Source organism: Colwellia sp. D2M02, assembly GCF_018860755.1.
Classification (GTDB): Bacteria; Pseudomonadota; Gammaproteobacteria; order Enterobacterales; family Alteromonadaceae; genus Colwellia; species Colwellia asteriadis.
This window is the reverse complement of record NZ_JAHKPW010000042.1, coordinates 1-57,671: the sequence shown is the minus strand read 5'-3', so window position 1 is coordinate 57,671 and position 57,671 is coordinate 1. Positions and strand designations below refer to the sequence as shown.

General features: G+C 37.8%; 49 protein-coding genes. 33 read left to right on the top strand and 16 right to left on the bottom strand.

What is annotated here, in order from left to right; genetic code table 11:
* The first annotated feature begins 257 nt into the window (after positions 1 to 257).
* The 3 genes from KO495_RS06640 to KO495_RS06630 all read left to right on the top strand — a co-directional run bounded on the left by KO495_RS06640 (position 258) and on the right by KO495_RS06630 (position 3,149).
* The gene (locus tag KO495_RS06640; protein WP_215979614.1) at positions 258 to 974 is read left to right on the top strand and encodes a response regulator; all 717 of its coding nucleotides are present in this window, start codon (positions 258 to 260) and stop codon (positions 972 to 974) included.
* 184 nt (positions 975 to 1,158) lie between these two features.
* Complete coding sequence (locus KO495_RS06635) at positions 1,159 to 2,445, top strand: ATP-binding protein (protein WP_215979613.1); 1,287 nt, start codon at positions 1,159 to 1,161, stop codon at positions 2,443 to 2,445.
* 89 nt (positions 2,446 to 2,534) lie between these two features.
* Positions 2,535 to 3,149 carry a VC2046/SO_2500 family protein gene (locus KO495_RS06630; RefSeq protein ID WP_215979612.1) on the top strand — a complete coding sequence of 205 codons (615 nt, stop codon included), beginning with the start codon at positions 2,535 to 2,537 and terminating at the stop codon, positions 3,147 to 3,149.
* 25 nt (positions 3,150 to 3,174) lie between these two features.
* Here KO495_RS06630 and KO495_RS06625 read toward each other — a convergent pair whose 3' ends face one another.
* Complete coding sequence (locus tag KO495_RS06625; RefSeq protein ID WP_252738845.1) at positions 3,175 to 3,669, bottom strand: YchJ family metal-binding protein; 495 nt, start codon at positions 3,667 to 3,669, stop codon at positions 3,175 to 3,177.
* 214 nt (positions 3,670 to 3,883) lie between these two features.
* On the opposite strand from KO495_RS06625, the gene KO495_RS06620 reads away from it, so the two are divergent.
* Entirely contained in the window at positions 3,884 to 6,352 is a 2,469-nt protein-coding gene (locus KO495_RS06620) for a prolyl oligopeptidase family serine peptidase (RefSeq protein ID WP_215979611.1), read from the top strand.
* Positions 6,353 to 6,528: 176 nt separating this feature from the next.
* Here the strand turns inward: KO495_RS06620 and rrtA are convergent, their stop codons facing one another.
* Positions 6,529 to 7,101, bottom strand: a complete 573-nt coding sequence (rrtA, locus tag KO495_RS06615; RefSeq protein ID WP_252738844.1) for a rhombosortase — start codon at positions 7,099 to 7,101, stop codon at positions 6,529 to 6,531.
* Between the two features lie 153 nt (positions 7,102 to 7,254).
* On the opposite strand from rrtA, the gene KO495_RS06610 reads away from it, so the two are divergent.
* The 24 genes from KO495_RS06610 to KO495_RS06495 all read left to right on the top strand — a co-directional run bounded on the left by KO495_RS06610 (position 7,255) and on the right by KO495_RS06495 (position 37,008).
* Positions 7,255 to 7,896 carry a tRNA-uridine aminocarboxypropyltransferase gene (locus KO495_RS06610; RefSeq protein WP_215979609.1) on the top strand — a complete coding sequence of 214 codons (642 nt, stop codon included), beginning with the start codon at positions 7,255 to 7,257 and terminating at the stop codon, positions 7,894 to 7,896.
* Between the two features lie 60 nt (positions 7,897 to 7,956).
* A complete protein-coding gene (gene ggt / locus KO495_RS06605) occupies positions 7,957 to 9,705 on the top strand; it encodes a gamma-glutamyltransferase (protein ID WP_215979620.1) in 1,749 nt (582 codons plus the stop codon).
* Positions 9,706 to 9,865: 160 nt separating this feature from the next.
* The gene (locus KO495_RS06600) at positions 9,866 to 11,485 is read left to right on the top strand and encodes a methyl-accepting chemotaxis protein (protein ID WP_215979608.1); all 1,620 of its coding nucleotides are present in this window, start codon (positions 9,866 to 9,868) and stop codon (positions 11,483 to 11,485) included.
* 459 nt (positions 11,486 to 11,944) lie between these two features.
* Positions 11,945 to 12,994: a 3-oxoacyl-ACP synthase III gene (locus KO495_RS06595; protein ID WP_215979607.1), complete on the top strand. Its 1,050-nt coding sequence runs from the start codon at positions 11,945 to 11,947 to the stop codon at positions 12,992 to 12,994.
* A complete protein-coding gene (locus tag KO495_RS06590; protein ID WP_215979606.1) occupies positions 12,994 to 13,887 on the top strand; it encodes an alpha/beta fold hydrolase in 894 nt (297 codons plus the stop codon). The genes KO495_RS06595 and KO495_RS06590 overlap by 1 nt, the downstream gene beginning before the upstream one ends.
* A gap of 34 nt (positions 13,888 to 13,921) precedes the next feature.
* Positions 13,922 to 15,730, top strand: a complete 1,809-nt coding sequence (gene oleC / locus KO495_RS06585) for an olefin beta-lactone synthetase (protein ID WP_215979605.1) — start codon at positions 13,922 to 13,924, stop codon at positions 15,728 to 15,730.
* Positions 15,723 to 16,826 carry a 2-alkyl-3-oxoalkanoate reductase gene (gene oleD, locus KO495_RS06580; RefSeq protein ID WP_215979604.1) on the top strand — a complete coding sequence of 368 codons (1,104 nt, stop codon included), beginning with the start codon at positions 15,723 to 15,725 and terminating at the stop codon, positions 16,824 to 16,826. Before oleC ends, oleD begins: the two co-directional genes overlap by 8 nt.
* Before the next feature lie 62 nt (positions 16,827 to 16,888).
* Positions 16,889 to 17,284: a thioesterase family protein gene (locus KO495_RS06575; RefSeq protein WP_215979603.1), complete on the top strand. Its 396-nt coding sequence runs from the start codon at positions 16,889 to 16,891 to the stop codon at positions 17,282 to 17,284.
* 81 nt (positions 17,285 to 17,365) lie between these two features.
* Entirely contained in the window at positions 17,366 to 17,815 is a 450-nt protein-coding gene (locus KO495_RS06570) for a hypothetical protein (protein WP_215979602.1), read from the top strand.
* 80 nt (positions 17,816 to 17,895) lie between these two features.
* Complete coding sequence (locus KO495_RS06565) at positions 17,896 to 20,178, top strand: DUF2971 domain-containing protein (RefSeq protein WP_215979601.1); 2,283 nt, start codon at positions 17,896 to 17,898, stop codon at positions 20,176 to 20,178.
* 347 nt (positions 20,179 to 20,525) lie between these two features.
* Positions 20,526 to 22,241: a lysophospholipid acyltransferase family protein gene (locus KO495_RS06560; RefSeq protein ID WP_215979600.1), complete on the top strand. Its 1,716-nt coding sequence runs from the start codon at positions 20,526 to 20,528 to the stop codon at positions 22,239 to 22,241.
* A 352-nt stretch (positions 22,242 to 22,593) separates the two neighbouring features.
* Positions 22,594 to 25,728: an FAD-binding and (Fe-S)-binding domain-containing protein gene (locus KO495_RS06555; protein WP_215979599.1), complete on the top strand. Its 3,135-nt coding sequence runs from the start codon at positions 22,594 to 22,596 to the stop codon at positions 25,726 to 25,728.
* Between the two features lie 146 nt (positions 25,729 to 25,874).
* The gene (locus KO495_RS06550) at positions 25,875 to 26,093 is read left to right on the top strand and encodes a hypothetical protein (protein WP_215979598.1); all 219 of its coding nucleotides are present in this window, start codon (positions 25,875 to 25,877) and stop codon (positions 26,091 to 26,093) included.
* A 180-nt stretch (positions 26,094 to 26,273) separates the two neighbouring features.
* Positions 26,274 to 26,918 carry a hypothetical protein gene (locus KO495_RS06545; protein ID WP_252738843.1) on the top strand — a complete coding sequence of 215 codons (645 nt, stop codon included), beginning with the start codon at positions 26,274 to 26,276 and terminating at the stop codon, positions 26,916 to 26,918.
* 51 nt (positions 26,919 to 26,969) lie between these two features.
* The gene (locus KO495_RS06540; protein WP_215979597.1) at positions 26,970 to 27,242 is read left to right on the top strand and encodes a hypothetical protein; all 273 of its coding nucleotides are present in this window, start codon (positions 26,970 to 26,972) and stop codon (positions 27,240 to 27,242) included.
* A 293-nt stretch (positions 27,243 to 27,535) separates the two neighbouring features.
* Positions 27,536 to 28,531: a phenylalanine--tRNA ligase subunit alpha gene (pheS, locus tag KO495_RS06535; RefSeq protein ID WP_252738842.1), complete on the top strand. Its 996-nt coding sequence runs from the start codon at positions 27,536 to 27,538 to the stop codon at positions 28,529 to 28,531.
* A gap of 10 nt (positions 28,532 to 28,541) precedes the next feature.
* A complete protein-coding gene (gene pheT, locus KO495_RS06530; RefSeq protein WP_215979596.1) occupies positions 28,542 to 30,965 on the top strand; it encodes a phenylalanine--tRNA ligase subunit beta in 2,424 nt (807 codons plus the stop codon).
* Between the two features lie 3 nt (positions 30,966 to 30,968).
* Positions 30,969 to 31,268, top strand: coding sequence for an integration host factor subunit alpha (locus KO495_RS06525; RefSeq protein ID WP_215979595.1), 300 nt, complete (start codon positions 30,969 to 30,971; stop codon positions 31,266 to 31,268).
* Between the two features lie 313 nt (positions 31,269 to 31,581).
* Positions 31,582 to 33,405: an ABC transporter ATP-binding protein/permease gene (locus tag KO495_RS06520; RefSeq protein ID WP_215979594.1), complete on the top strand. Its 1,824-nt coding sequence runs from the start codon at positions 31,582 to 31,584 to the stop codon at positions 33,403 to 33,405.
* Between the two features lie 22 nt (positions 33,406 to 33,427).
* The gene (locus tag KO495_RS06515; protein ID WP_215979593.1) at positions 33,428 to 33,997 is read left to right on the top strand and encodes a DUF1415 domain-containing protein; all 570 of its coding nucleotides are present in this window, start codon (positions 33,428 to 33,430) and stop codon (positions 33,995 to 33,997) included.
* Positions 33,998 to 34,113: 116 nt separating this feature from the next.
* Positions 34,114 to 34,266, top strand: coding sequence for a hypothetical protein (locus KO495_RS06510; protein ID WP_215979592.1), 153 nt, complete (start codon positions 34,114 to 34,116; stop codon positions 34,264 to 34,266).
* Between the two features lie 137 nt (positions 34,267 to 34,403).
* Positions 34,404 to 35,066, top strand: a complete 663-nt coding sequence (locus KO495_RS06505) for a LysE family translocator (RefSeq protein ID WP_215979591.1) — start codon at positions 34,404 to 34,406, stop codon at positions 35,064 to 35,066.
* 160 nt (positions 35,067 to 35,226) lie between these two features.
* Positions 35,227 to 36,081, top strand: coding sequence for a hypothetical protein (locus KO495_RS06500; RefSeq protein WP_215979590.1), 855 nt, complete (start codon positions 35,227 to 35,229; stop codon positions 36,079 to 36,081).
* Positions 36,082 to 36,102: 21 nt separating this feature from the next.
* Positions 36,103 to 37,008: a glucosaminidase domain-containing protein gene (locus KO495_RS06495; protein WP_252738841.1), complete on the top strand. Its 906-nt coding sequence runs from the start codon at positions 36,103 to 36,105 to the stop codon at positions 37,006 to 37,008.
* A gap of 64 nt (positions 37,009 to 37,072) precedes the next feature.
* Here KO495_RS06495 and ttcA read toward each other — a convergent pair whose 3' ends face one another.
* Positions 37,073 to 37,999, bottom strand: a complete 927-nt coding sequence (ttcA, locus tag KO495_RS06490; RefSeq protein ID WP_215979589.1) for a tRNA 2-thiocytidine(32) synthetase TtcA — start codon at positions 37,997 to 37,999, stop codon at positions 37,073 to 37,075.
* Positions 38,000 to 38,608: 609 nt separating this feature from the next.
* Here ttcA and KO495_RS06485 point away from each other — a divergent pair.
* Complete coding sequence (locus tag KO495_RS06485; RefSeq protein WP_215979588.1) at positions 38,609 to 40,240, top strand: methyl-accepting chemotaxis protein; 1,632 nt, start codon at positions 38,609 to 38,611, stop codon at positions 40,238 to 40,240.
* A gap of 138 nt (positions 40,241 to 40,378) precedes the next feature.
* On the opposite strand, the gene uspE is transcribed toward KO495_RS06485, so the two are convergent.
* From uspE to gloB, 12 genes are all read right to left on the bottom strand, one after another.
* The gene (gene uspE / locus KO495_RS06480) at positions 40,379 to 41,323 is read right to left on the bottom strand and encodes a universal stress protein UspE (RefSeq protein ID WP_215979587.1); all 945 of its coding nucleotides are present in this window, start codon (positions 41,321 to 41,323) and stop codon (positions 40,379 to 40,381) included.
* A 153-nt stretch (positions 41,324 to 41,476) separates the two neighbouring features.
* A complete protein-coding gene (gene fnr / locus KO495_RS06475; RefSeq protein ID WP_215979586.1) occupies positions 41,477 to 42,196 on the bottom strand; it encodes a fumarate/nitrate reduction transcriptional regulator Fnr in 720 nt (239 codons plus the stop codon).
* 56 nt (positions 42,197 to 42,252) lie between these two features.
* Positions 42,253 to 42,972 (bottom strand): sulfite exporter TauE/SafE family protein, encoded by a 720-nt coding sequence (locus KO495_RS06470; protein ID WP_215979585.1) that lies wholly within the window; start codon positions 42,970 to 42,972, stop codon positions 42,253 to 42,255.
* Positions 42,972 to 43,229, bottom strand: a complete 258-nt coding sequence (gene ccoS / locus KO495_RS06465) for a cbb3-type cytochrome oxidase assembly protein CcoS (RefSeq protein ID WP_215979584.1) — start codon at positions 43,227 to 43,229, stop codon at positions 42,972 to 42,974. Before ccoS ends, KO495_RS06470 begins: the two co-directional genes overlap by 1 nt.
* 24 nt (positions 43,230 to 43,253) lie before the next feature.
* The gene (locus tag KO495_RS06460; RefSeq protein WP_215979583.1) at positions 43,254 to 45,683 is read right to left on the bottom strand and encodes a heavy metal translocating P-type ATPase; all 2,430 of its coding nucleotides are present in this window, start codon (positions 45,681 to 45,683) and stop codon (positions 43,254 to 43,256) included.
* Between the two features lie 58 nt (positions 45,684 to 45,741).
* Complete coding sequence (locus KO495_RS06455) at positions 45,742 to 46,236, bottom strand: FixH family protein (protein ID WP_215979582.1); 495 nt, start codon at positions 46,234 to 46,236, stop codon at positions 45,742 to 45,744.
* Positions 46,237 to 46,406: 170 nt separating this feature from the next.
* Positions 46,407 to 47,447 (bottom strand): c-type cytochrome, encoded by a 1,041-nt coding sequence (locus KO495_RS06450; protein ID WP_215979581.1) that lies wholly within the window; start codon positions 47,445 to 47,447, stop codon positions 46,407 to 46,409.
* Positions 47,440 to 47,646, bottom strand: coding sequence for a CcoQ/FixQ family Cbb3-type cytochrome c oxidase assembly chaperone (locus KO495_RS06445; protein ID WP_215979580.1), 207 nt, complete (start codon positions 47,644 to 47,646; stop codon positions 47,440 to 47,442). Before KO495_RS06445 ends, KO495_RS06450 begins: the two co-directional genes overlap by 8 nt.
* Before the next feature lie 33 nt (positions 47,647 to 47,679).
* Positions 47,680 to 48,324: a cytochrome-c oxidase, cbb3-type subunit II gene (gene ccoO, locus KO495_RS06440; protein WP_215979579.1), complete on the bottom strand. Its 645-nt coding sequence runs from the start codon at positions 48,322 to 48,324 to the stop codon at positions 47,680 to 47,682.
* 9 nt (positions 48,325 to 48,333) lie between these two features.
* Positions 48,334 to 49,758 (bottom strand): cytochrome-c oxidase, cbb3-type subunit I, encoded by a 1,425-nt coding sequence (ccoN, locus tag KO495_RS06435; protein ID WP_215979578.1) that lies wholly within the window; start codon positions 49,756 to 49,758, stop codon positions 48,334 to 48,336.
* A 509-nt stretch (positions 49,759 to 50,267) separates the two neighbouring features.
* Positions 50,268 to 51,896 (bottom strand): LysM peptidoglycan-binding domain-containing protein, encoded by a 1,629-nt coding sequence (locus KO495_RS06430; RefSeq protein WP_215979577.1) that lies wholly within the window; start codon positions 51,894 to 51,896, stop codon positions 50,268 to 50,270.
* Between the two features lie 101 nt (positions 51,897 to 51,997).
* Positions 51,998 to 52,795 carry a hydroxyacylglutathione hydrolase gene (gloB, locus tag KO495_RS06425; protein WP_215979617.1) on the bottom strand — a complete coding sequence of 266 codons (798 nt, stop codon included), beginning with the start codon at positions 52,793 to 52,795 and terminating at the stop codon, positions 51,998 to 52,000.
* Between the two features lie 148 nt (positions 52,796 to 52,943).
* Here gloB and KO495_RS06420 point away from each other — a divergent pair, with 148 nt between their 5' ends.
* Positions 52,944 to 53,714 (top strand): class I SAM-dependent methyltransferase, encoded by a 771-nt coding sequence (locus KO495_RS06420; protein WP_215979576.1) that lies wholly within the window; start codon positions 52,944 to 52,946, stop codon positions 53,712 to 53,714.
* Between the two features lie 152 nt (positions 53,715 to 53,866).
* The gene (locus KO495_RS06415; protein ID WP_215979575.1) at positions 53,867 to 54,628 is read left to right on the top strand and encodes a Nif3-like dinuclear metal center hexameric protein; all 762 of its coding nucleotides are present in this window, start codon (positions 53,867 to 53,869) and stop codon (positions 54,626 to 54,628) included.
* 137 nt (positions 54,629 to 54,765) lie between these two features.
* Here KO495_RS06415 and KO495_RS06410 read toward each other — a convergent pair whose 3' ends face one another.
* The gene (locus KO495_RS06410) at positions 54,766 to 55,485 is read right to left on the bottom strand and encodes an ElyC/SanA/YdcF family protein (protein ID WP_252738839.1); all 720 of its coding nucleotides are present in this window, start codon (positions 55,483 to 55,485) and stop codon (positions 54,766 to 54,768) included.
* Between the two features lie 510 nt (positions 55,486 to 55,995).
* Here KO495_RS06410 and KO495_RS06405 point away from each other — a divergent pair.
* Together KO495_RS06405 and prpB are read left to right on the top strand one after the other, a co-directional pair.
* Positions 55,996 to 56,694 carry a GntR family transcriptional regulator gene (locus KO495_RS06405; RefSeq protein WP_215979573.1) on the top strand — a complete coding sequence of 233 codons (699 nt, stop codon included), beginning with the start codon at positions 55,996 to 55,998 and terminating at the stop codon, positions 56,692 to 56,694.
* A gap of 45 nt (positions 56,695 to 56,739) precedes the next feature.
* A complete protein-coding gene (gene prpB / locus KO495_RS06400) occupies positions 56,740 to 57,636 on the top strand; it encodes a methylisocitrate lyase (RefSeq protein WP_215979572.1) in 897 nt (298 codons plus the stop codon).
* The last annotated feature ends 35 nt before the right edge of the window (positions 57,637 to 57,671 follow it).

Genomic DNA, 57,671 nt, shown 5'->3' with positions numbered 1-57,671 from the left:
TAATTAATGGCATGATCTTGCGGGTATATTACCATGCTCGCAAGTGTTTTTTTGTGGTGCTTGTTAAATAATGTAATTTATCAGTAACAAGTGGTAGAGGCTATTGTTTAACAAGCATAAGTTGTTTAAGCTAACTTTCAAATACACAGTTGCTTTGCACTGTATTGTAAACTTATCAATTTATCTTAGCTATATTATGTTATTAGTATTTTGATCAGTAATATCGAGAAATAACTCGCTTAAATAAGGAAATAACTATGCCAGACAGTAATTCTGCAGTAAAAAAAATCTTGTTGGTAGAAGATGATCATCAATTATCAGATCTGGTTACAGATTTTTTAACGAGTGAAGGCTTTCATGTTAAACAAGAGTTTCGCGGTGACACCGTTGCCAAACGCGTTAAATTATTTTCTCCTGATTTAATCGTGTTAGATATTATGCTGCCAGGTAAAGATGGTTTTGCAGTATGTCGAGATTTACGCCCAGACTTTAATGGCCCCATTTTAATGTTGACCGCTAAAAGTACTGACTTTGACCAAGTACTTGGTTTAGAAATTGGTGCTGATGATTATGTCATTAAGCCCGTTGAACCAAGAGTATTATTAGCCCGCATTAATGCACTATTACGCCGTGGTGAATTACCTAATCAATCACAAGAAAAAGGTGAAGTAACTTGCGGTGGCTTGTACATTAATAAAGCCTCAAGAAAAGTAACGTTACATGATGAAAATATTGACTTAACCAGTCAAGAGTTTGATTTACTATGGTTATTAAGTACTAAAGCAGGCGAAGTGCAAAACAGAGATTATATATACAAAGCGGTTATTGGTCGTGAGTACGATGGTTTAGATCGCAGTGTTGATGTACGAATTTCTCGTTTACGTAAAAAACTTCAAGACAGCACTGAAACGCCTTTTAGAATTAAAACTATTTGGGGACAAGGCTACCTATTTGTGCCAGACGCATGGAATTAACCTAGTACTTATCTACTTATATTAAGGCTTTATCGACAACGGTAAAGCCTTTTTTACAGTGATTTTTATATTTTTCACTTAGCTTGTAATAGGGCTAATAAGTGTTTTTATAGATTTAATATTAACCCGTATTTTTAGCTTTATTAGTAAGTTCAGGTTAACTCATTCATCACCAGAGGTTTTAATGAAATTAGGCCGCTCATTTTTTAATTTATATTTTCTTATTATCTCTACGTTTATCATTTTTTCGTGGGCGCTTGATGAAATATGGAACTCTTATTTAGAACAAGATATTGAATCATATACCGGCTATAAAGCGATGATGATAGCGCTCGGTGATTATGTACAAAAACACCCTGAAGAAGAGTGGGAACAGTTAATTGCGAATGCTAACGAACGTTTTAAATTACCATTGCAATTAATGACACTTGCTGAGGTTGAAGCAATAGATCATGCCGACCATAACGCATTAGAAGAAGATAGAACCCATATTTACTACTTCAATAGTAAAGTCGTTTTACATTATTTAATTGAAAATAGTGATTTAGTGATTGCCTTAGGGCCAGCAAAAATGCCAACAAGACCAAGAGTAAAAGCGACCTACCGCGTGATGATCTTAGCGACTTTTGGCATTATTATTTTTATTTGGTTGTGGCCAATGTCACGGGATTTAGAGCAGCTTAAAAAGGCAACCAAAGAGTTTGGTCAAGGTAAATTTGAAGTAAAAGCACCTGCGGCAAAGTCAACTATGATAGCGCCTATGATTTCTTCATTTAATATGATGGCGGCGCGTATTAAGCGCTTAATTGACGCGCATAAAGAACTAACTAATGCAGTTTCTCATGAATTAAGAACACCTTTAGCACGGTCAAAGTTTGCCCTACAAATGTTAGACACGGTAAAAACAGAAGATAAACGCCAAAAATATCAACAGCAAATCGCTCATGACATAAGAGAGTTGGAAGAGCTTATTAATGAAATGCTGGTTTATGCTGCTTTCGATAGTGATAAGCCTGAATTGAATTTTAGTCAAACCAATATGGTGGATTTAGTTAACTTACAAATAGCGAGTCATGATCAGTTTGTTAGTTCAATTGAGTTCATTAATTTCCTTAATAAGCCAACAGTATGTTGTGATGGCTATTTTATTGACCGTGCGCTAAATAACTTTATTAGCAACGCGATAAAATATGGTAAAGGGACTGTACGTATTACCTTATCGCAAGATAACACTCATTGTAGTATTTGTGTTGAAGATAATGGTGACGGTGTTGCCGATGAATTTAAGCAAGTTATTTTTGATGCTTTTTCTCGCGGTGATAACTCCAGAAATAGAGATACGGGCGGTTTTGGCTTAGGTTTGGCTATTGTTGCACGTATTATGGAGTGGCACCAAGGTTATGCTAGTATTGGCGATAGTGAGTTAGGTGGCGCTTCATTCACCTTAACTTGGCCATTAAAACAGCACTAGAAATAAATCCCATAAAAAGTAAATATCGGCTAAACATTTCAGCAGCTTAGCCGATAACTTATTTACTAACGTAAATAAGAGATAATCCTTTGGCTGTTAATACCTCACAAAATTATACAAGTTCAGTAAATGATGCAGCAACGTCACCGTTGTTACATGAATTACAGCTTGGTGAGCAATTAAACGATTGTATTCAACAAACAAGACGTGCCGATTTTTCACTAATGTTAGCGATGCTAGCAGAAGATGTTAGAGAGCATAGTCAGTTTTGTTTACCGCAAGCACAGGCGTTATCGGAAAAAGACACCAGTAATAAAGCTTTGCGTAAACAGTTTCAATTACCTGAAACTGCGCCACTCGCCTTACAAAGCATGAACGAAATTGCATCATTTAATCAAGTTGAAGCGGTATTAGCAAATGACTTAGCAAGCATTCGTTTAGCTAATGCTCTCACACCTAAACCGCTGTCTTTTCGTGATAATAAGCATCATATCGCTAGCGATGTAATCGCCAATACTAGCGTGTATTGTCAAACTAAATTAGCACAAGCGGCACAACAAAACAGACAAACAGTCGCTCAAAAACCAACTACACCTGATGAAAATAGCGAACCATCGCTACTCAATCATGAATTACCTCTTAATGTAGAAGGGTGGTTAAATGGTATTGAAAAGTCTCTCGTGCAAGCGCCACTCGTAAATTAGCTAGCGGGGTTAATTAGCGACGCAGCTAGTTTGCACAGCAGTGTTTATATTTTTTATTTTTCTTTACCGTTATTGAGCTTTCATAATTATTACAAGGGCAAACTTCATTACGTTTCACTTTGGTGATGATATCATTTTTACTGATGTCGCCATCAAGGTAGCGCCAAGCACCTTGCTCAATAACAAAGTTAGAGTGTTCTCGTAATTCACATAATGTATCGTCATGAATATAATAAGCACTAAACTCTACGGTGCTTTTTGTGGTTTGATGCACCTCAAGAGCTAACCATTTACAGGCTTTGGCCCATTGTTTAATGTCTTCTATGGAATTATCTACTTGGCTTTTTGCGGCGTAAGTATTGAAAATATAAGTAGCATTACAAAGTGCATAGGCACTAAAGCGAGAGCGCATTAATTGCTCAGCTGATTCAGGTTTTTTATCGCCATTTATATAAGGTTGACAGCAATCAATCAGTAAAGATTTTGAACCGCAAGGGCATAACATCATAGTGTTTATCATGGGTTATCGTACTTTGCTTTATTTTACCGTATTTATCTCGTTACTGGTCGTTTAGTTTTACACATTTTTGAGTATTTCTATTAGTATGTCACTATGAAGGTCTAGTACTGAGTTCATTAAAGCGTGTATTTGGTATTGCCCTTAACTTTTAATCAGTTTACTTACAAGATAACTTAAAATACAACTTAAAAGACAACCTAAAAGAATAATACTTATGAAACTAAAATTAATTGCAGCGGCGTTGAGCTTATCTTTGGCGGCGTGTACTAGCTCAAGTATTTCTCAAAATACTCAAGCCAATAATATTCCTGAGTTTGTTGAACCAGCGGCAGCAGTTGCTAGCAACTCTACAAATGTGATCACACTAGAGCAAATTATGGCTGACCCTGACTGGTTTGGTCGCGCGCCAGAGTCTTGGTATTGGGGTGATGACAGTGAAACTATTTTTTATAAGCAAAAACAGCTAGGTAACCCATTACGCGATTTATTTGCTACCAGTATCACGGCTAAAAATAACGGTGAAAAAGTTCAACTAGCGCAACATCATGTGGTGTCAGACACTAATGCAGTGCTTAACCGAGCAGGTACACATGAAGTGTACAGCTTTAACGGTAATGTTTTTGTTAAAACCCTTGCGACACAAGCGGTAAAACAACTCACTTTTACCTCAAGCAATGAACACAATGCGATGTTTTTAACTAACGGTGATGTTGCATATCGTGTGGGCAATATTTTTTATGCGCATAACCTAACTACAGGGCAATTGGTTGAGTTAGCTAATTTACAAATGAGTGATGCGCCACAAGGTGTACAAGAGCCAAGTAGTTATTTAGCTAAAGAGCAACATAAACTTATTGATTATATTGCCTTAGAGCATCGAAACGCGAAATTAAAGCAAGCGCAAAAAGAGCAATTGGCGTCAGGAAATAACAGCATTAGCGACACTAATTTTTACTTTGGTAAAGATAATCGCGTTGCTCACGCTAGTCTTTCTCCTGCAGGTGATAAATTAGTCGTTAGTATTGCTGCTGCTAAGTCGAGTCGTGACAGTAGCGATATTATGCCGAATTACGTCACTAATGATGGTGTTATTGCCTCAGAGAAAGTACGTGCTCGTGTTGCCAATAATCGTCAATATCAAGAGCAGTTATTTGTGCTTGATTTGAAATCTGGCGCTCAAAAAGCATTAAGTTATGAAACGCTACCAAGCTTTGATAGCGACGTATTAGCGTCAGTAAAGGCTGAAAACTACGCTCGTGAAGGCAAAAAATACAAGTCAGAAAAACAAGCACGTAATATTCATGTGTTGCAAATGTATAACCCAATTAAGTGGTCTAGTGATGGTAAAAATGTTGCTTTAATGCTTGAAGCTTGGGACAACAAAACACGTTGGTTAGCAACAGTAGATTTAACAGAGTCGACTTTAGTCACACAGCATAAATTACATGACGATGCTTGGATTAACTGGAGCTTTAACGAGTTTGGCTGGGTTAATGACAATCAAGACAATAATAGTAGCTTATATTATCTATCAGAAGAAAGCGGTTATTCACACCTTTACCATAAAGGTTTAACAGGTAAAGCAACTCAGTTAACCTCAGGTAAGTTTGAAGTAAGTGATGTTACGCTGACAAAAGATAATAAGCGCTTTATTTTTAAAGCGAATAAAAAACACCCTGGTATTTATGAGGTTTATCAGGTTGATTTTGCTAAAAATATGGCTGCATTAACCGATTTAGGTGGCAAAAATAATTACTCACTAAGCCCTGATGAGTCTAAATTATTGATTGAGCACTCAACGGTTACTATGCCGCCTGAGCTTTATGTTAAAGATTTAGCGAAAAGTACTCCTGCAATGCGTATTACCCATACCGTTTCTGAGCAATTTTTAGCAATGCCATGGAGTGCACCAAGTGTGGTCGCTATTCCATCAAGCAATCAAGCAGAGCCTATTTACTCACGTGTTTATTTTCCTGAGAACTTTGATAAAACCACACAGAAAAATCGTGCGGTTATGTTTACTCATGGGGCAGGTTACTTACAAAACGCGCATTTAGGTTGGTCGGGTTATTTCCGTGAATTTATGTTTCATTCTATGTTAGTACAACAAGGTTATGTTGTGATTGATATGGACTATCGCGCCTCAGCAGGTTACGGACGTGATTGGCGTACCAGTATTTATCGCCATATGGGTAAAGTTGAAGTAGAAGATATGCGTGATGGCGTTGAGTGGTTGGTTGAAAATGCTAACGTTGATGAAAAACGTGTCGGCACTTATGGCGGTTCTTACGGTGGCTTTTTAACGCTAATGTCGTTATTTACCGACCCTGACTTATTCGCTTCAGGCTCAGCTATTCGCTTAGTATCTGACTGGGCTTATTATAACCACGGTTATACTTCAAACATTTTAAATACACCAGCAGATGATGCTATTGCCTACGAGCGTAGTTCGCCAATTTATTTTGCCGAGGGGTTAACTAAACCGTTATTAATTAACGCGCCTATGGTTGATGATAATGTGTTTTTTGAAGATACCGTACGTTTAGTACAGCGCTTGATTGAGCTAGAAAAACAAGACTTTGAAACGGCAATTTATCCAGTAGAGCCACATGGTTTTGTACAGCCTAGTTCTTGGTTAGACGAATACCGCCGCATCTATAAGTTGTTTGAAAATACCTTATAAGTTATTTACTATCATTTATAGCTAACTAATTAAAGCCGCTTGTGTGAATAATACAAGCGGCTTTTTTATATCTGTTTTCATAGCTTTTTTATATTTTTTCTTCTATTGATGGCCAATAAATCTGAGATGTAACCGTTAACTATCTTGAATTTGAGTTAGTAGTTAATCATATGTAATTATTTTAACTGAGAAGATGGTGTTGATAATTTGGTGGTAGAAAAGAGGACAGGATATAAAATAAAGAATATTAACCCTGCTATAGCTCCCCATAAGTGGGCATTTATCGCAACACTCGCGTTAATGAGTTCACTTAATTCGTTATTAGCGCCATAGTATTGCTCATGCAGTATTTTCACCATAACACCGCTAAGTAATAAGTAGCCCGTTTTATCACCGTGGCGAACATCCATTAATGCCCCCCAAGCAAAAACACCATGTAGCACGCCCGACAAACCGACATATTGAATCAAACTAGGCTCAAATAAGTATAGTGCTAAGCTACAAAACACAGCACAAAATAAAAACAGCAAGCTATAACGTTTGATGGTGTAAAACTTACTATGTAGTAACGATAGTAATAATAACGCCATGATATTAAGTAAAAGGTGATAGCCGTTGGTATGAAAAAAGTGTCCGCTGAGCAAGCGCCACACTTCACCTTGGCTAATAAGCTGGCGCTGATAAACAAAGTACTCACTTAATAGTGAATCAACAGTAAAAGCTAACAACGCGACTATAGCGATAAACAAAGGTACTGCGAAGCTTTGCCAAGTGCATTTTATTTGTTTAAAAAAGGATAAAAAATACGTCATTCTTACGAGTTTTTCAGGGCTATGTGTTTATAAAAGAGTAATAAAGTATACAATGCCTTTTCATTTGAAAGTTTTTTATTTTGGTTCTTCATGACAAGAATACTTTGCAGCCAATGTCAGCGGCCTCCAATTGCATGTATTTGTGCATTCATTAGCGCAGTTGATAATACGATTGATGTTGTTGTTCTTCAACACCCTAATGAGGTGACACACAGTAAAGGAACGGTCGCTTTATTGTCAAAGTCGTTACAATCATGCCAGGTGATTGTCGGTGAGGACTTTACTGATAATGAGCACTTTCAAAAAGTATTGGTTAATTACCAACCATTACTACTTTACCCCAGTGAACAAGCACAAATACTTGGTCAAGCGCCATTAAATTCACCATCTCATGTATCGTTAAGTAATAAGCCCTATTGTTTGGTAATCCTTGATGGTACCTGGAAAAAAGCCTATCGAATGTTAATGTTGTGCGAACAATTACAGCAATTACCTCAAGTATGCCTGCCAGACCACTTAGCGCAAGCAGGGCAATACCACATTAGAAAAGTGGCTAAACATAATGCATTATCGAGTTTAGAAGCCTGTTGTTATGCCTTAGCATTACTGGAGAAACCAAACGACTCAACACATAGCATAACCCCAGATAATACGGGAAAATACCAACCGATTATCAATAACTTTTTAGCCTTTAATAAATTTCAATTATCATTTAGACCCACTGATACTTAGACTCAAAGAACAGCAATAAACTTAGTTATGGTTTAAATAAGGAATAGCATGAAAACTCCAATGTTCGTAAAATTTAGCGCGTTAACTTTTTTGATAAGCCAAACATTTTTCACCCTCGCGGCTTCTGCACAAGTAAGAGAAGTTAGGGAGCCTGAAGGCGCAACGGGCTTTTTCGCTAAAAAAGCTGTTTATGGTAAAAAACACATGGTTGCCAGTGCCAATGAATACGCAAGTAAAGCGGCTTTTTCCATGTTAGAAAATGGCGGGAGCGCTGTTGATGCTGCTATTGCTGCGCAGTTAGTGTTAACGCTGGTTGAGCCTCAGTCGTCTGGGATTGGCGGTGGCGCGTTTATGTTGCATTGGCATAAAAAGTCACAACAACTAACAACCTTTGACGGTAGAGAAACTGCGCCTAAGTTAGCAACGAGTGAGTTATTTTTAGATAAACATGGCAAGCCGCTACCTTGGATGAAAGCCGTGGTTGGTGGTAAGTCGGTTGGCGTTCCCGGTTTACTTGCCGCTTTGAAAAAAGCACATGTTCAACAAGGTAATTTACCTTGGGCTGATTTATTTACTCCCGCTATTGAGCTTGCTGAACAAGGCTTTGTGGTTTCGCCACGCTTAGAAAAATTATTAGGTATGGATATGAATCCAGGTTTACATCAGTTACCTGAAATTAATCAGTACTTTTTTCCTAATGGCGTGAAAATTAAAGCAGGGGATATTTTAAAAAATCCAGATTTAGCTAAAGCGTATCGCAGTATTGCCAAAGAGGGGATTGAGGTTTTTTATCGAGGCTGGATCGCTAAAAAAATTGTTGAAAAAGTACAAAACTCCGCTATTTCTCCTGGAACATTATCTGAGCAAGATATGGCAGCTTATCAGGCCATAGAAAGGTCGCCAGTTTGCGGTCCTTATCATCAATACAATGTATGTGGCATGGCACCGCCTAGCTCTGGTGGCATTGCGGTTATTCAAATATTAGCGCAGTTACAATCGTTCGACTTAGCCAAACTCACCCCTAATTCTTTACCTGCGGTGCACCTGATTAGTCAAAGTGCTCGTTTAGCTTTTGCTGACCGTAATAAGTACATTGCCGATAGCGACTTTGTTAGTGTGCCAGTTACGGGGTTACTGGATAAAGATTATTTAGCGAGTCGAGCAACGCTTATTAATGAAAGTAAAGATATGGGGGTAGCAGTTGCTGGTGATCCCAAAAAATCTCAACATTTAGCGCTAGATAACGCGATTGAACGACCTTCAACTAGTCACTTGTCGATAGTTGATCAATTTGGTAATGCGGTTTCAATGACCAGTAGTATTGAGAACGGCTTTGGCTCAGCATTGATGGTACAAGGCTTCATTTTGAATAATCAATTAACAGACTTTTCATTAGCACCCCAAGTTAACGGTAAGTTGGTTGCAAATCGCGTTGAACCGTTAAAAAGGCCGCGTAGCTCAATGGCACCGATGATGGTATTTGACCAAAATAAGTCATTAAAGCTTATTGTTGGCTCACCTGGCGGCAGTCGCATTATTAATTACGTGGCACAAACTATTGTCGGGGTTTTAGATTGGCAGCTAAACATTCAAGAAGCGATTAACCTCCCTAAATTTACAAATCGCAATAAAGTTACTACATTAGAAGTCGATACATCAATTAGTGAATTAAAATTAGCGCTCGAAGAAAAAGGTCATAAAGTTAGAGTGAGTGCGTTAAATAGTGGCGTACAAGGAATAGAAATAAAAGCAGGGGAGCTAATTGGTGGTGCTGACCCTCGTAGAGAGGGACTTGTTTTAGGACAATAGCGCTATCTAAGTTATTGTTTTAAAAAATTTAAGTGGCTACGCCTGTTTTTTTATACTAATATTTCAATTAAATATTCACTTTTAGTTGTAGTGTTTTGCTAGTAAAATTAAATTGAGTAGTTATTATTAAATTTAGACTAAAAAAATTAAGGTAGTACGTATGAATTTACGAGCAAAGATTTTAACGTTTGTAGTGGTGTTATTTTTGTCACTAATTAGTGTTGCTGTATTAGGTTTACAGGTTTTAAATCAAGCAAGTCAAAGTGATAATATTGCTCGCATAAACCAGCTAATGAAGTCGACTGTGAATATTGTACAACAGTTCGAGTTATTGGTTAGCCAAGGCGAGCTAACGGAAACACAAGCGAAGACCTTTGCTACTCAAATGCTTAGAGAAAATAAATATCATGACTCTGAGTATGTTTATGTGGTTGATGATAATCTTGATTTTGTAGCCACGCCTCATGATCCTCAATTACACGGTACTAGTTTTAATGATTTTAAAGATGCTCAAGGGCAGAGTATCGGGCAAATGGTTGCTGGTTTAGTGGGTAATAAAACCAATCAAATCATTACTTATCACTGGAATTCAGAACGTGATGGGCAAGTGGTTGATCTTACCTCGGTTGTTGAAAAAACGCCTAAATGGGGCTGGTATATCGGTACAGGTATTAGCGAAGCTGAAAGTGATGCGCGTTATTGGTCAACCGCTAAATGGTTATTTTCGCTATCAGTCATTATTGCGGTAATATTATCTGCTGCCTTAGCACGTTTTGGTTTTGCGCTAAATAATGCTTTAGGTGCTGAAATTGATGACGTACATAAACTTGTACTTAAAGTTTCTCGTGGTGATTTAAAACAAGAAGCTCGTTTTAGCGATGCCAGTAATGAAAGTGTTGTTGGGGCAATTAATTACATGCAAGCATCCTTACAACAAGTAGTACAAGGCATTAAGCATGTTACAGACCACTTAAAGTCGCAAACACATGATTCTGAAAGCCGTGCCACAGAGTTAGATAAATTAACTCGTGCAATGAGTGATGAAACTCAAATGGTTGCTTCGGCAATTACCGAATTAACAGCCTCGGCCAGTGCCGTCGCTGAAAACGCGCAACAAACGGCAAGTTCAGTTGTTGAAGCTGAAGAGCAAGGTGAAACGGCGAATGTTCTTACCCAAGAAGCGTCTAAAACGATTAACTTATTAGAAACGCAAATAGAAAGTGCTGGCGCTAATATTCAGATATTAGATGATGAAGTTAATAGCATTGCTAATGTATTAACGGTTATTCAAAGTATTGCAGAGCAAACCAACTTACTGGCATTAAACGCGGCAATTGAAGCGGCTAGAGCTGGTGACCAAGGGCGAGGCTTTGCGGTTGTTGCTGATGAAGTACGTCAATTAGCACAACGTACTCAAAGTAGCACTGAAGAAATTCATCAAATGATTACTAAACTGCAAAATGCAGCGAAAGATGCTAAATCATCAGTCAGTCAAAGTATTGAAACCAGCGAACAAACAGTTGAAAAATCACAGCAAGTATCAGAGCAATTACAAAAAATTGCCAACTCATTGGGTGAAATATCACAAATGAGTCATCAAATATCGACTGCGGCAACTGAGCAATTAGAAGCTGGTGAAGATACGGCAAGACGTATCGTTAATATTTCAGATACGGCTGAAAATACCTCAAGTGTATCGCATCAAGCACAAACAGCAGCACATGAAACACAACAGCTAAGTGTTAATTTAGAGACAGAAATCAATAAATTCTCTATGTAGTTTTTAACGTTAAGTAGTAATGAATTACCATTCATTACTACTTTTTTGTGCTAATGATAACAGTAGTACATTCTTTTAATTTCAGTAGCCATTACTATTCACAAATTAACTTTTTCAGCGCAAGCGTTATCGAAATTGTCACAGTAAAACGACAAAAATGTGAAAAATCCAATGGAATGTTTAACATTAGCTAATCTTTTGGTTGAATCCTACAGTTATTCTTGCTCAAATGGCGCCCCATATAAGTAATAATTTTAATTGGCTATTATTGCTGCGTTATTGATAACGGTGTTATCGATGATTTTGTTCACGTTTTTAATGTTTTAACATGAGAAACAAGCTTAGATGTGAACAACAGTTGTGATTATCACGATATTGTCTAACAGTGAAAGTGACGTTATCGCATTAAATAGATAGCAGTTAAGCAATACAAACCATAAATAAGTAAAAATCATATAGATGAAATATTCCCGCGTTTTTATAAATAGTTTAGCTTACGAATTAGCTCCTGAAATTGTTAGTAGTTCAGCGTTAGAATCCCGTTTAACGCCGTTATATCAAAAATATCGTATTCCTATGGGACAACTTTCTGCTTTAACAGGTATTGTTGAACGTCGTTGGTGGCCTAAGGAGCATGTGTTATCTGATGGTGCTATTGTTGCGGCACAAAAAGCTATTGCTGAAACAAATATTGACGTTGCTGACTTAGGTGCTGTGGTTTATACCGGTGTTTGTCGTGATCAACACGAGCCTGCTACGGCTTGTCGTATAGCGGCAAAACTTGGTGTTTTAAAAGATACTGCGATTTACGATATTAGTAACGCTTGTTTAGGGGTTTTATCAGGTATTTTAGACATCGCTAATCGTATCGAGCTTGGGCAAATAAAAGCTGGCTTAGTGGTTTCTTGTGAATCGGCTCGTCATATTGTCGATGTTACCATTGAAGATATGCTTGCTGATCCAACCATGCAAAATTATGCACGCTCGTTAGCAACGCTAACTGGAGGCTCAGGTGCTGTCGCGGTATTAATTACTGATGGTACACTGGCACTAACTTCTGATCGCAGTCACCAGCTATTAAGTGCTAGCCATTTATCAGCACCAGAACATAATAATTTATGTCAGTGGGGCTTGAAAGAAGTGGGACCACAGCTATTTCGTGAATTTATGCGCACCGACGCGGTAAGTTTATTGAAAGAAGGTGTGATGTTAGCAAAGGACACTTGGGAGCACTTTTTACAACAACAGCAGTGGGTTGTTGAACAAGTTGATAAAGTTATTTGCCACCAAGTTGGTGCTGCCAATCAAAAACAAGTGTTAACGGCACTGAATATTCCCGCAGAGAAAGAATTTCCTACTTTTCAAAAATTAGGCAATATGGGCACGGTATCTTTACCGGTGACTGCCGCGATGGCTCATGATCAAGGTTTTCTACAAAAAGGCGATAATGTCAGCTTTTTAGGCATAGGCAGTGGTTTAAATTGTATGATGTTAGGGCTGAAATGGTAATGATAGATAAAGCACTTTTTCCCTTTAAAGAAAACTTTATTACCCGTAACGGTCAGCAATACCATTATTTGAATGAAGGTCAAGGCTCACCAGTTGTTATGGTGCATGGCAATCCAAGTTGGTCTTTTTATTACCGAAACTTAGTGAGTGCATTACGCACTAACCACCAATGTATTGTACCTGATCATATTGGTTGTGGTTTATCAGATAAACCTGATGATGCCGATTATGATTACACCTTAAAAAACCGTATTGATGATCTTGAAGCATTACTTGACCACTTAAATGTTAAAGATAATATTACCTTAGTGGTACATGATTGGGGCGGTATGATAGGTTTAGGATACGCAGCACGCCATCCCGAACGTATTAAACGCTTAGTCGTTTTAAATACGGGCGCTTTTCATTTACCTGCGAGTAAAAAACTGCCTGCCGCTTTATGGTTAGGCCGTAATACTACCCTTGGAACAATTTTAGTGCGTGGCTTTAATGCCTTTTCAGGTATAGCATCATTTATTGGTGTTAAGCGAAAGCCTATGAAAAAATCAGTGCGTCAAGCCTATGTTGCGCCTTTTAATTCATGGAAAAACCGTATTTCTACGTTACGTTTTATTCAAGATATTCCCTTAAAGCCCCATGATAGAAACTACGCGTTAGTGTCTGAAATTGCTCAAAGCCTGAGCCAGTTCAAAACGCTACCAACTATTATTTGTTGGGGGCTAAAAGACTTTGTTTTTGACAAGCACTTTCTCAATGAATGGCAACAACGTTTTCCCAATGCACAAGTACACGCCTTTGATGATTGCGGACATTATATTTTAGAAGATGCTAGTGATGAAGTTGTACCACTAATTAGTGATTTTATTGCTAAAACTGAAAGTACCTTACTATAACAAACAGTAAAATTAGTGCTAAACGAGCCATGCCATGGATAACCTAAATAACGATAATAACCAGGCTAAAATAGATGTTTCTAACGTCACTTCATCTAGCGCTATTTTGTCTGATGCCAATTTATGTCGGCACTTAGCGAGTGCTGCTAAACTTACCCCCAACAATTTAGCTGTTTCAGTACAGCGCTATCGTGGTTTCAATCGTAACGCTTTAAACGCTAACGTTAATAAGCTTTTTTACGACGAGTTAAGTTTTGCACAACTGCATCAGCAAAGTGATGCTATTGCTCATGCGTTACTCGCTTATGGCATTAAACGTGGTATGAAAGCGGTGCTAATGGTTACGCCAAGTATTGATTTTTTTTCGTTAACCTTTGCTCTTTTTAAAGCTGGCATTGTTCCAATTTTAGTTGACCCCGGCATGGGAGTTAAAAACTTAAAGCAATGTTTTGCTGAATCAGCTCCCGATGTTTTTATTGGTATACCTAAAGCACATATTGCACGTAAACTTTTTGGTTGGGGAAAAAATAGCGTTAAGCTACTGCTAACCGTTGGAGGCTCTAATACTTTAGCGACTATAATAGGTGGTTTAACGCTTAATCGTTTATTGAAAAAACACCCAAGTGTTGAGCCCTTTCCAATGGCGACGCTTAGTGATGATGAAATATCAGCAATTTTATTTACCAGTGGTAGTACCGGTACGCCAAAAGGGGTGGTTTATAGCCATAAAATGTTTGAAGCACAAATTAGCGCTTTAAAAAACGACTATGGTATTGTTGCTGGCGAGCGTGATTTAGCAACATTTCCGTTATTTTCACTTTTCGGTCCTGCATTGGGTATGGCGTCAATTATACCCGACATGGATGCCAGTAAACCGATTAAAGCCAATCCTGCGTTTATTTTTGCTGCGATTGAAAAATATCAATGTACTAACTTGTTCGCTAATCCGGCACTGATTGAAGTACTCGGACAGGCAGGTAGCAAGGCTAATGGTCAACCACATCAACTATTAAGTTTAAAGCGCGTTATTTCCGCGGGAGCGCCCGCTACTTTGAGTTCGATTAAACGCTTTATTCCGTTATTAAGTTCTCATGTAGAAGTGCTTACATCATATGGCGCAACAGAGTCATTGCCATTAACCCAAATAGGAAGCAATGAGCTATTAACCACTACCGACATTACCGATAATGGTGGTGGTATCTGTGTTGGCCGTGCTATTGATGGTGTAGAAATTAGCATCATTGCCATTACCGATGATGTTATTGATACATGGCATGACGATTTAGCGTTACCCAAAAACACCATAGGTGAAATTGTTGTGAGTGGAGACATGGTCAGTCATAGTTATTACCAGCGCGATACTGCAACAGAACAAGCGAAAATTTATAGTCATGTAGCTGGCACAAATAAGCAAGAGCATCATAAAACTACCGTTCGTCACCGTATGGGCGATTTAGGTTATCAAGACAGCCAAGGGCGCTTGTGGATGTGTGGACGAAAAGCACATCGAGTTGATACACCAAATAAGCAATACTTTTCTATTCCGTGTGAGCGGATATTTAATACCCATGATGATGTAAAGCGTACCGCGTTAGTTTCAGTGACATTACTTGGCGCGAAAACGCCATTACTGTGTATAGAGTTAACCTCGAAAGGCAAAAAAATATCAGCTCAAGCACAACAACAATTATTTAGTGATTTGTTTGCTATAGCGTTAAAGCATCCGCAAACTAAAGGCATTAAGCACTTTTTGATACATCCCGATTTTCCTGTTGATATTCGTCATAATGCGAAAATATTTCGAGAAAAATTAGCGCTCTGGGCACAAACTCATTATGAATAAAGCAAAAAACCTTATTGCGGATGATTTCGCTGATTTGCCTAACGCGCTTCAACAAGCGCTTTCTCAGTTATCAAGTCGCGTTAATCATGCTTTTGTTACTGGCGCAGGTGGCTTTTTAGGTCGTAAAATTTGTCATTTTTTAGTTGCCGCAGGCATTAACGTCACAGGCTTTGCCCGCGGTAAGTATCCTGGTCTTGAACAAGCTGGCGTTAATATGGTTCAAGGTGATATTAGTGACTTAAAAGCGTTATCTCAGGCCATGAAAGGTTGTGATGTTGTTTTTCATGTTGCCGCCAAAGCTGGCGTTTGGGGAAGTAAGCAAGCATACTTTTCAGCGAATGTAGAGGGCGCTAAAAATATCATTGAGAGTTGTCATCAGCATAATATCGCTAACTTAGTTTATACCAGCACGCCCAGTGTTACGTTTGCCGGCGTTGATGAAGCAGGCGTTGATGAATCACAGCCTTATGCTGGCAGTTATTTAAACTATTATGCTCAATCAAAAGCGCTGGCTGAGCAGTTAGTGTTGGCTTCATCGGCTATCACAACTGCCGATACGGCTAACACTACGGCATTAAAAACTGTTGCGTTGCGCCCACACTTAATTTGGGGGCCGAATGATCCGCATTTAGTGCCAAGAGTGCTCGATCGAGCAGCAGCAGGGCGGTTAAAACTGGTTGGAAAAAAAGATAAACTAGTTGATACCATTTATGTCGACAATGCCGCTTATGCGCACATTCTAGCGGCACTAGAGCTAACCCAAGCTAAACCGCGCTGTTTAGGTAAAGCGTATTATATTAGTAATGATGAGCCCATTACGATGGCGATTATGCTCAATAAAATACTTGCTTGTCGAAACTTACCGCCAGTTAGCCAGCGTGTTCCAAGCAGTGTTGCCTACGTTGTTGGTGCTATGCTTGAATGGCTTTATTTAGCTTTAGGGAAAAAGCAAGAACCAGTCATGACACGCTTTGTTGCTAAACAGTTATCAACGGCGCATTACTTTGATATTAGCGCCGCGAAAAAAGAATTAAATTATCAGCCCTTGTTCAGTATTGAGCAAGGCATGGATCGCTTACGTACCTCTTTATCTTAAACAACAAATAACGTTAACGAGCTTCACGTTGAGAAAGCGCTTATATCGTATCAGGAAATATTGTGACTAAAGTTTTTCATCATCCCGTACAAATTTATTATGAAGACACCGACCATTCTGGTGTGGTGTATCACCCTAACTTTTTAAAATACTTTGAACGTGCCCGTGAACATGTAATTGACAGTGACAAACTCGCCAAACTATGGAACGAGCAAGGGCTTGGTTTTGCAGTATATAAAGCGAATATGATTTTTCAAGACGGTGTTGAGTTTGCTGAAATTTGTGATATTCGTACCCGTTATAGTTTTGATGGCAAATACAAAACACTATGGCGTCAAGAAGTATGGCGACCTAATGGCACCAAAGCGGCCGTAATAGCAGATATAGAAATGGTCTGTTTAGATAAAGACAAACGTTTACAACCAATACCCGCTGAAGTATTAGCAAGTTTGAGCTAAAGCTTGCCACCGTAAGGGGTATATAATTCAGCTAACAGACAATTACAATAAAATGCACAAACACGTTAATAAGGATATTTTATGAAAACGTTAATGTTATTACCTTTAGTATTAATGATAGGTTGCTCATCTAAGTCAACAGCACCAATATCAACGGAAGAAAATCCAAAGCCAGAGCCAAAAAAAACCGAGATAAAAAATAATAAGCAGGCGACAGCCCCTACAACCGTAAAAACTCAACATACCATAGTGACGGTACCTAAAACTTACGCGCCACATTTATGGTCAGGGCACAAGGCGCTACCTGAGTCGGTTGAGTTATGCGCACAGAAAAGCCAAAGTATTCTCAATTCACTCGGTTTTAAATCCGTGGTACAAAATGGCAATTATACGTATGGTAACTTTAACGATAATAGAGCGGCGCTAAAGTGTTTTACACAAAGCGAGCAAACCATAGTGTATTATGCCGTAGCCGGCCCGCAAGTGACCTTAGTCGAAAAACTCAGAAATGAAATTGCTTGGAAGTTTTAGCCTTACATTAAACGGTTTTTACTTTGATTTAGTCTCTTCTGTTCTAAGAGCGGCTCTTCAATATTTGAAGTTAGATTTATATGGATAGCCGTAAATCCACCAAAGCTGTTGTTGGAAGCAGTAAATTGAACGTTAACCTAATCAAAGGGTACGGAATGGATAGCCAAATAAAGAATTATTTTAGAAACAAAAAATTTGCAAGTTTAGAATACCTATCCAACGAAAAAGTTTGGGCTGAGGATAGTATTAATCTAGGCCTTTACTTTTTCTTACTTGATTTGAAAGGTAAAGATACCATTGAAGTTTTCAAAAAAATTTTACAAGAAAAGGGGAGCTATGCTTCCTCGTACAGCTATTTGGGAGACATTGCTCGTAAGCTTTTTTATTATCCTAATGAGCGTGAGATTGCGACATATTATTTCAATGAATCACTAAAGTATGACGATAAAAATGCGCATACACTGTGGAACCTCTTCGATCTAACTAAAGATAGCTCTTATTTTTTAGCAACAATCAAAATCAATTATGAAGCGAATTTGTTCGAACTAGTTTCACACAACCTCCTCAAAGTATATGCGCCTCATATCATCGATACAAATTTTAATAAATCAGATTGGCGGAAATTAAAAGAAATATGTCTTGATGATAAAGTGGATCATTATCATGACTTGCTCATGATTTGCTGCTTTCATCTAGAGGAATTCGAATATGGTATTAGAGTCATTAATGAAAAAGAGTGGGTTAGTAAAAGCATTCTCGATTTGTACCTTGATAAACAATGTATTGATTACGAATACGCTGTTAAAAAATCTAACTACTTTGAACGCGTTAAATATTTAGAGGGGAACTATAAGCGTATTTACGAAGAAGTGAAGGTTGAAGCAAAAAAAGGAAAAGTAAACCCAACTAAAGATGCAATCATAAAAAGTGCATTTGAAGCTGAAGAATATAATGATGTTATCTCCTTAGTAGAAGAAATTGATGAACCAAGAGATATTAATAACCAACAACGGTTATACCACATAATTTCATCGCTATATTTAGGCTATGAAGTAAATGAAGAGTATGAAGTAGTCGTCAATAAACAGAATTTTTTTAGAAAATCTACTTGCAACCCATTATATCTGGCCTATTTGATATTAAGAAATATAAAGGCATCACAAGCTTATTTTGTTGATAAACAAGAGCTCCATCCAATTGAAAATTGGGAGTTATTTCGAGAGGCTGAGGAATACCTCAGTCATGACAGCTTGTTAACTCATTATATGCATGACTTATTAGTAGAAAGGCTTAAATTACTAAAGGACGAATGGGACTTACACCTCACCAATACCGAAATATTAAAGTTGAATGCCGCTGAAGATCCTTTAAATGAAAAAGATAAAACTAGGTTGGCATATTATTTAATTGAAATTAACAAGTACGAGGAAGCAAGGTCGTTATTAATAGAATTGGAACCTTCTATTTCCGTGTCTAATATGCTTGCAGTATGTTTTGAAAAACAAGGGGATGCTAATATTGCATTAGCACATTATACATCGGCACTCGATTTAATGAAGTCCACTGGTGAACTAAACGATGTGATTATAGCCAATTATCTATCTTGCTTAAATCGCTCGAAGCAGCCTATAACAGAGTCCCTGTACAATGAATATATAGATGATTTTAATACTTCTATAGCTAGTTATTTTAGATATGACTTATTTACAGCAGAGAACGGGCGTTCACTGTATAAATATTATCCATTCAATCAGTTTACTTTGGACGCCTTAGTCAATAAATATTTTTATTTGGCGTCTTCTGAACAACTCAATGACCCAATAGAACTGCCATTCAGCAGCTTGACCGCAGAGAGGGAACACTCATATTTGAAGCCAGAATTCAGACTTGCTTCTTTTTCAAATAATGAAAATTCGATGCTAATGTGGTCGCATTATGCAGAAAATCACACAGGTCTAATGGTGGAATACTGTTTTGAAGGTGAATTACCTGATGGTGCAGGGATTGATAAAGTGAATTACTCAAATACCACTAAGAGATATAAAGAAAAAGAACACTACTTATTCAACCAATATATGCTTACTAAAAATAAAGATTGGTCATATGAGAAGGAGGTTAGGCTTTTTGCATATAAGAGGGATAAAATTTATTATCAAAAAGCCAGTTATCCAAACAAAAACGTTAATAAAGCTAGTGTTTACATCAAAAGTATTACGGTAGGTTATAAGTTCCCAGAAAGTACAATAAAGTTGATACAAAGCATCATTACAGAGCTTAATGATAATCTAACAACGATAGAATTAAGAAGAGCTAAGTTATCAGAAAAGAACTTTTTCGATTTGGAATATGAGGTTATAAATTAAAGGACTAGTTTCATACAAAACTTGGGGGCACCCAGCTCAGAAAGAGAAAATATCCCACATTTACATTAGATGTTTTTTTCTACTTAATGTCGCAAAATGACATTCGTTATCATTACGCCAGTTAACCTAAAGTAGTAGCGTAGCCACACAGCATAACGATTTACTAAATATCTCTTAAACCTAGTTCAGGTTAAATAGTCACGCTTTATAACGTCTCTACCGGTTATTTAAAGACGTGGCCATCAAAGTCTGTCATAAATTTGTCAAGTAAATGTCAAATATAAGCCATATAGCTTGATTACAGTGGAACTTAACTTGAAAAGTTATCCACTTGTGGAGAAAGCAATATGTTCAATGTTGACCAAGTCGTTACTGAGAAACTCCCTAAGATGAATCACCAGTCATTGGTGAGCAAAAGCGTGAAAACTATTTTACGTTATTTATTACACGAACAAGCGTTAGTTGAAATTGAGCGAAAATACCCACACGCTAAAGGGGTCGATTTTGCTGAAACCATTCTTGACCATTTTGATTTTGGTTACTGCATCAGTGATAAAGATAGAGAAAAAATACCAGCCAATGGTCGTGTTGTTATTATTGCCAATCACCCCATTGGCACCTTAGATGGCGCTGCGTTAATTAAAATGGTTAGTGAAATACGCTCAGATTTTAAAGTGATTGCCAATGACTTACTGATGAATGTTAAACCGCTGCGCAATATTTTATTGCCGGTGAATAATATGGCGGGTAATACTGCGAAACAAAACCTCGATGCGATTTATCAGCACCTCAATAATGAGGGGGCTGTTATTATTTTTCCTGCGGGAGAAGTATCACGCATTAGCCCCGCTGGCATTAGAGACGGTAGTTGGCATAAAGGCTTTTTACATTTTGCTAGCGCAACGAATTCCCCTATTTTACCGGTTTACATTGATGCGAGAAACTCAGCATTATTTTATGCGGTATCAAGTATTTATAAGCCGTTATCTACCTTGTTTTTAATCAAAGAAATGTTTAAACAAGCACACAAACGTATGAATATTAAAATTGGCAATGTTATTCCGTTTGAACATTACGATGCGCTAAAAATTCCGTTGGCGAGTAAGGCTAAACTTTTTAAAAAGCACTTGTATAATATTGGTTATAACAAGGCCGAAATATTAAAAACTGAAAAAGCTATTGCTCACCCCGAAAATCGCGCAGAGCTTAGAATGGCGATTAATGAATGTGAGCAGCTCGGTAAAACTGCCGACGGCAAAACCATTTTACTTTATCGACATGAAAGCAGCTCACCCATTATGCGTGAAATAGGTCGCTTGCGTGAAGTGTCGTTTCGTTTAGTTGGTGAGGGCAGTGGACAACGACGCGATATTGATTGTTATGATCAACATTACCTGCATTTAATTTTATGGGATGATGACGATTTAGAGATTGCTGGCGCTTATCGCTTTGGTGAAAGTCAAAAATTAATTGATGATCCCGAGTCTTACGGCTTGTATACCAAAACGTTATTTGATTATCAGCCACATATGAATGCCATTTTTGCCCAAGGATTAGAGTTAGGACGTAGCTTTGTCCAGCCTAAATACTGGGGCAAGCGCAGCTTAGATTATTTATGGGTAGGAATTGGGGCTTTTGTCGCTAGAAACCCACAATATCGCTTTTTATTTGGTCCTGTTAGTATCAGTAATACTTTACCAAATACTGCGAAAAATTTACTCATTCACTATTATCAACACTACTTTAAAAGTGAGCAGCAATTAGCTAAGGCGAAAATACCTTTTCAATTGAGTGAAGTAGTGCAAGAGCAATGGCTGTCAAGCTTTGACGGTAACGATAAAGAGAAAGATTTTATCACAATGAAGCACTTGTTAGCTAACTTAGGCGTTAGCGTACCAACGCTTTATAAGCAATATTCAGCATTGTGTGAAGATGATGGTGTGAGCTTTTCAGCGTTTAATATCGACCCTGACTTTAATGATTGTGTTGATGGTTTAGTCGTCGTTGATCTTGATAAGTTATTGCGTAAAAAGCGTGCTCGCTACATTGAAAGTCATCAGTAAACAATGGCAACTATAATTATTTTTAGCTGTTTTCATTAACATTGCTCATTGCTGTAGCAGAGTATTGAACTAGCGTTAGCAGCTAAAAACTTATCTTGTTGTTATTCATTTTGGCAAATTATTAAATTGTTCGCTTACAACGTTAGAAAATGACCTTTAATTTAGCGTAAAGCGTTGTAATGGACTATCAACAACACGACATTTAATTAAAGGTATTATTCACTATTGGTAAATATAAATTCATAAAAGCGTGAAAAATATCATTAACAAGGTGAATTTATTCGTTTTTAGAGTAAAAATTCAGTTTTAGCGTGATATACTCGAGCTACTGTCCTGTTTTAATTTTTACCTTATGCTTCCATATATTAGTCATCAAGAACACTTACCGCCGTTATACCAAAATTTTGTTAACGACTTGAATAAAAACAACTTTAGTGGTGATGTTAATGCGAGTTATAGCGCTCGCTTGGCAGTGGCAACAGACAATAGTATTTATCAGCAATTACCGCAATTGGTTATTCATCCGCGCAGTAAACAAGATATTGTCATTTTAACGTTATTAACTCATAACGATGAATATCGTGAGATTAAATTTAGTGCTCGTGGCGGCGGTACAGGTACTAATGGTCAAAGTTTAACGCCAGGTGTGATAGTTGATTTATCTAAATACATGAATAAAGTATTAGAAATCAACGTCGCTGAAAAGTGGGTGAGGGTTGAAGCAGGTGTGGTTAAAGACCAGTTAAATGATTATTTGCGTCCTCATGGCTTTTTCTTCGCACCTGATTTATCAACGTCAAATCGCGCGACAATTGGCGGCATGATTAACACCGATGCTTCAGGGCAAGGCTCGTTAGTCTATGGTAAAACCTCAAATCATGTGTTGGCATTGGACTCTGTTTTAGCTAATGGTGAGCTACTTAGTACTGCGCCAATGAGCTTGACTGAGGCGCAACAAATCGCTGAGCAAGGCTCCACTTTAGGTCAAATTACCAAACAAGTATTAGCTTCATGCTTAGATAACCGAGCACTCATTTTAGAAAAATTTCCACGCTTGAACCGTTTTTTAACGGGCTATGATCTTGAAAACGTGTTGCAAACAGCTAAAGGTGATACTAATGGCGAGCTAGCAATATTTGATTTATCGCGCTTGATCACAGGGTCTGAAGGCTCGCTGGCGTTTGTTTGTGAGGCCAAATTAAATATTAATCCAATTCGTGTCGCTAAAACCTTAATCAATATTAAGTACGATAGCTTTGACTCGGCGTTACGTCACTCTCCAGCCTTAGTTGAAGCAAAAGCTACGTCAGTTGAAACTATTGACTCAAGGGTATTAAATTTAGCGAAGCAAGATATTGTTTGGCATAGTGTTAGTGATTTAATTGCTGATGTACCAGATAAAGTCATGGATGGCCTCAACGTTGTTGAATATAACGGTGATAGTATTGAAGGTTTAGCAGCGCAAGTTGCTGAATTAACCACGCAGCTTGACGAATTAATTGCTGGTGACAGCGCGCAAAGTGGCGGTGTTATTGGTTATCAAGTTACTTCAGATCTCGCTAGTATTAACAAGCTTTATGCAATGCGTAAAAAAGCGGTTGGCTTATTAGGTAAAACTGAGGGCAGCCAAAAACCATTGGCCTTTGCAGAAGATACTGCTGTTCCACCAGAGAACCTAGCCGATTTTATTGCAGAGTTTAGAGCTTTACTTGACGGTCATCAACTTAATTACGGTATGTTTGGTCATGTAGATGCGGGCGTATTACATGTTAGGCCTGCGCTTGATATGTGTGATGAAGCGCAAGAAAAGTTACTTCGTGTGATTTCAGATCAAGTCGTGAAGCTGACCGCAAAATATGGCGGCTTAATGTGGGGCGAGCACGGTAAAGGTTATCGCTCTGAATATGGTCCTGAGTTTTTCGGCGAGCAATTATTTACTGAGCTCAGAAAAATAAAAACCGCTTTTGACCCGTTTAATAAAATGAACCCAGGTAAAATCTGTACGCCAATTGATTCAGCTGAACAGTTGGTGAGCGTTGATGATACTAAACGAGGCTATTTTGATAGGCAAATTCCAATACAAGTGAAAGAGTCTTTCACTGCAGCGATGGATTGTAACGGTAATGGTTTATGTTTTAACTATGACGCAGATAGCCCGATGTGTCCGTCGAGTAAAATTACTCGTGATCGACGTCATTCTCCGAAAGGACGCGCAGGGCTTATGCGTGAATGGCTGCGGTTATTGGAAAAGCAGGGCGTAGATATTTTAGCCCTTGAAACGCAAGTTAATCACTGGTCAGTGAAAAAGCTACTTGATGGCACTATTGGCAAATTAAAAACGGGACTGTTTAAAAAAGAAGAGAACCAAGACGATTTTTCTCATGAAGTGATGGAAGCGATGCAAGGATGTTTAGCTTGTAAAGCATGCGCAAGTCAATGTCCGATAAAAGTTGACGTGCCCGACTTTAGATCGCGCTTTATCAATATTTACCACTCTCGCTATCCGCGTCCGATGAAAGATCACTTAGTAGCGAACGTAGAAATACTCGCGCCGCTAATGGCTAAAGCGCCAAAATTAGTGAACAGCGTACTTAACACTAAAGCTTATGAAAAAATTTCAGAAAAAACTATTGGTTATGTTAATACACCAATATTGAGTGTACCGACCTTAAAAAAACAAGTAAAAAATGCAGGCTTTTGTGGTTTTGACTTAGATAAACTACGTAATCTGACCGAAGATCAGCGCAAAGGTTATGTATTAATTGTACAAGACCCGTTTACGTCGTTTTATGATGCTAAAACGGTTGAAAGCATGATGACACTCATTAAAAACTTAGGGCTAGAGCCAATATTATTACCATTTAAGCCTAATGGTAAAGCGCAACACGTTAAAGGATTTTTAGCGCGCTTCGCTAAAACGGCAAAATCAACCAGTGATTTTTTAAATCAGCTTGCCGTGTTGAATATTCCTATGCTGGGCATGGATGCTTCTATGGTGCTCTGTTATCGTGACGAGTATCGTAAAACCCTGGGGGAGCAACGAGGTGATTTTAACGTATTGTTGGCGCACGAATGGCTACTAACCTTTATTCAAAATGATGAAAAATTTAAAGCAAAATCTACGCTAAAAAATGTTCCTGACTTTAAGTTGTTTGCGCATTGTACTGAAAAAACTGCGCTAGTGAACAGTGAGAATGAATGGCAACAAATATTTTCGTATTTTGGTCTTAACTTAGAAAAAGTTAGCGTTGGTTGTTGTGGTATGGCAGGAACTTACGGTCATGAAAAAAATAACCTAGCGAATTCAAAAGGCTTATTTGAGTTAAGTTGGCAAGGAAAAATTGAAGCATTATCAGCAGAGCAAATACTAGCAACAGGATTTTCTTGCCGTTCGCAAGTTAAACGCTTTAGCGAATTAAATGCTCGTCACCCTGTTGAAGCATTATTGAGCATAGTTAACGCTGAAAATAAAAGTGTCACTGTGTAATAATCACGCTAGATTAAATAAGGATAGATCATGAATAAAGCTGTTTTTTTAGCGTAGTTAGCATTACAGCAAGCACTTTTTCACCGCTTTGTAGCGCATTAGAGCTCTATAAAGATGAAAAAATCACGGCCGACTTTAATGGTAATTTGTCAGCATACTATTTAAAAGCCGATGATATTAGCCAAGTTGCAGATGGTTTTTCACGCGTTTATTTTGATCTATCACATCACATAAAACATAACTGGCAAGCTATTGCTAAGTTAGAATGGGGTGTTCAACTTTCTACTACTGATGATAGTATTATTGTCAATCACAATGGTTTAACCAGTACCGGGCCTAGTAGTGATACTTTATGGTTAAGATAAGGTTTTGTTGGTGTAGAGCACCAAGATTACGGACGTTTCACTTTAGGTAAACAGTGGGGTGTTTCTTACGATATTGGTGGTGTAACTGACTGGTTTTAAGTATTTGGTGCTGAAGCTTCAGGTACCTATAATTTTGGTACCGATGGTGGATTTTCAGGTACTGGGCGCGCCGAACAAGCGTTGCAATATAAACTCAACTATCATCAGTTTTCTTTTGGCGTTCAGTATTTAGCTTCTGATGAAAATTTACATATGGTTGGAGAAGGAGTTAAAGATTTATCTGCGGTGCTTAATTTTGAAAACTCTTATGGATTTTCAGTTATTTACCAAGCACCATTTGAGCTAGGCCTTGGTTTAGCGTACAACGTTGCTAAAGTCAGCTTGGCCGCTAATGGTTTAAAAACAGAAACGGTTGATGATGAATTGATCTCCGCTCATTTAACCTATCGCCCTTATGGGAGTCTTGGTCTTCACGTCGCGCTGGTTGTCACTGAAATGAAAAATCATGATATTAATGATTTAGGTCAAGTGATGGCAAAATCAAGCGGTATAGAATTATTCAGTGCCTATCGTTTTGAAAATGAAATTTCTTTAATTATTGGTTATAACTCATTAAAAGATAATTCATCATTTTCAAGTGCTCATCCTGATTTAGGCGCTGATGGCAGTTATCACAAAGAGTATTTTATTTTAAGTGCAAAATATCATTGGGATGAAGATTTTTATCTGTATATCGAAAGTAAACGTGATCGATCTAAGCTGGCAGCCCAAACACAAAGCTTAGCTGAAAATGCTACTGGTATTGGCATGATGTTTACTTTTTAGCGCGAAATATTAATTTCATATTAATATTTCGTAATTTCAAGTGAGGTCGCCATGAATGAAGATACGCTGATTAAACTATTAAAAACGTCAATTGGTATTGGTTTGTGTTTATTGCTTTTAGGAATATATTTACACAACTTCAGTGAAACCATGGAAGCGATGGGCGTAACAGGGATTATTATTAGCGCTGTATGTATTGCCTTGGGTTTAGTGTTTTCCTTACCGACAAAAATGTATCTCACCTTTATTCTTGTTAAGCGTGAAACAGATAATGCAGTTACAGCTAAGCATGAAAAAACAATAACCAACAGAAAAAAAACATAAAATTCACTTGTTGCTTTTTGCTGCCATGGTATGGCGTTGACCACAGAGAGCGCCGCTAGTTTAATGCCTATTGCGATACTGAACGCAGCAGGCTTATAAATATCTTATCTATTACAGGTCATACTTTTCTATAAATAGCGCTATACCATCAAAAAATCCGCTATTTACTCTACATAATCATCACTTTTCGTGTAAAATCTATTCCATTTTTACTATTTGACTTAATCTCTTTGTAAACAGCAGGTTCAACTTTTTACTGTTGCTGTTTATTTACCCTGGATTTAGAGGAAATCATGAGTTTAGACACCACCACTATAGATGGCATTGTAGCCCAGGCAGAAACTGCCATTAAAGACGCTACAGATCCTAATGCGCTTGATCAAGTGCGCGTTAATTTTTTAGGTAAAAAAGGATTATTTACCGAGCAAATGAAAGGCTTAGGTCAATTATCAAAAGAAGATAAACCTAAAATGGGCCAAGTAATTAATATTGCTAAACAAGCAGTACAAAAATTACTGAACGAGCGTGGTGAGTTGTTACGCGCAGAAGAAATTAAGCAAAAGTTAGCCGCAGAGTCAATTGATGTAACTTTGCCTGGTCGTGGAACTCAAATTGGTGGTTTACATCCAGTAACACGTACTATTGCCCGTATAGAGAGCTTTTTTGGTGATTTAGGCTTTGAAGTAAAAGATGGCCCTGAAGTTGAAGATGACTATCACAACTTTGATGCGTTAAATATTCCTGAGCATCATCCTGCTCGTCAAGATCATGATACTTTTTATTTCAACCCTAAGTTAGTGCTACGTACACAAACTTCAGGTGTGCAAATTCGTACTATGGAAGTTGAAAAACCGCCATTACGTATTATTTCTCCTGGTAAAGTTTACCGTAACGATTACGACCAAACACATACACCAATGTTTCATCAGGTTGAAGGTTTAATGGTTGATAAAGATGTTAGCTTTACTCACCTTAAAGGTATTTTACACGACTTCTTACATCACTTTTTTGAAGAAGAAGTGGAAATTCGCTTCCGCCCGTCATACTTCCCGTTTACCGAGCCTTCAGCTGAAGTTGATATTATGGGTAAAAATGGTAAATGGTTAGAAGTATTAGGCTGTGGCATGGTTCACCCTAATGTATTACGTAGTGTTGGCATTGACCCTGAAGTGTATACCGGCTTTGCGTTTGGTATGGGGGTAGAGCGTTTAACTATGCTGCGTTATGGCGTAAATGATTTACGCGCATTCTTCGAAAACGATCTTCGCTTCTTAAAACAGTTCAAGTAGGAAACCCATAATGAAATTTAGTGAATCTTGGTTACGTGAGTGGGTAAACCCTGCGCTTTCTTCTGATGAATTAGCTCATCAAATTACTATGGCTGGTTTAGAAGTTGACGGTGTTGATCCGGTTGCTGGTCAATTTAGTGGTGTGGTTATTGGTGAAGTGGTTGAATGTGGTCCTCACCCTGACGCAGACAAATTACAAGTAACGAAAATTAGCTTAGGTGACTACAGCTCAGATACTGTAGTAAAAGGCGAATTAGTTGATATCGTTTGTGGCGCTAAAAATTGCCGCTTAGGCTTAAAAGTTGCGGTAGCAACGGTTGGTGCTGTATTACCGGGTGATTTTAAAATTAAAAAAGCTAAGCTACGTGGCGTACCATCATTTGGTATGTTATGTAGTGAGTCTGAAATTGGTTTAGCAGAAAGCTCAGACGGTATTATGGAGCTAGCAAATGATGCTCCGCTTGGTACTTGTGTCCGTGAATATTTAGACTTAGATGATGTAACTATTGATGTCGACTTAACCGCTAACCGTGGTGACTGTTTAGGTATTAAAGGGTTAGCACGTGAAGTAGGTGTACTTAACTCACTTGAAGTGACTGAACCAGAAATTACAGCCGTAACGCCGGTTATTGACGATGTATTAGCAATTAACATTGAAGCTACTGAAGCCTGTCCTCGTTATTTAGGGCGTGTTATTAAAGGTATTAACCCGACAGCAACAACCCCATTATGGATGGTTGAAAAGCTGCGCAGAAGCGGTACACGCTCAATTGACCCTGTAGTAGACGTAACTAACTATGTGTTATTAGAGCTAGGTCATCCAATGCATGCGTTTGATTTAGCAAAAATTGATGGCAGCATTAATGTACGTTTTGCTAAAGCCGAAGAAAAATTAACATTACTCGATGAAAATGAAGTGACGTTAAAAGAAAAAACCTTAGTGATTGCTGACGATAAGAAAGCCTTAGCTATGGCTGGTATTTTTGGTGGTCTTGAGTCTGGCGTAACATCAAGTACTACCGATATTTTCTTAGAAAGTGCTTTCTTTGCACCACTAGCAATTTTAGGTAAAGCACGTCAATACGGTTTACACACTGACTCTTCACATCGTTATGAGCGTGGTATTGATCCAACGTTACAACATGACGCAATAGAACGAGCGACTGAGCTACTTATTAGCATTGTTGGTGGTCAAGCAGGACCCGTTGTTGAAGCGCAATCAGAAGCCGATATTCCAGAAACTAAAGCGGTAAGTTTACGTCGCGTAAAACTAGATAGCCGTATTGGTCATCATATTGAAGATGCACAAGTAACTGAAATTTTAACGCGCTTAGGTTTTGCTGTAGCGCAAACTGGTGAAAGTGTTGAAAAAGTATGGCAAGTTGTTGTTCCTGCATACCGCTTTGATATTAAAATTGAAGTTGATTTAATTGAAGAAGTTGCGCGCATTTTTGGTTATAACAATATTCCTAATATTGCGCCTAGCGCGACATTAAGAATGCGTGCGCAAAAAGAAGCTAAGCTATCGGTTGCCAAATTAAAACAAACCTTAGTTAATCGTGATTATCAAGAAGCGATCACTTATAGCTTTGTTGACCCTAAGGTACAAAGTTTACTTCACCCTAACGAAGCAGTAATGACATTACCGCACCCAATTTCATCAGAAATGTCAGTAATGCGCTTAAGTTTATGGACAGGGTTATTGCAATCTATGGCGTATAACCAGAACCGTCAGCAAGGCCGTGTACGCTTATTTGAAAGTGGCTTACGTTTTGTACCTGATGCAAGTGCAGAAAATGGTGTACGTCAACAAAACATGCTCAGCGGTGTTATTAGCGGTCAACGTGTTGATGAACATTGGAGCATGGAAAAAGCCGCAACAGACTTTTTTGATATTAAAGGTGATGTTGAAGCGCTACTTGCACTGACGAGTGATGCCAATGCTTATGAATTTTCAAAAGCTGAAGTTGCCGCATTACACCCAGGTCAAACGGCTAAAATTACTAAAAATGGTAACTTAGTGGGTTATGTTGCTGCCTTACATCCTGAATTAGAAAGAAAATTAGGATTAAATGGTCGTACCTTAGTTTTTGAGCTATTGTTATCAGAAGTGTTAGTACAAAAAATACCCGCAGCCGCTGATATCTCTCGTTTTCCTGCTAACCGTCGTGATTTAGCGATAGTAGTAAAAGATGATGTAGATGCAAAAAAAGTTTTACAACTTGTTGAAAAGGTTGGCGGAAGTTATTTAATTGATCTAAACTTGTTCGATGTATACACAGGACAAGGCGTTGAAGAAGGCTTTAAGAGCTTAGCTATCGCCTTAGTACTACAAGATACCAATAAAACTCTAGAAGAAAAAGACATCACTGATGTTATCGATAGAGTGGTTGATACCTTAAAAACCGAGTTAAATGCATCACTGAGGGACTAAGCAATGGCGCTTACCAAAGCAGAAGTAGCAGAACATTTATTTGAAGAAGTTGGGCTGAGCAAGCGCGACGCAAAAGCAATGGTTGAGATCTTTTTTGAAGAGATTCGTGAAACTTTAGAAAGTGGTGAACAAGTGAAGCTTTCTGGTTTTGGTAACTTCGACCTACGTCAAAAAAGCGAACGTCCTGGTCGTAACCCTAAAACCGGTGAAGATATTCCAATTTCAGCCCGTAAGGTAGTTACATTCAGACCGGGGCAAAAGTTGAAGAGTCGTGTTGAAGAAGGTAATGGCGACGAGTCGTAATACTCGTATTGGCACTTTACCCTTTAACCAATCATTCGGTTACTACAGTACAATATCGTTATTACGGTGATGTAATTGCGGTTAGACAACCAAAAAAACCATACTAGCTAAGCTAGTATGGTTTTTTTATTTAAACCTTAAGGTTTAGCGCCTTAAGATATATAAACACAGTTCCTGTTAGTGCTCTGTATAGCTCATACCATTTTTAACACTCGCTCTTATTGTTTCACAATGAAGCAAATAAAAAAGCAACGCCTTTAGAAAATTTAGATTATGGCTTATTATAGGTGTTTCTTCTCAAGCAAAGTACGCCATGCGCCGCTCTAGTTATCCAGAACATGAAGTAAACACTATAAACTGGCAAGCCTTTAAACTTATTCTGCCGTATCTTTTTGAATATAAAAAGCGCATTGCTGTAGCGATGCTTTGCTTAGTACTCACCAAAGTTGCGAGTGTTTATCTGCCATTCATTCTTAAAGATATTGTTGATACCTTGGATGCCAATGACAATAAAGATCTTGCTAGTTCAGCCTTAGCCATTGTGCCATTGGGTTTAGTGCTTGCTTATGGTTTAGTACGTTTGTCTATTGTGGTGCTTGCCGAAATTCGCGATACCTTATTTGGCCGCGTTACTGAACGTGCTATTCGCCGTATTGGTTTGAAAGTGTTTAGGCATTTGCACCAACTCGACTTAGACTTTCATTTAAATCGGCAAACTGGTGGTTTATCACGAGATATTGATCGAGGCACTTCAGGCATTAACTTTTTAATGCGCTTTATGGTGTTTAATATTGTGCCAACCTTGCTTGAGATTGTCATGGTAGTCACCATTTTATTTGTTAATTATGGCATTTGGTTTGCTCTGATAACCTTAGGCTCTATTTTAACTTATATTGCGTACTCGGTTTATGCGACTGAACTTAGAACTCGTTATGTTAGGGAAGCGAATAAAGCTGACTCGTCTAGCAATACCCGCGCGATTGACAGCTTACTTAATTATGAAACCGTTAAATACTTTACTAACGAAGAATATGAAGCCCAAGCTTATGATCAGCAACTTGCTAGTTGGGAGCAAGCCAAAATAAAAAACCGCCTATCTTTATTTGCGCTTAATGGTGGTCAGGCTCTGATTATTGCTATCGCAATGACTTCAATGCTTGCACTCGCTGCGGTAAAAGTGAGCGAAGGGAAAATGAGTTTAGGTGACTTTGTATTAATTAACGCCTTTATGATGCAATTATTTATGCCACTAAACTTTTTAGGTTTTGTTTATCGTGAAATTAAAGGCTCCTTAGCGAATATTGAAAACTTATTTTCATTGTTAGGGCAAACGGCAAAAATTAGCGATCGCGACAATGCTAGCGAACTATTACTCAACCAATCCGGCACTAATCATGACGCTAGCCAAGCAACTATTTGTTTCGATAACGTCTCATTTTCATATGAGGTAAAGCGGCCAATTATTAACGAGCTGTCATTTATGATCAAAGCCGGGCAAAAAGTAGCCATTGTTGGTCAAAGTGGCTCAGGGAAGTCGACCTTAGTTAAACTGCTTTTTCGCTTTTATGAGGTTACCGGTGGTGAGATTCGTATTAATGAGCAAAATATCAGTGATGTGTCGCAGCACTCTTTACGAAAGCAGATAGGTATCGTCCCTCAAGATACGGTACTTTTTAACGATACTTTGTTTAATAATGTTCAATATGGTTGCATAACAGCAACTAAAGAGCAGGTATTAAAAGCGATAGAAATGGCTCACTTAGCTGACTTTGTGGCGAGTTTACCTGATGGGCTTGAAACTAAAGTAGGTGAGCGTGGTTTAAAATTGTCAGGTGGTGAAAAACAACGTGTGGCGATTGCGCGTACTATTTTGAAAAATCCACAAATATTAGTGTTTGATGAAGCCACTTCATCACTTGATAGCCATTCAGAGCAGGCAATACTTAAAGCCATTAATGATGTAGCTAAAAATCGTACTAGTGTAGTGATTGCACATCGGCTTTCAACCATTGTTGATAGTGATAATATTTTAGTTATGGCTAAAGGTGCTATTGTTGAGCAAGGTACACACCAGCAACTATTAGCAATGCAGGGGCAATATAGTAAAATGTGGCGCTTACAACAATCTGAAACATAACAACGTATAAAGCGAAATAAGCATGACAAGTAAAAACAACTATTCACCTGCTATTGATGCAACTAAAGCATGGTTAGCTGAAATTATTATCGGCTTAAACTTTTGTCCCTTTGCTAAAAAAGAGTTTGTTAATAACACTATTTATTACCATCAATCAGCTACATCTCAAGTGAAACCAGCATTGCATGAGTTTATTGAACAGTGTCATTATTTACAAAAGCATGATGAAATTGAAACAACACTGATTGTTTATAATGATGGTTTCAGACACTTTGAACGCTACTTAGACTTAGTTGACTATGCTAATGATTTATTGATTGAATCGGGTTTTGAAGGGATATTTCAGTTAGCCACTATGCACCCCGAGTATTGCTTTGCCGGTGAAGATTTTAATGAACCGAGTAATTTCACTAACCGTTCACCTTACCCTATGCTGCATATTATTCGAGAAGCCAGTATGGAAAAAGTATTGTCGGTTTATAAAGAACCTGAAAAAATACCTGAAAATAATATTGCTTTAGCTGAGAAAAAAGGTAGCGATTATTTTGAGCAAGTCTTGCAAATGATTCATCAAAAACACCCGCAAAATTAGCACGAGCCTACATATTATCGATAACGATTTTGCACATTCAAATAACACTTTAGTTAAGTATGAATTTTTATTTTTCATACAATAGTTGCTCAAATCATGTTTGTAGAGGTGTTGAGATGAAAGCAAGCTATTGTGGGAAAACCTATCAATTTGATTCATTTGATGAAACGTGGCGTTTTTATCGTCAAATACTTAACGCGTTAAAGCAAGTAAATAACCCTAAGGTAACTCATGAAGAGAGTCGTGCATCTGACCCTGTTCATTTGTGATTTATTATTATTTTTATGATGCGCAAAAAGAATTAAATAAAATGATAAGTTGTAATTTTAAAGATTAATTACGTCTTTATTGGCTTCTCAGGTAGAATACCCTTTTATTTTTAGCCTATTTTTGAGTGACGGGGTGTATGGGGTATTTTGAACAATTTTTAGTTATTGTTGTTGTGCATTTTCTTGCTGTAGCCAGCCCAGGTCCTGACTTTGCTATTGTGCTAAAACAAAGCATTCGTTATAACCGTAAAGTTGCCATGTATACCAGTTTAGGTATTGCTGCAGGTATTATTTTACATGTGACTTATTCATTAGTCGGTATTGGGTTACTTATTGCGAGTGATGAGCGCTTATTTACGGCATTAAAGTATATAGCTGCTGCTTATTTTTGTTATATCGCTTGGCATTGTATTCGTGCTGAAAAACCAGCAGAAGTAATGCAAGAAGATAAGTTAACTCAAACAGAGCTAACGCATCCAGCGGATGTAGAGCAACCGCCATCCGCTAAAAAGGCTTTCTTTACTGGCTTTTTAATTAACGGTTTAAATGTTAAGGCAACGTTGTTTTTTGTTAGTTTATTCTCAGTGGTTATTGCGCCTGACACACCATTAGGTATCAAATTAATTTATGGGCTTTATTTGGTGATCGCTACGGGTAGCTGGTTTTGCTTTTTGTCGTATTTATTAACACAAGATAAAGTGAGAAAGTTACTTGCTCGTAAAGGCTATTTATTCGATAGACTGATGGGGGTAGTGCTTTTTATACTTGCCATACAGTTAGTGTTAAGTGATTTAAGTTAGTACAATGTACTTAGTGTGTATGTATGATAGATATTGATATTATTGAATAAAGCTTACGCGCATATACAATATGTTGCTGGTAAAATGTGTTTTATTAATCATAGGCACGTTGCTAGCGCTGTTTTTGTTAAGCTGTTTTAGTTAAATAAGGTTAGTTACATTGTCAGAAAAAAATAGTAAAGAGTTAGAATGCTCCCTGTTGAAAAATGCATTAACGGGTAATTATATCGTTGATGTTAATGCGATATTTAAAGAAGCATGGCAGAAAACATTACAGAGTAGAATGTCGATTAATATCGGTCTATGTTTTATTTTATTACTTGGTACGCTAGTTTCGTTAACTGCTAGTAATTTGATGGGCGGCATTGAAGCGGTATTAAAAGATCAAAACGCGATGAGTATTCTAAATATCGTAGTTACCATTGTTATTTGGCCATTTCTTGCTGGTGTTGAAATGATGGGGGTTTTGCATGCTCGCGGACAAGAAACACGCGCTATTATGGTGTTTTCTTTCTTGCAACGTGGTAGCTGGGTTGCTTTATGCGCATTGTTAACATCGATATTAGTTGGCTTAGGTTTTCAATTATATATGGTGCCCGGTATCATTTTAGCCGTGCTTTTATCATTAACGATTCCATTGGTTGTTGATAAAAAACTATCGCCATTAGCAGCAATAAAAGTGTCTGTTTTGTCATTGCGTTTCAAGTTCTTTCAAATATTTAGATTGTATTTATTTTTGTTTATAGCATTACTTGTTTTGGCTATGCCAGTGGCATTGTTGGCTGATTCGGCGATTGGACCTGTTGCTATTATGTTATTTTTGTTTGGTATGACGTTTTTAGCACCGTTGTATTATAACGTTAAAGGTATACTCTACCGTGAGATATTTGCGGTAAAGACTAAAGATAGAGAAGATAATGTTAACTCAAGGGAGTTAAACTCTTCTACACCAGAGTCAACTAAAGCTTCTGATTCGGATGACTCAAACGGCTCAAACGGTACGTTTTCAGCTTAAAAATATTTAAAGGAGTTTATATTGATTAAGTTATTTTTGTGGTTAAGCTTTTTGGCCTTTTTGGTGGTAACACTGTTAGCACCTTTCACTTTTTTAGTGCCGGATAATGCTGAAAGTAGTTTAGCAAAAAGGCTTATAGCAGAGCAGCAAAGTCAAGACAAAGAACGACAAAAAAGTCGTGAAAATAAAAAAACAGTTAAAAAAGTGGTAGAGCAACCGTTACATAATGTCGATTTACCAGACTTTGCTGCCATTGCAGATGTCTCAACTAAAAAGGCACAATTCTTTGACTTTATTACCCCTGCGATTGTTGCTCAAAATGAGCGTATTTTAGCAACCCGCACTAAGCTAGAGTATTGGCTTGAACAAATGACCTTAGAATTAGGGTTAACAGAGCAAGAAGAGGCTGAGTTACAAATATTAGCGAAGCGTTATCGATTAAAAAAGTCACGCTCAAATTTGCAAAAAGTAAATGAGTTATTAGTACGTGTTGATATTATTCCTTTACCACTGGTTTTGGTGCAAGCGGCAAATGAGTCGGCATGGGGCACTTCTCGTTTTTCTCGAATTGGATTAAACTTTTTTGGTATTTGGTGTTACGAGCCAGATTGTGGCATGGTGCCTAATGGGCGTAACAAAGGAGCAAAGCATGAGGTTGCAGCATTTGATAGTGTAGATGATGCAGTAAGAGGATATTTTAGAAATATAAATACCCACAATGCTTATCAAGTATTTAGAACGATTAGAGCGCAGTTAAGAGCGAATAACGAGCCTATTGCACCTGAAATATTAGCGACAGGGTTGTTACCTTACTCGGAGCGAGGTGCAGACTATGTGTTAGATATTACTGACATGTTGCGTCACAATCAGCGCTTTTTTGAAGATGAAACAACTTACTTTGATAATACAACGAGTTATAGTGAATAACAGATAAAAGTATGAGCTTAACCCAATATTGATTAAATAAAGGGTTAGGCTTTTTTTATAGCTGTTATTGCACTTCAATAATAGTTAATTGCTCGGTTTTATTCGTGGGCATTTTAGTCTCTTTAGCGCTTCCATTAAAGTTCAATTCAGGCTCGTCAAAAGCAGTATCACCACCATTAATTACTCCCGAATTACTGTTAATATCACTAAAGTTAAATAGCTCATTGTCACATAAATGTGATGGTACAACGTTTTGCATTGCGGTAAACATTGACTCAATACGGCCCGGAAACTCTTGGTGCCAATCGTTAAGCATTTTCTTAATATTCTGACGCTGCATATTCGGTTGCGACCCACATAAATTACAAGGAATGATAGGGAAGTGTTTTAATGCCGCATATTGAATTAGCTCACTTTCTTTACAAAAGGCTAATGGTCTAATAACAACATGCTCACCATTATCAGACACTAATTTAGCTGGCATCGCTTTCATTTTACCGCCGTAAAACATGTTAAGCATTAAGGTTTCAATCATATCGTCACGATGATGCCCTAATGCAACCTTAGTCGCGCCAATATTTTTCGCTACTTTATATAATATTGCGCGTCGTAAACGAGAGCAAAGACTACAGGTTGTTTTCCCTTCAGGAACTTTCTCTTTAACAATACCGTAAGTGTCTTCTTCAACAATATGGTACTCAATACCTAGCTCGTTGAGATATTGAGGTAATATATGCTCAGGAAACCCAGGTTGCTTTTGATCAAGGTTAACCGCAACAATATCAAAGTGAATAGGCGCAGATACTTTAAGTAACATCAGAATACTTAACATTGCATAGCTGTCTTTACCCCCAGATAAACACACCATGACCTTATCACCGTCTTCAATCATATTGTATTGGGATATGGCTTGACCCACATGGCGTCGAAGCTTTTTTTCTAGCTTCATTAATTGTGTTTTTTGCAAGGCAGATAAAGGCGTATTAGACATGGGGATCAGTATTAATTCTACAAGTTGTTAATTGCCGCGCATTATACGCTTTATCGTAAAAAAGTAAAAAGTTGATCGTTTCAGATTTATGTTAATGAAGATGAAGCTATTACATGATGAGCTTTTTAGGTGAAAATGTGTCATTTATCACTATTGCTAACTTCATATTTATGGAGCCAATAAAGGTGTGATAATGTAACACAATATTTACGGGGTAGGTTACCGTGATTTATTTTTATACATAATTAGGTGATCGCCTAAGCGTTAATTTGTACAGACAATTTATAGTTTGAAAATCACCTCAAAGTTATATTTTATATTTTTTGGTTTGTTTGTTTTTATTATCAGTCGGTTACGGTTCGATTTGGATTGCTGTTATTTCTTTTTTCTCTCTTTATAAGTTTTATGTAAATAATAATTAGTTCTATTTACAGTTGGGTATTATACTAGAGCCTTATTAATGTTAATTTAATGTTAAATAAAGTATTGGTATATATCAGTAATAAAATAAATTTTTTTGTTATATAAGGTGGATCCTAAGTTAAAACCTAATGCGTTAATTTCAATACTTTCAACATGCATTTTTAGAAGTCACTATGGGTAGTAAACATGAAGTTGTTGTTAAATAAATTGACAGTTAAGTATAAGTTGTTGCTTTTAACTTTAGTTACATTATTAAGTTTGGGCACAGTAGTATGGGTATCAATACAAACCTTAGATGAGAACTTAGTCGAGGATCGGTATATTAAAACCGCTCATTTGACTGAGGCTGCATCAAATACCATTAAGTATTTCTATCAACAGTATCAGTTAGGGAGTTTTAGCGAGGAAGATGCAAAAAAACATGCATTGGCAGCCATAGCTACTATGAAGTATGACGAGCAAGAGTATTTTTGGGTTAATAGTCTTGATTACATTATGCTAGCTCACCCATCGGAAAAGCTATTAAACACTAACATCAAATATATTAGTGATGCCAATGGTGTATATTTATTTACAGACATGGTTAATTTAGTGACTGCTCAAGGGGCAGGCTACGTTGACTATTATTGGGTAAAGCCGAATAAAACCACTCCAACACATAAAGTTTCATACGTGAGCTTATTTGAGCCTTGGGGGTGGGTTGTTGGTACGGGAATATACCTCGATGATGTAGATGAAATCTTTTGGGATAGTGCTATTCGTTTAGTTATTTTTTCGGCTCTTTTTCTCGTATTGACTTTGTGGTTATCTCATCAAATTAGTCAAAACATCTATAAACCTCTGAATAAAATTCGTAATGTGATGGTGGATGTTAACCAAACACATGATTTAACTGTGTTGTTAAAAGCGCAAGGTAGTGATGAAATTGCAGATATTGGACGTGCGTTTAATAGCATGTTGAGCGAGTTTAGAGCGGTGTTGCTAGGAATATCTAACTCATCTAGTAGCTTAGCAACTCAAGCAGAAGAGCTTTCAGCGGTAACTGAGCAAATTAATCAAGGTATGTCATCGCAACGTAGCGATATTAGCAGTGTTAATAATGCTGCCGATGGGATGGTGTTAGCTATCAAAGAGGTCTCTGAAACGACGCAAATAGCGTTAGTCGCTACTTGTAAGGCAACAGATGAAACTAATGATTGTGCTCGAGTACTAAATGATAATGTTGCGTCAATTAATAATTTAGGCGATCGAGTTGAATACTCCGCTGGACAAATGCTTGAGTTGAAAAAGGCGAGTAATGACATTGGTGAGATTGTTTCAGTGATCCAAGGTATTGCGGAACAAACAAATTTGCTCGCTTTAAATGCTGCTATTGAAGCTGCCCGTGCTGGAGAGCAAGGCCGTGGCTTTGCAGTTGTCGCTGCTGAAGTAAGAACGCTAGCAAGCCGCACTCAAGAGTCAACAGGAAACATTACCTCGGTTATTGAGTCAATTCAGCAAGGAGTTGAAGCGGCGGTAATGAATATGACGCAATGTCAGAAGCAGGCTGATGAAAGTGTCGAGTTAGCTAAAAAAGCAGGACAATTAGTTCAGCGTATGCAACAGGGAATGGTTGAAGTAACGGAGTTAAATAGTGTTATTAGTACGGCAACAGAAGAGCAAAGTGCAACTACTGAACAATTAAGGGAGTTGATTAAGCAAATTAACATTATGGCTGAAGAAACAACTTATAGTGCTTCACATACGGCACAATCAAGTGAGAGCTTAGCAAGTTTTGCTATTGAACTTAATGAGATGGTGATTAGCTTTAAAGTATAGTCATTAATATATAATTTGAAGGCCGCTTTAAGTGTTCCGTTCAACCTTCAATAACAAAGAAAAGCAGCCTAGTTTATATTAAGCTGCTTGATTTATAGGTATTTTTGCTTCGGTTGGTTTATTTACATTTATTTAATGCTAGTTAGCCAGCGGAGAAATATAACCGTCAGGTTTTAACGCTAATACATCACAGTTTAACTGATCAATCACATGTTCAGCGGTATTACCAATCAACGCTGCTGATATGCCAGTACGACCAATGGTTCCTAAAACAACTAATTCAGCATCTAGTTTTCGGGCAAACTCTTCAATAACCGTTTCTGGTAAGCCTTCACCAATATGAGTGTTTGTTAATTCAACACCAAATTGTTCAGCATGTGTGTTCATGGCTTCTTGGTGATGCTTTAGCATGACTGCATTGTATTCGGTGGCATCAAACTCAGGAACTTCAATAGCGATATTAATTGGGGTGCCAGGGTAAGAGTTGACTAAGTGTAAATTACCGTCAACCACACCTGTTAGTTGTTTAGCTTGCTTTGTTATTTTGCTATTGAGCGAGCTATGTTCGCTCTCATCACTACCAATATTAAGAGCTGCTAGAATATTACCATTTTTTGGCCACTCGTGATCTTTGACTAACAATACCGGGCATGGACACTTTCTCAGGATATGCCAATCAGTAGGTGTAAAGACTACTGATTTAAATTTATCATGTTGATGAGTTCCTTTAATAACCAGATCAAAGTTGTGCTCAATTACTTGATTGATAATGGCTTCGTAAGGCCTGTTATGCCATACGACTTTGCTAGTTACTTGCGTATTAGGCGCTATTTCGGCAATAATTTCATCTAACCATTTTTGTTTCTCATCGATAACCATTTGACGCATAGAGTCGCGTTCGTTATGAGATAGTATTGTTGTCATCTCATAGGAAAAATCAAAAATGCTGAAAAAAGCAGTAATATTAATGGCTGTATTGTTATTTTTATGAATACGTGAGGCTAGATCTACAGCTCGCTTTAAGGCTTTTTGCTCATCAGTTGTTGGGTCGATAATAACCAGTATATTTTGATACATTTCCATGGTAAACCTCTCGTTAATAAAAGTAATTCATAACTACTTTATAGCAAAATTGAGGAGTGAATGCTTGATTTAAATTAAGATATTATGAATTGATTTCATTAAACACCGAGATAAACGGAGCTATCTCGGTGGAGGAGGAAAAGCTATAACTAATTAAATTTCTGCGACGTCAGACAAGGCGTCAATATCTACAATAGTAATTAATTTACCGTCTACTTTGATTAAGTTACTTTTATGAAAACGATTAAGTAAACGACTAATCGTTTCAACAGTTAAGCCAATATAATTACCAATATCGCTACGAGTCATGGTTAACCTAAATTCAGTTGCTGATAATCCTCGCGAATGATAGCGCTCACTTAAGGTCACTAAAAAAGTAGCTACACGTTGCTCAGCGTTTTTTCTATTAAGTAAGGTTAACATTGCCTGATCGGTTTTAATTTCATTACTCATTAGACGTAATACCTGCTTTTTCAACTTAGGCATAGTGTTAGAGAGCTGATCAAGGTTATTATAAGGGATTTCACAGACCATCGAAGTTTCAAGCGCCTGAGCAAAGCTAGGGTGACAGCTTTCTGCAATGGCATCAAAACCCAGTAAATCTCCTGCTAAATGAAAACCTGTTATTTGTTCTTCGCCTTGCTCATTAACCGTAAATGTTTTGAAAGTCCCTGAACGAATAGCAAATAAGGCGTGTAATTGTTGTCCGTCATGAAAAATTTTATCGCCTTTATGAATAGGACGTTTTCTATCGATAATGTCATCAAGGCTATTTAACTCTTGCTCATTCAGTGAAAAAGGTAAACATAATTCACTAATACTGCAGTTTTGACACTTAATGTGTTGTATACCGGGGCAATTTTTACTTGGCATAATAGATAATAACTCTTAATTTAAAGGACTGTAATATCGACCGTGCTGATAGGGTATTAGAACATTAATTGATATGCAACAGTTAAACTATAGCAGCCATATAATATTAGAGAAATTGCCATTGTTTTCTTGAAGTTAGCATTAAGCAAAAGGCTTTTAAAGCTATTAATACCTAGAGACAGTGCTATGAGCGCAGGCAAAGTACCTAAACCAAAAAATAACATTATTCCTGCTCCTGTTAGGCTACTTCCGCTCGCTAATGACCAGGTGAGGGTTGAATAAACTAGCCCACAAGGTAACCAACCCCATAAAGCCCCTAAACCTAAAGCTTTTTTGGTGCTATTAACGGGAATGACATACTTAGCTAATGGTGACAAATAACGCCATAAATACTTCCCAAGCGCTTCTACTCTGTTTAACCACATTAACCATTGACCTAAATATAAGCCGAGTAGAATTAAAAATATGGCAGCAACCATGCGCAAGCCCCCAAGGGGAACACCGATACTTTTTGCAGCTAATGAGCCACTAAAGCCGACAATCGCGCCAATCAAGGTATAGCTGGCAATACGGCCAATATGATATGAAAATATTAAAGACGTGTTATTGCTTGATTTTGTCGGGTAGGTCTGCTGTTCAGTGATCGCAATATCACCTTGTTGCTGAGGTTTTTCAGTAGCCGACGTTAGCATGGTAGTAATACCCCCACACATGGCTAAACAGTGACCTGAGCCTAGTAAACCAACAATAAAAGCTGATAGTAAATCGGTTAGCATTACTTCTTTACGTCAGCGCTTGAATTATTGGTGGGGTTTGTAGCTAGAGGTGCAGCGTTAGCTTTTGCTGCTATATTGCTATCACTCGGCGCTGATTTTTCTTGATCTTTTTGCTGGCTATCATCATTAAACAAGATACTCATACCTTGTTTTTCTAAATCATCAAATTGCTCTGTTTTAACTGCCCAGAAAAAAAGATAAATCCCTAATGCGGTTAAAATCGCCGCAACTGGAATTAAAATATACATTATACTCATCACTAAACCCTCGGTGTTTACTAATTACTTTTTCAACAAGCGAAGTGAATTAGTTATGACTAAAATAGAGCTGGTTGACATACCAATGACTGCCATGTAGGGCGTGATATAACCCGCTACGGCCAATGGTAGTACAATAGCATTATATCCAAACGCCCATAAGTAGTTTTGAATAATAATTCGACGGGTTTTATGACCCACCTTTATTAGCGTATTGATGCTACTTAATTTATTGTTAAGTAAAATAACATCAGCACCACTTTTAGTAATATCGGCGCCACAACCCATCGCAATAGATACATGCGCTGCGCCAAATACAGGTGAGTCGTTAACGCCATCACCGGTCATGGCAACATTAAGTTTTTCATTTTGCTGAGCTTGCTGAATTTTATGCATTTTATCTTGAGCACTAAGCGAGCCTTCAACAGAACTTAGCGGTAACACCGTTGCTAACTTATCACAGGCTTGTTGACTATCACCAGATAGCAGCATAGTACGGCCGGTTTTATTAAGCGCTTCAATAACAGCATTCGCATCGTCACGAATTTGATCGACCAAATAAAATGAGGCGATAACTTGGTTGTTTTTAATTAATGTACAATTTGCATCTTGATGATTGCTTATCGCTTGTTGTGCATTTTCATCTAATTGTGAAATAGCCCAACCACTTTTACCAATAGTGTAATGATCAGCATCAATATCACCGCTAACCCCTTTACCTGAGTGCACAGTAATATTTTGAGCTTGAATTGAGAAGTCACGATGGGCGGTAAATGGCTTCGCAATGGGATGCTCAGAGTGTGCCTCTAATGCCGCAGCAATAGCAAGCACATTCTCTTTAGTATATTCGCCATTAACTTCCACGCGGTTTATTTGAAACTCGCCTGTGGTTAAAGTCCCTGTTTTATCAAAAGCAAAGCAATTTAATTGTGGTACGGCTTCCATTACATGCCCACCTTTGATCATAATGCCGTCTTTATTAAGACGTGTTGTTGCACAAGTTAATCCTGTAGGTGTTGCTAAGGAAAGGGCGCAAGGGCAGGTTGCCACTAATACTGATAAGGTAATCCAAAACGCTTCTTCTGGTAGATGTTGATGCCAATATAGCGCGGTACAAATAGAGGTGATTAAAATCAGCGCAACAAAAAACTGAGCTATTTTATCTGACAGTTGCGCCAGTTTAGGTTTATGCGCTTGGGATTGCTCACTTAATCGAATCAATTGGCTTAAAAACGAATGGCTGGTAGGCTGTTTGACTTGCACGGTAATATTGCCATCACCATTAATGGTGCCGGCAAAAACGTTATCAGTGACGGATTTACTAATTGGTAATTGCTCACCGGAGAGCATGGCTTCATTAAGCTGGCTTGAGCCTGAAACAATAACGCCATCAGCAGGAACCACTTCGCCTGGTTTGATTAATACATGATCATCAACGACTAATTGTTTCGCTGCAATAAGTTCTTCTTCATAGGTGTTATGACCTGCTGGTGAAGTGATAGTCGTTAGTTTTGTCGCAGTCATTGGCATTAGTTTTAATAAGTTGGCAGATACTTGCGCTGCGCGTGATCGGGCTCTAAATTCGAGAAACTTACCAATGAGCAGTAAAAAGGTAAACATACTGACAGATTCAAAGTAAACTTCACCTTGTCTGGTAATAGTCGCCCATGCGCTGGCGGTAAAGGCGAGTATTATAGCAATGGAAACGGGGACATCCATTGAGAGCCGTTTCATTTTTATGGCGTTAAACGCACCCGTATAAAATGGAAAGGCGCCATAAATTATAATTGGTGTGGTTAATATAAAGCAAACCCAGCGGAAATAGTGTTTATGATCTTCTGACATGTCAGAAAATGCACCAAAATATAAACCCGTGGCAATCATCATCACCTGCATCATTAAAATGCCACTGATGCCTAAGCGTTTAATAAAGGCTTTGCTTTGTTTTTTATTACGTAACTCGGCTTCATTCGCTTTAAAAGGGAGAGCGTGGTAACCAATGTTTTCAATAGCGGTTAAAATATCGCTTAAGTTGAGTTCTGCATGACGCCATTTAACAGTAGCACGCTGTGTAGTCGCATTCACACTAATACTGACCAAGCCTGACAATTTATCAAGTTGCATTTCAATTAACCAAGCACAAGCTGCACAGCTAATACCATCAATGGTTAAAATAGCTTCTTTGGTGTCATTATCTTGATAAATAAACTCGTTTTGTAATGCCGCTTCATCAAGTAGTTTATTTTTTTGTAATTGTTCAGGAATGAGCGATTGTCCCTTATTGGCAGGCTCAGTTCGTACTGAATAATATTGAGTTAAGCCATTATCAACAATGGTTTGCGCTACTGCTTGGCAACCAATACAACACATTGGCTGTTCGGTGTTATTAATAGTAACCAAAAGGCTTATACCCGAAGGTACAGCCTCGTTACAATGAAAACATTTTAGAGTCATGGCTTAAAATCTATTAAAATAAAACACTAGCGGGATGTATAAATAATGGTAGTAATTGTTACTGCACTTTTGTTGGATCAGGAATCAATTCAATAAACTCACTTTGTGGTAAGCCAATAGTGTCTTGAATTTTCCATTTATTCTCAAATGAACTGAGTGTGATTTTCCACTTACCATCAATAGGCTCTTCAAAATAGTGTCTGAAATTACCATTAGCATCAGGTGTTAATGTGAGTTTGAAGTCACGTGCTTCTAATGTTGGGTGAACAAAGTCAATGTTTAATAGCGGGAAAGTTTTTTCAATACCCGTTGGTTTGATAATTAAATTATTACCCTCGGTTCTTAGCGCAAAACGCATACCAAGCTTTTGCGCAAGTTTAACTTTAGATACTTGAAAGTTAATCGCTTTACCTTTTTTATAATAATCACCGACAACTACCGTATCAGGATTACTATTTGCGATAATATAAAATGTTGTTCCTGAAATTAAAGAAACAAACGGTAGGCCAAAAACTAACCACGCCCAAGGCTCACGATACCAAGAAGTTTTCATTTGATTTGCTTATTTTAAGAGTGTGTAAAGTGGCGATATTATAACTTTTTTATTGCTGAACAGCTAGGATATGATAGATAAATACATATAAAAAAAGCCCTTGTTTACAATTAGTAACAAGGGCTTTTTATGTTAATTAATTACTGATTTATAAGAAATTAATTAAACTGTTAGTCTTGAGAAAGGCTATACACATATGCACTGATCACGTGAACTTTCTCTTCGCCAAGAATATCTTTCCATGGCGGCATTATACCAGCACGACCATTGCGAATTGATTCTTCAACGGCACGTTTAGAGCCACCATATAACCAAATGTTGTCAGATAAGTTTGGTGCGCCCATTGGTGTACCCATAGCTAAGCTACCTTCACCATTAGGGCCATGACATGCTGCACACATCGCAAACTTAGCTTTACCAGCTTTGGCTAATTCAGGGTCAATTGAGCGACCACTTAAACTAATGACATAAGCAGCAACTTCTTTAACGCCTTGGTCGCCACCTAGTGCGCTTTCCCAAGCCATCATGCCTGTTGCAATACGACCTTCCATTACCGTATGTTTGATCGCTTCTGGTGTTCCACCATATAACCAGTCTTTATCCGCTAAGTTAGGGAAACCAGTGGTACCGTGAGCATCAGAGCCGTGACATTGTGCACAGTTTTGAATAAATAAACGTTGACCTACTTTAAGGGCTTCTTTTGCTTGTAACAAATCACTTTGTTCAGCCGTTAATTCACCTTTAGTGTCAAAGTCTATTTCAACATTTTTAGCACTGGCTAAATCTTCAATACTACGTTGTGCGTAAGCGGCAAAGATAGGACCATATTTAGCTTCAGCAGCTGCCATTTCACGGTCATATTGCACTAATACGCCAGAGTCTTTTTCTAAATACTCTAATGTTTTTGCTTTTGATTCAGCAATATTTAAAATACCTTGGTTAGAGCTTTTCCAACCTAAAAGGCCAGTCCAGTTACCTAAACCGTATAGTGCAATATAGCCAAATGCCCAAACAATAGTAAGTAAGAAAAACGTACTCCACCACTTAGGTAGCGGGTTGTTTAACTCTTCAATGCCATCAAAGGTATGTCCCATAGACTCACCTTCTTCAACACCTGCAAAGTTCTTTAAGCACATACGTAGTAAGAAAAAACACCCTACTAATGTGCCAAGGCTAAGAACCCAAACCCATATATTCCAGAAGCTAGACATTATTATTAGTCTCCTGTTTGCTATCTTTATCAAGATGGCTTTGTTTAGTTACTTTTGCATTTTTATCTTCTTCAAAAATAGAATTCGCTATATCGTCAAACGATTCTTTACGTTTTTTTGAATAAGACCAAACCACAATAATAATAAATAACGCCAATATAAGGAGGGCAATTAACCCTCTAAGAGTACCGTAATCCATTGTTTTTTCCTTTTCTAAAGGCTTAACTCATGGCTACTTCAATGCATGACCTAGTGATTGCAAATAAGCAACCAAGGCTTCCATTTCAGTTTTACCCTTTACTGCTTCAGCAGCGCCATCAATTTCAGCTTGGCTGTATAATGGAATAGGGTTGCCATTTTCATCTTTATGACTACGGTTGCGCGTTAACCAGTTAAACGTTTCTAATTTTTTAGCGGTTAGCTCACCATCTAAGGTGTTTTCAGCTAGCCATTTGAAACCAGGCATGTTTGATTCTGGCACAACAGAACGCGGGTCAATTAAATGGGCAATATGCCAATCGTCACTATAACGACCACCAACACGTGCTAAGTCAGGACCCGTACGTTTTGAACCCCATAAGAATGGATGTTCCCATACGTGCTCACCTGCAACACTGTAGTGACCATAGCGCTCAGTTTCTGCACGTAATGGACGAATCATTTGGCTGTGACAATTGTTACAGCCTTCACGAATATAAATATCACGACCTTCCATTTGTAATGCAGTATAAGGTTTTAAGTTATCTACTGGCGTCGTGGTTTCTTTTTGAAAGAATAATGGCGTAATTTCAACTAATCCACCGATGCTGATCGCAAAAGCTGTGAATAGGAAGAACAAGCCAACATTTTTTTCTACTTTTTCATGTGAGTTTTTCATGTTGGTCTCCTAAGCTACTTCAACAGGCTTTAGACTGTTGTCTTTTGCGCCAATTGTTTTGAACATGTTGTAAGCCATTAATATGAAACCAGCTACAACTAATACACCACCTAAGAAGCGCATGAAGTAGAACGGGTAAGATGCAGTTAAGCTTTCAACGAAGCTGTACGTTAACGTACCGTCGCTGTTTACCGCACGCCACATTAAACCTTGCATTACACCTGAAATCCACATAGCAACTATGTATAAGACAATACCCGCAGTGTGCATCCAGAAGTGAATGTTGATAAGGCGAATGCTATACATACGACCTTGATTAAATAGCACTGGAATTAAGTGGTACATTGCACCAATTGAAACCATAGCAACCCAACCTAACGCACCTGAATGTACGTGACCTACGGTCCAGTCAGTGTAGTGTGATAATGCGTTTACAGACTTGATAGCCATCATTGGGCCTTCAAATGTAGACATACCGTAGAAAGAAAGAGAAACAATTAAGAAACGTAAAATTGGGTCATGGCGAAGTTTATGCCACGCACCAGAAAGCGTCATAATACCATTGATCATACCACCCCATGAAGGAAGGAATAACACAATAGACATAACCATACCAACTGATTGAGCCCAGTCAGGAAGTGCTGTGTAATGTAAGTGATGCGGACCCGCCCAAATATATAGTGATACTAGTGCCCAAAAGTGAACAATAGATAAACGGTAAGAGTAAACAGGGCGTTCAGCTTGTTTTGGTACGAAGTAATACATCATACCTAAGAAACCAGCTGTTAATAAGAAGCCAACGGCATTATGTCCATACCACCACTGCATCATTGCATCAATTGCACCAGGGTAAATAGAGTAAGCTTTCATGCCGGATACAGGGATAGCCATACTGTTACCAAGGTGTAATACCGCAACGGTAACAATGAAACCACCAAAGAACCAGTTAGCAACGTAAATGTGAGAGACCTTACGTTTAATTAAGGTACCAAAGAATACGATAGCGTACGAAACCCAAACAATAGTAATAAGAATATCAATTGGCCACTCAAGCTCTGCATATTCTTTTGAGCTTGTGTAACCTAATGGAAGCGATATGATTGCAGCAACAATAACTGCTTGCCATCCCCAAAAAGTAAATGCAGCTAACTTACCGCCAAACAATCTCGCTTGACAGGTACGTTGCACAACGTAATAAGAGGTAGCAAATAAAGCACTAGTACCAAAGGCAAAAATCACCGCATTTGTATGTAGTGGGCGAAGACGGGAGTAGGTCAACCAAGGTGTATCAAAGTTTAACGCAGGCCAAATTAATTGAGCCGCGATAAGTACACCTACAAGTGTACCAACGATTCCCCAGATTACAGTCATCACAGTAAATTGACGTACAACATCGAAGTTGTAGTCTACTGCTGACGTATTACTTTGAGTCATGTTATGGATTCCGCAGTGTTATTATTAATCAGAGATAGTTAAATTGCTATTTACTTACTTTGACACATAAGTATTGGACACAATTCATACTATTTCTATGTATTCGCTCGAGGAGCATTGATATTTTTCATACCTGTGTAACTAAATATGTCAAATTCCAAGTAATTTTACCTCTTGGCTAGCGTATAAATCAACAGGAGTTAGGGTTTATATTTGATATAGATCAATTTAAAAACAAAATTGCCCTTAATAAACATAAGGATTAGCTAATCCGTTACAACTTTATACTTTTTCAGACTTAATTAGCTATTGAATGTATAAAAATAGTCACTCGCGCCATTATTTTCAAGTTGTATGTTTTTAGTACAAATGTTGCCTGGAATGATTGAAGGGAGAGAGGAGAGTAATTAATTTAGTGGAAGCTTTATGATGAAAATATATTAATGACTTGAAAAAAGAATACCAACGACAGCATTGTGTGTTGATATTCCTTTTATCAAACTAGGGGATTAAATATTATTAGTGACATCAACCGAAAGCTTTAGTCGTTGTCCAGGTTGTAAGTATTTATTCCTGTTAAGGTTATTCCAACGTTCAATATCTCTAATACTGACATTAAACTTATCGGCAATTCGCGCAAAAGAGTCACCTTGACGCACTTTATAGGTGATATTACGCATAATCGCGTTTTGGCTGTTGTTACTGCGAAGTGAAGCGGTGTTATTTGTCTTTTTTTGCCAGATAACGAGCTTTTGTCCTAGCTTTAAGGTGTCTCTTGGCGCAAAGCCATTCCATTTGGCAATACTCTTACTATTCACTTTATATTTTCGGCCCAAATCCCAAAGATTATCACCAGAAACAACCGTGTGAATAATTTTATGACCTTGTTGTGGTTTGTTTTGCTTTTTAACAATACGTTGTTGTTGTGAAAAAACATAATTATCAAGAGACGTTGCTGCGACAGGAATTAATAAGTGCTTTCCAGCACGAATTTTACCTTGCTTAATATTATTGACTTCTTCGATTAAACTGATACTTGTATTAAACTTTTTAGAAATAGCACCTAAATTATCGCCTTGTTTAATACGATAACGTTGCCAAGCTAACCGCTCTTTTTTGGTTAATTTCCCTAGGCCTTGCTCAAACTTATTGACGGTATGTATTGGTAATAATAATTGGTGTGGACCATCAGGGTCAGTTGCCCAACGGTTAAAGCCTGGGTTAAGTCGTTGTAATTCTGCTAACGATAAGCCCGAGAGCTCTGCTGCTTTGGCTAAGTCGATCTGCGATTTGATGTCAACTTGCGTTAATACTGCTTCATTAACAATAGGGTACAATGTTAAGTTGAAGTCTTGTGGACGTTTAATTATATCAGCCAGTGCTAGTAGTTTAGGTACGTAAGCTCTGGTTTCTTTGGGCAAGTCTAACGACCAAAAGTCAGTTGGTTTATTCTTCGCTTTATTATTTTTAACTGCACGTCTTACACGACCTTCACCAGAATTATAAGCAGCAAGAGCAAGGAGCCAATCGCCATCAAAATAACCATGTAAGTATTGTAAATATTTAATCGCGCCTTGAGTTGATGCAACGACATCACGTCTGCCGTCATACCACCAATTTTGCTTCATACCAAAACGCTTGCCAGTACCTGGTACAAATTGCCACATGCCAGAAGCTCTACCGTGAGAGTATGCGAAGGGATCAAAAGCACTTTCTACAACCGGTAATAATGCCATTTCTATTGGCATATTATTTTTTTCTAATTCTTCTACAATGTAATAAAGAAATGGCTCGGCACGCTTGGCAACTCGCTTTAAATAAGCAGGGTGTCTAACATACCAATTACGCTGTGCAATTAAGCGTTTATTTTCAGGGATTGCAAAGCTTAATTGCTGTTGAATACGCGGCCAAATATTATCATGAGTAATGGTCACGTCTTCTTTAAGTGTAAACTCTACGTCAGCGACTGGGTGAATAACATCAATACTTTCATCGGCTAATAGTGCTTGATTAATATCAACAGAATCAGCGATATACTCATTGTCGATACTTGTTTTTTCGTTAGAAGAAATAGTGCTTTGGCAACCACTTAGTATAACAAGGGCAGGTAATAGCGCAGGAATTAAGAAATTTTTCATGTACAACCGTAAGTCTTTATTTCATTTTTAGCCGATTAGATTATCATACCTCCAAAGAGGCTTCACTGACTAATTTTTCACTAGTTGTAAGTAAATGTGCGTTAAAAATTATCTTTCCAAGCTCTTATTGCTGCGAATACACTAATTTCGTCACTCATGCATTGAGGGTTATAGTGTTTAGCTGATGCTATAACTTCATTACTGTTACTGCGTAAAAAAGGGTTTATGGCTTTTTCGATGCCGATGGTTGTTGGTATAGTTGCTTGGCTTTGTTGTCGTAATGCGAGCACTTTCTCGCGATATTGTTGCAGCATAATGTTATTTGGCTCAACCGTTGCTGCAAACTCTAAATTAGCCTGAGTATATTCATGAGCACAGTAAACCAAAGTGTGTTCAGGTAACGCAGTCAGCTTAGCAAGAGAATGATGCATTTGTGCTGGCGTACCTTCAAATAATCGACCGCAGCCTCCAGAAAATAAGGTGTCACCACAAAAAACCATGTCGTCATGAATATAAGCAATATGGTCTAAAGTATGTCCAGGTAATTCCGTAATTGAAAACTGGCATTGTAACTCTGGTAAAGTCACGATATCACCTTGGTTGACTTTATGAGTTAACCCAATAATTTTGCTATTATTTGGCCCAGAAACATTAACTGTACTATTTTGAGTGTATTTCACTAACGCTTCAATACCGCCAGTATGATCATGATGATGATGAGTGATTAATATATGAGTTAGGTTTAAGTTATATTTTTCGATAAAGGTAATACAAACATTCGCATCACCAGGGTCGACCAGTGTTAAACTATTATTACGTGGTGAGGTTATCGCCCAAATATAATTATCGTTAAAAGCTTTGATAGCTGTCACTGTAAGAGCTGTTGAAGTATTTGTCATCGCCATAGAGGTTATTTCTTAAAGTTAACTATAAGTATATACTTCATTATAAACATTTTTATTCTACCCAAGCCAATAAGTTAAAGGTTATGTTTATATGAGTTGGCTTGCATTGATTTAACGTTAGCAAGCAAGTGATTAATATATTATGAAACCCGCATTAGCCTTTTCATTACCAGATAGTCCAAAGTCTTGGGATGACTTACCAAATGGTGACATTGTGTTGTCGGCAATAGAGCATGAGCTTGCTCCTTGGTGGCAACGTTTTTTTGGCTATCATCTACTTAAGTTAGGAACGTTAAGCGCTAAAATAACGACCAGTAACTGTACTATTCAAAATCAATTTAGTATTACACCTAAAGATGAACTGGGTAATATTATTGCCGATATTGATGACTTACCATTGCTTGAGCATAGTATTGATGTTTGTTTACTTAGCCATGCGTTAGAGTTTTCACTTGATCCCCACCATATTATTCGAGAAGCTAATCGCGTATTAATCCCTAACGGTTACCTCGTTATTACGGGTTTTAATCCTATGAGTTTAGCGGGGCTTAATCGTTTAACACCATATCGACGTAAACAATCACCATGGACAGGGCATTTCTTTTCGCCTTTGAGAATTAAAGATTGGTTACAATTAATGGGCTATGAAATTTTGGCAGATCAACGTTGTTTACATACGAACTTAATGGGAAACATTAGCGCTAATCGCTTAACATCTACATGGCAACAATTTGCTCAGCAATATTTAAAACCTTTTGGCTCTGTATATGTTATTGTCGCTAAAAAAAGAGTATTGCCGTTAACACCAATTAAACCTAAATGGCAATTGAGAACAGGTTTTCAGCCGGTTAAAGTAAGTACTATGCATACACCAAAAAACCAAATAAAAAGCTATCACCAAAATAAAAAATAGTGTTAATAACTTACCTCGAATCGGTTTGATAAATTTTTAAAAAATTGAAAGTTAACACTTAATTTTCATATTTAACTATAGAATTATTTGTTAAGCCGAGCTGGGTTGACTAACTTATCCACCTAATTACCATCAGTTGATAAAATAAAATTATGATACTAACCAAAGATTTAGAAGCTTACTTAACAGAGCTTTTAGCACCAGAGAAAATTAAAGACTTCACGCCAAATGGTTTACAAATTCAGGGTAGTGAAACAATAACGAAAATTGTAACGGGCGTGACTGCATCACAAGCATTAATTGAACGTGCCATTGAAGAAAAGGCACAAGCTATTTTAGTACATCATGGCTACTTTTGGAAAAATGAGTCTTATGTAATCCGAGGTATGAAGCATAAACGTATTAAGTCACTATTAATGAATGATATTAACTTATTCGCTTATCACTTACCTTTAGATATTCACCCAACACTAGGAAATAACGCGCAATTAGCCGCCATGTTTAATATTGAGCAAGTTGCTCCGTTAGAGCTTGGTAACTCGATGAGCGTGGCAATGCAAGGCAGTTTTTCAAGTGCAATCAATGGTAGTGGTTTTGCTACACAATTGAGTCAGCAGCTTAACCGACAGTGCTTACATATTACTCCGCCGAGTAATAAAAAAATTACAACCATTGCTTGGTGTTCGGGTGGCGGCCAAGGTTATATTGAAATAGCTGCAGAGCAGGGAATTGATGCTTTTCTTACTGGAGAAGTATCAGAGCAAACCACGCATATTGCGCACGAAATGGATATTCATTTTTTTGCTGCAGGACATCACGCTACTGAGCGCTATGGTATTAAAGCCCTAGGCGAACATATTGCTAAAACGCATAATGTTGAAGTGATTTTTATTGATATTGATAATCCGGTATAACAGCAGACTTAGCTTGATTTTAGACTAAACAAGCAAGGTTTTTTAACACGATCCTTGTTGGTTTAGTCATTAATATTTCCTCCCAAAGAGACTGCAATTATAGATGAATATTTTTAATAAGCAGTCATGCGAAATGTTTAAAAAATAGATTTAAACCACTGCACTAACTTGCCTAAACTTTCATACCAAGCAATAGTGGTTTGCTCTAGTTTTTTACTGTTAGGTACATAATAGCCCCAGTTTTTGTCGCCATCTAAATCTTTAACCCAATAGCCAGTGGGGGCTGCAATAGGTGAAACCCCTTGTGCTTCAAAATAGCCCATCGCTCTTGGCATGTGATCCGCGTTAGTAACTAAGACCACTTCCGTTCCTTGTATTCTTGGGGAAATAAGCTGAGCTTCTTCTTCTGTATCTTTAGGGAAGTTTTCGGTAATAATTTTTTGTGCCGGTACGCCTAATAAAACAAGTGCTTGTTTAACTTTTTGTGCGTTACTCTCTTTGTTTTTACCACCAAAGCCTGACGTGATAACTCTCGCTTCAGGGTGTAAATTAAATATACGCAGCGCTTCAACCATGCGTTCTAATGAACAATCTCCTAGTTGACTAGTAACTGGCAGTGCTGGGTTGCTGGTATGGCGACAACCTAAAACAACAATATAATCAATAGGTACACTGGCTTTAGTAAACGGTGGGTAATCGTCTTCAAGTTGCGTCATTAAGCGATCTGAAATAGGGGGAAAACTGCTAAGTAATAAAATAACGGTTGCAGCAATTAAGCAACGGATACTTGCTTTTGGTTTTTTCCAGTGAAAAATTACGGCAATAATGAGTAATAGCAATACGACATTAATTGGCATTATTAATACCGTGGCAATTTTTTTAAGTAGAAATAAATCCATAATGAATAATTTAATTTAGTAGCAATTAATAATATTTTAGTCACTATATCAATTATTTCCGTAAAAGTATGAATATTCTAATTTTGCCATAAGTTTACTTAGTTATTTATTTTTATTGGCAGGTGAATGACATGATTTTTTCAGTGCAAAGTCATCTATAAAATAACTTTTGTCGACAATAGTATTGTTCAGGCAAGCCTTTTCTATAGCTCAGTTCAATTAATTTTCTTCTATGGCCAATAGAATAAATATCATCAGAATGATGAGACTGTATTAGTTTAGTCATTAAATAATAAACTTTCTTAATTTAATTGTATTGTCGACAATTTTTGTCTTGAGGCTTGTTATTTACTTATTTTAAGTTAGTATGGAAGGTAATTGTTTTTATTGTCGACAATTTGGGTGTGTGTGAATGGTTTATCGACATGCCTAAAGATTATCGCAATGTTTATTTAACGAATACGGATTATGCTTTTACAAAACCCAACAAAACAAACGGTTGTCACCACTGCCGATAAAGTCTTTGAGCAAATGCAACAAGCCATTGTAGAAGGTGATATTGCTTCAGGTAGTAAAATTAGTGAGCCTGAGTTAGCAAAACGCTACCAAGTGAGTCGCTCAACGTTACGTGAGGCGCTGAACCGCTTAGAGAAATGTCATTTAGTTGAACGCAAAGCTAATGTTGGCTCACGAGTGGTTGATTGTACTATTGAAGGATTATTGGAGCTGTATATTACCCGAGAGGCGCTTGAAGGTATGGCTTGTCGTCAAGCGGCAATGAATATGAGTGATGATGAAATTAAGCACATGCAGAATATGCTAAGCGAGCATGCTAATAAAGAGCAGCTTAAAGCGGGCGTTGCTTATTATCAAGAAGAAGGCGACTTAGACTTTCATTACAAAGTTATTTTAGGTAGCCACAATCAACAATTAATTAATCTTATTTGCGGACAGCTTTATCATTTAGTGCGTATGTATCGTTGTCAATTTGGCATGCACAGCCCTAGAGCCAGTAAAGCTTTTTCTGAACATGCTCATATTATTCAGGCTATTAGTGATAGAGACGGCGAACTTGCTGAATTGTTAATGCGCCGACACATTGCAGCCTCTAGAAAAAACATTGAGAACAAAATAGCGCAGCAGCAATTAGAAGCTGCCAGTAATTAGACATTAACCACGAATACCGTCGAGTTTATTAACGAGGGAATATTTATGAAAACAGATAGCCATTTGCACCATTCTCCAGGAAAAAAGTTTCGTCAGGCACTAGTGGCTAATCAGCCATTACAAGTTGTCGGAACGATTAATGCGTACTGTGCCATGATGGCTGAGCAATTAGGGCATCAGGCTATTTACCTTTCAGGTGGCGGTGTCGCAAATGCTTCTTATGGATTACCTGATTTAGGAATGACCTCATTAAATGATGTTATTGCTGATGTTCAGCGTATTACTTCAGCGTCGAGCTTACCTTTATTGGTTGATATTGATACGGGCTGGGGCGGAGCATTTAATATTGCGAAAACAATTCAAGATATGGAAAAAGCAGGGGCTGCTGCGGTACATATTGAAGATCAGGTAGCGCAAAAGCGCTGTGGACATCGCCCAAATAAAGCGATTGTTTCAACGCAGGAAATGGTTGACCGTATTAAATCTGCTGTTGATGCACGCCTTGATGAAGACTTTTTTATTATGGCAAGAACCGATGCTTTTGCTCAAGAAGGGTTAGAAGCTGCTATTGCTCGCGCACAAGCTTATGTTGATGCGGGAGCCGATGGTATTTTTGCAGAAGCCATTCAAACGGAGCAGCACTACCGTGCTTTTACTGAGGCATTAAATGTTCCTGTATTGGCTAATATTACAGAATTTGGCCAAACTGAGTTATGGAATAAAAAACAATTGGGCGAGTGGGGCTGTGCCATGGTGCTTTACCCTTTATCGGCATTTCGTGCGATGAATAAAGCGGCGGAGTCAGTGTACAAAACCTTGCTGGATGACGGCGATCAAAAAGCTGAAATAGACAATATGCAAACGCGTATGGAGCTTTATGATTACTTAGGCTACCACGAATATGAGCAAAAACTAGACGCACTTTTTAATAAAGAAAGTTAATAAACACTAGGGGCTGTTGATCTTTCGAGATTGTT

Excerpts from the sequence above, each read along its gene's own strand:
- uspE (WP_215979587.1), bottom strand. The coding sequence starts at position 41,323 with ATGGAAATGTATCAAAATATACTGGTTATTATCGACCCAACAACTGAT.
- KO495_RS06470 (WP_215979585.1), bottom strand. The coding sequence starts at position 42,972 with ATGCTAACCGATTTACTATCAGCTTTTATTGTTGGTTTACTAGGCTCA.
- KO495_RS06420 (WP_215979576.1), top strand. The coding sequence starts at position 52,944 with ATGAAACCCGCATTAGCCTTTTCATTACCAGATAGTCCAAAGTCTTGG.
- KO495_RS06510 (WP_215979592.1), top strand. The coding sequence starts at position 34,114 with ATGAAAGCAAGCTATTGTGGGAAAACCTATCAATTTGATTCATTTGAT.
- ccoN (WP_215979578.1), bottom strand. The coding sequence starts at position 49,758 with ATGACTCAAAGTAATACGTCAGCAGTAGACTACAACTTCGATGTTGTA.
- ccoO (WP_215979579.1), bottom strand. The coding sequence starts at position 48,324 with ATGAAAAACTCACATGAAAAAGTAGAAAAAAATGTTGGCTTGTTCTTC.
- KO495_RS06620 (WP_215979611.1), top strand. The coding sequence starts at position 3,884 with ATGAAACTAAAATTAATTGCAGCGGCGTTGAGCTTATCTTTGGCGGCG.
- KO495_RS06640 (WP_215979614.1), top strand. The coding sequence starts at position 258 with ATGCCAGACAGTAATTCTGCAGTAAAAAAAATCTTGTTGGTAGAAGAT.
- KO495_RS06515 (WP_215979593.1), top strand. The coding sequence starts at position 33,428 with ATGACAAGTAAAAACAACTATTCACCTGCTATTGATGCAACTAAAGCA.
- KO495_RS06540 (WP_215979597.1), top strand. The coding sequence starts at position 26,970 with ATGAATGAAGATACGCTGATTAAACTATTAAAAACGTCAATTGGTATT.
- KO495_RS06460 (WP_215979583.1), bottom strand. The coding sequence starts at position 45,683 with ATGACTCTAAAATGTTTTCATTGTAACGAGGCTGTACCTTCGGGTATA.
- KO495_RS06410 (WP_252738839.1), bottom strand. The coding sequence starts at position 55,485 with ATGCCAATTAATGTCGTATTGCTATTACTCATTATTGCCGTAATTTTT.
- KO495_RS06505 (WP_215979591.1), top strand. The coding sequence starts at position 34,404 with ATGGGGTATTTTGAACAATTTTTAGTTATTGTTGTTGTGCATTTTCTT.
- pheS (WP_252738842.1), top strand. The coding sequence starts at position 27,536 with ATGAGTTTAGACACCACCACTATAGATGGCATTGTAGCCCAGGCAGAA.
- KO495_RS06610 (WP_215979609.1), top strand. The coding sequence starts at position 7,255 with ATGACAAGAATACTTTGCAGCCAATGTCAGCGGCCTCCAATTGCATGT.
- KO495_RS06415 (WP_215979575.1), top strand. The coding sequence starts at position 53,867 with ATGATACTAACCAAAGATTTAGAAGCTTACTTAACAGAGCTTTTAGCA.
- pheT (WP_215979596.1), top strand. The coding sequence starts at position 28,542 with ATGAAATTTAGTGAATCTTGGTTACGTGAGTGGGTAAACCCTGCGCTT.
- KO495_RS06595 (WP_215979607.1), top strand. The coding sequence starts at position 11,945 with ATGAAATATTCCCGCGTTTTTATAAATAGTTTAGCTTACGAATTAGCT.
- KO495_RS06485 (WP_215979588.1), top strand. The coding sequence starts at position 38,609 with ATGAAGTTGTTGTTAAATAAATTGACAGTTAAGTATAAGTTGTTGCTT.
- ggt (WP_215979620.1), top strand. The coding sequence starts at position 7,957 with ATGTTCGTAAAATTTAGCGCGTTAACTTTTTTGATAAGCCAAACATTT.
- oleC (WP_215979605.1), top strand. The coding sequence starts at position 13,922 with ATGGATAACCTAAATAACGATAATAACCAGGCTAAAATAGATGTTTCT.
- KO495_RS06450 (WP_215979581.1), bottom strand. The coding sequence starts at position 47,447 with ATGTCTAGCTTCTGGAATATATGGGTTTGGGTTCTTAGCCTTGGCACA.
- ttcA (WP_215979589.1), bottom strand. The coding sequence starts at position 37,999 with ATGTCTAATACGCCTTTATCTGCCTTGCAAAAAACACAATTAATGAAG.
- KO495_RS06560 (WP_215979600.1), top strand. The coding sequence starts at position 20,526 with ATGTTCAATGTTGACCAAGTCGTTACTGAGAAACTCCCTAAGATGAAT.
- KO495_RS06555 (WP_215979599.1), top strand. The coding sequence starts at position 22,594 with ATGCTTCCATATATTAGTCATCAAGAACACTTACCGCCGTTATACCAA.
- KO495_RS06430 (WP_215979577.1), bottom strand. The coding sequence starts at position 51,896 with ATGAAAAATTTCTTAATTCCTGCGCTATTACCTGCCCTTGTTATACTA.
- KO495_RS06445 (WP_215979580.1), bottom strand. The coding sequence starts at position 47,646 with ATGGATTACGGTACTCTTAGAGGGTTAATTGCCCTCCTTATATTGGCG.
- KO495_RS06635 (WP_215979613.1), top strand. The coding sequence starts at position 1,159 with ATGAAATTAGGCCGCTCATTTTTTAATTTATATTTTCTTATTATCTCT.
- gloB (WP_215979617.1), bottom strand. The coding sequence starts at position 52,795 with ATGACAAATACTTCAACAGCTCTTACAGTGACAGCTATCAAAGCTTTT.
- KO495_RS06625 (WP_252738845.1), bottom strand. The coding sequence starts at position 3,669 with ATGATAAACACTATGATGTTATGCCCTTGCGGTTCAAAATCTTTACTG.
- KO495_RS06570 (WP_215979602.1), top strand. The coding sequence starts at position 17,366 with ATGAAAACGTTAATGTTATTACCTTTAGTATTAATGATAGGTTGCTCA.
- fnr (WP_215979586.1), bottom strand. The coding sequence starts at position 42,196 with ATGCCAAGTAAAAATTGCCCCGGTATACAACACATTAAGTGTCAAAAC.
- KO495_RS06455 (WP_215979582.1), bottom strand. The coding sequence starts at position 46,236 with ATGAAAACTTCTTGGTATCGTGAGCCTTGGGCGTGGTTAGTTTTTGGC.
- KO495_RS06520 (WP_215979594.1), top strand. The coding sequence starts at position 31,582 with ATGCGCCGCTCTAGTTATCCAGAACATGAAGTAAACACTATAAACTGG.
- KO495_RS06600 (WP_215979608.1), top strand. The coding sequence starts at position 9,866 with ATGAATTTACGAGCAAAGATTTTAACGTTTGTAGTGGTGTTATTTTTG.
- KO495_RS06565 (WP_215979601.1), top strand. The coding sequence starts at position 17,896 with ATGGATAGCCGTAAATCCACCAAAGCTGTTGTTGGAAGCAGTAAATTG.
- KO495_RS06590 (WP_215979606.1), top strand. The coding sequence starts at position 12,994 with ATGATAGATAAAGCACTTTTTCCCTTTAAAGAAAACTTTATTACCCGT.
- KO495_RS06405 (WP_215979573.1), top strand. The coding sequence starts at position 55,996 with ATGCTTTTACAAAACCCAACAAAACAAACGGTTGTCACCACTGCCGAT.
- prpB (WP_215979572.1), top strand. The coding sequence starts at position 56,740 with ATGAAAACAGATAGCCATTTGCACCATTCTCCAGGAAAAAAGTTTCGT.
- oleD (WP_215979604.1), top strand. The coding sequence starts at position 15,723 with ATGAATAAAGCAAAAAACCTTATTGCGGATGATTTCGCTGATTTGCCT.
- KO495_RS06525 (WP_215979595.1), top strand. The coding sequence starts at position 30,969 with ATGGCGCTTACCAAAGCAGAAGTAGCAGAACATTTATTTGAAGAAGTT.
- ccoS (WP_215979584.1), bottom strand. The coding sequence starts at position 43,229 with ATGAGTATAATGTATATTTTAATTCCAGTTGCGGCGATTTTAACCGCA.